Source organism: Acidimicrobiia bacterium, assembly GCA_040881685.1.
Classification (GTDB): domain Bacteria; phylum Actinomycetota; class Acidimicrobiia; order IMCC26256; family PALSA-555; genus SHVJ01.
On record JBBECS010000028.1, the window covers coordinates 27,879 to 83,603 of the forward strand.

61 protein-coding genes are annotated in these 55,725 nt (G+C 67.7%); 32 read left to right on the forward strand and 29 right to left on the reverse strand.

Features of this window, described 5'->3' with window-relative positions; translation table 11 throughout:
* Positions 1–168: 168 nt before the first annotated feature.
* Both WEE69_06710 and WEE69_06715 read left to right on the forward strand, forming a co-directional pair.
* Positions 169–1,077, forward strand: coding sequence for an NAD(P)-dependent oxidoreductase (locus tag WEE69_06710; protein MEX1144978.1), 909 nt, complete (start codon positions 169–171; stop codon positions 1,075–1,077).
* A gap of 1 nt (position 1,078) precedes the next feature.
* A complete protein-coding gene (locus WEE69_06715) occupies positions 1,079–1,327 on the forward strand; it encodes a hypothetical protein (protein MEX1144979.1) in 249 nt (82 codons plus the stop codon).
* A 66-nt stretch (positions 1,328–1,393) separates the two neighbouring features.
* Here the strand turns inward: WEE69_06715 and WEE69_06720 are convergent, their stop codons facing one another.
* Genes WEE69_06720 through WEE69_06740 form a run of 5 tightly spaced genes read right to left on the reverse strand, consistent with a single transcriptional unit; the run spans position 1,394 to position 6,800 of the window.
* The gene (locus WEE69_06720) at positions 1,394–1,960 is read right to left on the reverse strand and encodes a TIGR03086 family metal-binding protein (protein MEX1144980.1); all 567 of its coding nucleotides are present in this window, start codon (positions 1,958–1,960) and stop codon (positions 1,394–1,396) included.
* Positions 1,961–1,976: 16 nt separating this feature from the next.
* Positions 1,977–3,608, reverse strand: a complete 1,632-nt coding sequence (locus WEE69_06725; protein MEX1144981.1) for an AMP-binding protein — start codon at positions 3,606–3,608, stop codon at positions 1,977–1,979.
* A gap of 25 nt (positions 3,609–3,633) precedes the next feature.
* On the reverse strand, positions 3,634–4,839 hold the full coding sequence (locus WEE69_06730) for a CoA transferase (protein MEX1144982.1): 1,206 nt from the start codon (positions 4,837–4,839) through the stop codon (positions 3,634–3,636).
* Positions 4,836–6,014 (reverse strand): CoA transferase, encoded by a 1,179-nt coding sequence (locus WEE69_06735; GenBank protein MEX1144983.1) that lies wholly within the window; start codon positions 6,012–6,014, stop codon positions 4,836–4,838. Before WEE69_06735 ends, WEE69_06730 begins: the two co-directional genes overlap by 4 nt.
* Positions 6,015–6,062: 48 nt before the next feature.
* The gene (locus WEE69_06740; GenBank protein ID MEX1144984.1) at positions 6,063–6,800 is read right to left on the reverse strand and encodes an NIPSNAP family containing protein; all 738 of its coding nucleotides are present in this window, start codon (positions 6,798–6,800) and stop codon (positions 6,063–6,065) included.
* Positions 6,801–6,948: 148 nt separating this feature from the next.
* Here WEE69_06740 and WEE69_06745 point away from each other — a divergent pair, with 148 nt between their 5' ends.
* The gene (locus WEE69_06745) at positions 6,949–8,238 is read left to right on the forward strand and encodes an amidohydrolase family protein (GenBank protein MEX1144985.1); all 1,290 of its coding nucleotides are present in this window, start codon (positions 6,949–6,951) and stop codon (positions 8,236–8,238) included.
* Between the two features lie 50 nt (positions 8,239–8,288).
* Here the strand turns inward: WEE69_06745 and WEE69_06750 are convergent, their stop codons facing one another.
* Genes WEE69_06750 through WEE69_06770 form a run of 5 tightly spaced genes read right to left on the reverse strand, consistent with a single transcriptional unit; the run spans position 8,289 to position 13,409 of the window.
* Positions 8,289–9,620, reverse strand: coding sequence for an ABC transporter substrate-binding protein (locus tag WEE69_06750; GenBank protein MEX1144986.1), 1,332 nt, complete (start codon positions 9,618–9,620; stop codon positions 8,289–8,291).
* Positions 9,613–10,371 carry an alpha/beta fold hydrolase gene (locus tag WEE69_06755; GenBank protein ID MEX1144987.1) on the reverse strand — a complete coding sequence of 253 codons (759 nt, stop codon included), beginning with the start codon at positions 10,369–10,371 and terminating at the stop codon, positions 9,613–9,615. Before WEE69_06755 ends, WEE69_06750 begins: the two co-directional genes overlap by 8 nt.
* 3 nt (positions 10,372–10,374) lie before the next feature.
* A complete protein-coding gene (locus WEE69_06760; GenBank protein ID MEX1144988.1) occupies positions 10,375–11,355 on the reverse strand; it encodes an LLM class flavin-dependent oxidoreductase in 981 nt (326 codons plus the stop codon).
* Positions 11,352–12,146 (reverse strand): SDR family oxidoreductase, encoded by a 795-nt coding sequence (locus WEE69_06765; protein MEX1144989.1) that lies wholly within the window; start codon positions 12,144–12,146, stop codon positions 11,352–11,354. The genes WEE69_06760 and WEE69_06765 overlap by 4 nt, the downstream gene beginning before the upstream one ends.
* A gap of 15 nt (positions 12,147–12,161) precedes the next feature.
* Positions 12,162–13,409 carry an alpha/beta fold hydrolase gene (locus tag WEE69_06770; protein ID MEX1144990.1) on the reverse strand — a complete coding sequence of 416 codons (1,248 nt, stop codon included), beginning with the start codon at positions 13,407–13,409 and terminating at the stop codon, positions 12,162–12,164.
* A 129-nt stretch (positions 13,410–13,538) separates the two neighbouring features.
* On the opposite strand from WEE69_06770, the gene WEE69_06775 reads away from it, so the two are divergent.
* Entirely contained in the window at positions 13,539–14,171 is a 633-nt protein-coding gene (locus WEE69_06775; GenBank protein MEX1144991.1) for a VOC family protein, read from the forward strand.
* Here WEE69_06775 and WEE69_06780 read toward each other — a convergent pair.
* Together WEE69_06780 and WEE69_06785 are read right to left on the reverse strand one after the other, a co-directional pair.
* On the reverse strand, positions 14,145–15,041 hold the full coding sequence (locus WEE69_06780; protein MEX1144992.1) for an alpha/beta fold hydrolase: 897 nt from the start codon (positions 15,039–15,041) through the stop codon (positions 14,145–14,147). The genes WEE69_06775 and WEE69_06780 overlap by 27 nt on opposite strands.
* On the reverse strand, positions 15,041–15,715 hold the full coding sequence (locus WEE69_06785; GenBank protein ID MEX1144993.1) for a hypothetical protein: 675 nt from the start codon (positions 15,713–15,715) through the stop codon (positions 15,041–15,043). Before WEE69_06785 ends, WEE69_06780 begins: the two co-directional genes overlap by 1 nt.
* 340 nt (positions 15,716–16,055) lie before the next feature.
* Between WEE69_06785 and WEE69_06790 the strand changes: the two genes are divergently transcribed.
* The 7 genes from WEE69_06790 to WEE69_06820 all read left to right on the forward strand — a co-directional run bounded on the left by WEE69_06790 (position 16,056) and on the right by WEE69_06820 (position 22,262).
* Positions 16,056–16,403 carry a LysM domain-containing protein gene (locus WEE69_06790; protein ID MEX1144994.1) on the forward strand — a complete coding sequence of 116 codons (348 nt, stop codon included), beginning with the start codon at positions 16,056–16,058 and terminating at the stop codon, positions 16,401–16,403.
* A 143-nt stretch (positions 16,404–16,546) separates the two neighbouring features.
* Positions 16,547–17,998 carry an aldehyde dehydrogenase gene (locus tag WEE69_06795; protein ID MEX1144995.1) on the forward strand — a complete coding sequence of 484 codons (1,452 nt, stop codon included), beginning with the start codon at positions 16,547–16,549 and terminating at the stop codon, positions 17,996–17,998.
* Between the two features lie 15 nt (positions 17,999–18,013).
* Complete coding sequence (locus tag WEE69_06800) at positions 18,014–18,985, forward strand: LLM class flavin-dependent oxidoreductase (protein MEX1144996.1); 972 nt, start codon at positions 18,014–18,016, stop codon at positions 18,983–18,985.
* Between the two features lie 53 nt (positions 18,986–19,038).
* The gene (locus WEE69_06805; protein MEX1144997.1) at positions 19,039–19,215 is read left to right on the forward strand and encodes a hypothetical protein; all 177 of its coding nucleotides are present in this window, start codon (positions 19,039–19,041) and stop codon (positions 19,213–19,215) included.
* Positions 19,205–20,530, forward strand: a complete 1,326-nt coding sequence (gene xseA, locus WEE69_06810; protein MEX1144998.1) for an exodeoxyribonuclease VII large subunit — start codon at positions 19,205–19,207, stop codon at positions 20,528–20,530. Before WEE69_06805 ends, xseA begins: the two co-directional genes overlap by 11 nt.
* Positions 20,527–20,763, forward strand: coding sequence for an exodeoxyribonuclease VII small subunit (gene xseB / locus WEE69_06815; protein ID MEX1144999.1), 237 nt, complete (start codon positions 20,527–20,529; stop codon positions 20,761–20,763). The genes xseA and xseB overlap by 4 nt, the downstream gene beginning before the upstream one ends.
* 98 nt (positions 20,764–20,861) lie before the next feature.
* Positions 20,862–22,262, forward strand: coding sequence for an FGGY family carbohydrate kinase (locus WEE69_06820; GenBank protein ID MEX1145000.1), 1,401 nt, complete (start codon positions 20,862–20,864; stop codon positions 22,260–22,262).
* Here the strand turns inward: WEE69_06820 and WEE69_06825 are convergent.
* The gene (locus tag WEE69_06825; GenBank protein ID MEX1145001.1) at positions 22,259–22,756 is read right to left on the reverse strand and encodes an SRPBCC family protein; all 498 of its coding nucleotides are present in this window, start codon (positions 22,754–22,756) and stop codon (positions 22,259–22,261) included. The two genes, WEE69_06820 and WEE69_06825, sit on opposite strands and share 4 nt — an antisense overlap.
* A gap of 24 nt (positions 22,757–22,780) precedes the next feature.
* Between WEE69_06825 and WEE69_06830 the strand changes: the two genes are divergently transcribed.
* The 5 genes from WEE69_06830 to WEE69_06850 all read left to right on the forward strand — a co-directional run bounded on the left by WEE69_06830 (position 22,781) and on the right by WEE69_06850 (position 27,361).
* Positions 22,781–24,184: a cystathionine beta-synthase gene (locus tag WEE69_06830; protein ID MEX1145002.1), complete on the forward strand. Its 1,404-nt coding sequence runs from the start codon at positions 22,781–22,783 to the stop codon at positions 24,182–24,184.
* Entirely contained in the window at positions 24,181–25,338 is a 1,158-nt protein-coding gene (locus tag WEE69_06835) for a cystathionine gamma-synthase (GenBank protein MEX1145003.1), read from the forward strand. Before WEE69_06830 ends, WEE69_06835 begins: the two co-directional genes overlap by 4 nt.
* Before the next feature lie 42 nt (positions 25,339–25,380).
* Positions 25,381–25,680: a hypothetical protein gene (locus tag WEE69_06840; GenBank protein MEX1145004.1), complete on the forward strand. Its 300-nt coding sequence runs from the start codon at positions 25,381–25,383 to the stop codon at positions 25,678–25,680.
* A gap of 79 nt (positions 25,681–25,759) precedes the next feature.
* A complete protein-coding gene (locus WEE69_06845; protein MEX1145005.1) occupies positions 25,760–25,942 on the forward strand; it encodes a hypothetical protein in 183 nt (60 codons plus the stop codon).
* Between the two features lie 30 nt (positions 25,943–25,972).
* On the forward strand, positions 25,973–27,361 hold the full coding sequence (locus tag WEE69_06850; protein ID MEX1145006.1) for a methyltransferase: 1,389 nt from the start codon (positions 25,973–25,975) through the stop codon (positions 27,359–27,361).
* Between the two features lie 16 nt (positions 27,362–27,377).
* Here the strand turns inward: WEE69_06850 and WEE69_06855 are convergent, their stop codons facing one another.
* From WEE69_06855 to WEE69_06870, 4 genes are read right to left on the reverse strand one after another with little or no spacing between them, the layout of a single operon-like run.
* Positions 27,378–29,486, reverse strand: a complete 2,109-nt coding sequence (locus WEE69_06855; GenBank protein MEX1145007.1) for a sulfatase-like hydrolase/transferase — start codon at positions 29,484–29,486, stop codon at positions 27,378–27,380.
* Positions 29,483–30,247: a succinate dehydrogenase/fumarate reductase iron-sulfur subunit gene (locus WEE69_06860; GenBank protein ID MEX1145008.1), complete on the reverse strand. Its 765-nt coding sequence runs from the start codon at positions 30,245–30,247 to the stop codon at positions 29,483–29,485. Before WEE69_06860 ends, WEE69_06855 begins: the two co-directional genes overlap by 4 nt.
* 7 nt (positions 30,248–30,254) lie before the next feature.
* Entirely contained in the window at positions 30,255–32,171 is a 1,917-nt protein-coding gene (locus WEE69_06865; GenBank protein ID MEX1145009.1) for a fumarate reductase/succinate dehydrogenase flavoprotein subunit, read from the reverse strand.
* Positions 32,168–32,905, reverse strand: a complete 738-nt coding sequence (locus WEE69_06870) for a succinate dehydrogenase cytochrome b subunit (GenBank protein MEX1145010.1) — start codon at positions 32,903–32,905, stop codon at positions 32,168–32,170. The genes WEE69_06865 and WEE69_06870 overlap by 4 nt, the downstream gene beginning before the upstream one ends.
* 141 nt (positions 32,906–33,046) lie before the next feature.
* Between WEE69_06870 and WEE69_06875 the strand changes: the two genes are divergently transcribed.
* Together WEE69_06875 and WEE69_06880 are read left to right on the forward strand one after the other, a co-directional pair.
* The gene (locus tag WEE69_06875; protein ID MEX1145011.1) at positions 33,047–34,447 is read left to right on the forward strand and encodes a magnesium chelatase; all 1,401 of its coding nucleotides are present in this window, start codon (positions 33,047–33,049) and stop codon (positions 34,445–34,447) included.
* Positions 34,448–34,474: 27 nt separating this feature from the next.
* Positions 34,475–34,891: a hypothetical protein gene (locus tag WEE69_06880; protein MEX1145012.1), complete on the forward strand. Its 417-nt coding sequence runs from the start codon at positions 34,475–34,477 to the stop codon at positions 34,889–34,891.
* Positions 34,892–34,940: 49 nt separating this feature from the next.
* Here the strand turns inward: WEE69_06880 and WEE69_06885 are convergent, their stop codons facing one another.
* Both WEE69_06885 and WEE69_06890 read right to left on the reverse strand, forming a co-directional pair.
* Entirely contained in the window at positions 34,941–35,300 is a 360-nt protein-coding gene (locus WEE69_06885) for a hypothetical protein (protein MEX1145013.1), read from the reverse strand.
* Positions 35,301–35,403: 103 nt separating this feature from the next.
* Positions 35,404–35,865, reverse strand: coding sequence for a hypothetical protein (locus WEE69_06890; GenBank protein MEX1145014.1), 462 nt, complete (start codon positions 35,863–35,865; stop codon positions 35,404–35,406).
* Between the two features lie 556 nt (positions 35,866–36,421).
* Here WEE69_06890 and WEE69_06895 point away from each other — a divergent pair.
* Positions 36,422–38,452 carry a VWA domain-containing protein gene (locus WEE69_06895; GenBank protein ID MEX1145015.1) on the forward strand — a complete coding sequence of 677 codons (2,031 nt, stop codon included), beginning with the start codon at positions 36,422–36,424 and terminating at the stop codon, positions 38,450–38,452.
* Here WEE69_06895 and WEE69_06900 read toward each other — a convergent pair.
* Entirely contained in the window at positions 38,434–38,928 is a 495-nt protein-coding gene (locus tag WEE69_06900; GenBank protein ID MEX1145016.1) for an O-acetyl-ADP-ribose deacetylase, read from the reverse strand. The two genes, WEE69_06895 and WEE69_06900, sit on opposite strands and share 19 nt — an antisense overlap.
* Positions 38,929–39,104: 176 nt before the next feature.
* Between WEE69_06900 and WEE69_06905 the strand changes: the two genes are divergently transcribed.
* A complete protein-coding gene (locus WEE69_06905; protein MEX1145017.1) occupies positions 39,105–39,395 on the forward strand; it encodes a WhiB family transcriptional regulator in 291 nt (96 codons plus the stop codon).
* Positions 39,396–39,426: 31 nt separating this feature from the next.
* On the opposite strand, the gene WEE69_06910 is transcribed toward WEE69_06905, so the two are convergent.
* Positions 39,427–40,269, reverse strand: a complete 843-nt coding sequence (locus tag WEE69_06910) for a glutamate formiminotransferase (GenBank protein ID MEX1145018.1) — start codon at positions 40,267–40,269, stop codon at positions 39,427–39,429.
* 132 nt (positions 40,270–40,401) lie between these two features.
* On the opposite strand from WEE69_06910, the gene WEE69_06915 reads away from it, so the two are divergent.
* The 6 genes from WEE69_06915 to WEE69_06940 all read left to right on the forward strand — a co-directional run bounded on the left by WEE69_06915 (position 40,402) and on the right by WEE69_06940 (position 44,373).
* Positions 40,402–41,394 carry a TIGR03619 family F420-dependent LLM class oxidoreductase gene (locus WEE69_06915; protein ID MEX1145019.1) on the forward strand — a complete coding sequence of 331 codons (993 nt, stop codon included), beginning with the start codon at positions 40,402–40,404 and terminating at the stop codon, positions 41,392–41,394.
* Positions 41,395–41,523: 129 nt separating this feature from the next.
* The gene (gene tatA, locus WEE69_06920; protein MEX1145020.1) at positions 41,524–41,691 is read left to right on the forward strand and encodes a twin-arginine translocase TatA/TatE family subunit; all 168 of its coding nucleotides are present in this window, start codon (positions 41,524–41,526) and stop codon (positions 41,689–41,691) included.
* Between the two features lie 71 nt (positions 41,692–41,762).
* Positions 41,763–42,266, forward strand: coding sequence for a sigma-70 family RNA polymerase sigma factor (locus WEE69_06925; protein MEX1145021.1), 504 nt, complete (start codon positions 41,763–41,765; stop codon positions 42,264–42,266).
* On the forward strand, positions 42,263–42,724 hold the full coding sequence (locus WEE69_06930; protein ID MEX1145022.1) for a hypothetical protein: 462 nt from the start codon (positions 42,263–42,265) through the stop codon (positions 42,722–42,724). Before WEE69_06925 ends, WEE69_06930 begins: the two co-directional genes overlap by 4 nt.
* Positions 42,721–43,746: a sigma-E factor regulatory protein RseB domain-containing protein gene (locus WEE69_06935; protein ID MEX1145023.1), complete on the forward strand. Its 1,026-nt coding sequence runs from the start codon at positions 42,721–42,723 to the stop codon at positions 43,744–43,746. Before WEE69_06930 ends, WEE69_06935 begins: the two co-directional genes overlap by 4 nt.
* A gap of 153 nt (positions 43,747–43,899) precedes the next feature.
* Complete coding sequence (locus WEE69_06940) at positions 43,900–44,373, forward strand: hypothetical protein (protein MEX1145024.1); 474 nt, start codon at positions 43,900–43,902, stop codon at positions 44,371–44,373.
* Between the two features lie 84 nt (positions 44,374–44,457).
* On the opposite strand, the gene WEE69_06945 is transcribed toward WEE69_06940, so the two are convergent.
* Complete coding sequence (locus tag WEE69_06945; protein MEX1145025.1) at positions 44,458–44,733, reverse strand: WhiB family transcriptional regulator; 276 nt, start codon at positions 44,731–44,733, stop codon at positions 44,458–44,460.
* Positions 44,734–44,934: 201 nt separating this feature from the next.
* Here WEE69_06945 and WEE69_06950 point away from each other — a divergent pair, with 201 nt between their 5' ends.
* Positions 44,935–46,077: a trypsin-like peptidase domain-containing protein gene (locus tag WEE69_06950; GenBank protein MEX1145026.1), complete on the forward strand. Its 1,143-nt coding sequence runs from the start codon at positions 44,935–44,937 to the stop codon at positions 46,075–46,077.
* Between the two features lies 1 nt (position 46,078).
* On the opposite strand, the gene WEE69_06955 is transcribed toward WEE69_06950, so the two are convergent.
* The 3 genes from WEE69_06955 to WEE69_06965 are packed head-to-tail and all read right to left on the reverse strand — an operon-like array spanning position 46,079 to position 47,778.
* Complete coding sequence (locus WEE69_06955; protein ID MEX1145027.1) at positions 46,079–46,720, reverse strand: arsenate reductase ArsC; 642 nt, start codon at positions 46,718–46,720, stop codon at positions 46,079–46,081.
* Positions 46,717–47,433, reverse strand: a complete 717-nt coding sequence (locus WEE69_06960; GenBank protein MEX1145028.1) for an aquaporin — start codon at positions 47,431–47,433, stop codon at positions 46,717–46,719. Before WEE69_06960 ends, WEE69_06955 begins: the two co-directional genes overlap by 4 nt.
* Positions 47,434–47,445: 12 nt before the next feature.
* Positions 47,446–47,778 (reverse strand): metalloregulator ArsR/SmtB family transcription factor, encoded by a 333-nt coding sequence (locus WEE69_06965; protein ID MEX1145029.1) that lies wholly within the window; start codon positions 47,776–47,778, stop codon positions 47,446–47,448.
* 83 nt (positions 47,779–47,861) lie between these two features.
* Here WEE69_06965 and WEE69_06970 point away from each other — a divergent pair, with 83 nt between their 5' ends.
* Positions 47,862–48,179 carry a hypothetical protein gene (locus WEE69_06970; protein ID MEX1145030.1) on the forward strand — a complete coding sequence of 106 codons (318 nt, stop codon included), beginning with the start codon at positions 47,862–47,864 and terminating at the stop codon, positions 48,177–48,179.
* Positions 48,180–48,279: 100 nt separating this feature from the next.
* Here the strand turns inward: WEE69_06970 and pstA are convergent, their stop codons facing one another.
* The 4 genes from pstA to phoU form a co-directional block, all read right to left on the reverse strand.
* Positions 48,280–49,440 (reverse strand): phosphate ABC transporter permease PstA, encoded by a 1,161-nt coding sequence (pstA, locus tag WEE69_06975; GenBank protein ID MEX1145031.1) that lies wholly within the window; start codon positions 49,438–49,440, stop codon positions 48,280–48,282.
* 13 nt (positions 49,441–49,453) lie between these two features.
* The gene (gene pstC / locus WEE69_06980) at positions 49,454–50,383 is read right to left on the reverse strand and encodes a phosphate ABC transporter permease subunit PstC (protein ID MEX1145032.1); all 930 of its coding nucleotides are present in this window, start codon (positions 50,381–50,383) and stop codon (positions 49,454–49,456) included.
* A gap of 120 nt (positions 50,384–50,503) precedes the next feature.
* Positions 50,504–51,559, reverse strand: a complete 1,056-nt coding sequence (locus tag WEE69_06985; protein MEX1145033.1) for a substrate-binding domain-containing protein — start codon at positions 51,557–51,559, stop codon at positions 50,504–50,506.
* A 209-nt stretch (positions 51,560–51,768) separates the two neighbouring features.
* Entirely contained in the window at positions 51,769–52,491 is a 723-nt protein-coding gene (gene phoU, locus WEE69_06990; GenBank protein MEX1145034.1) for a phosphate signaling complex protein PhoU, read from the reverse strand.
* Between the two features lie 155 nt (positions 52,492–52,646).
* On the opposite strand from phoU, the gene pstB reads away from it, so the two are divergent.
* The 4 genes from pstB to WEE69_07010 are packed head-to-tail and all read left to right on the forward strand — an operon-like array spanning position 52,647 to position 55,702.
* Entirely contained in the window at positions 52,647–53,597 is a 951-nt protein-coding gene (gene pstB, locus WEE69_06995; GenBank protein MEX1145035.1) for a phosphate ABC transporter ATP-binding protein PstB, read from the forward strand.
* A 40-nt stretch (positions 53,598–53,637) separates the two neighbouring features.
* Complete coding sequence (locus WEE69_07000; protein MEX1145036.1) at positions 53,638–54,765, forward strand: ATP-binding protein; 1,128 nt, start codon at positions 53,638–53,640, stop codon at positions 54,763–54,765.
* Positions 54,765–55,496, forward strand: coding sequence for a response regulator transcription factor (locus WEE69_07005; GenBank protein ID MEX1145037.1), 732 nt, complete (start codon positions 54,765–54,767; stop codon positions 55,494–55,496). The genes WEE69_07000 and WEE69_07005 overlap by 1 nt, the downstream gene beginning before the upstream one ends.
* Before the next feature lie 11 nt (positions 55,497–55,507).
* A complete protein-coding gene (locus tag WEE69_07010; protein MEX1145038.1) occupies positions 55,508–55,702 on the forward strand; it encodes a hypothetical protein in 195 nt (64 codons plus the stop codon).
* The last annotated feature ends 23 nt before the right edge of the window (positions 55,703–55,725 follow it).

Sequence of the window (55,725 nt, forward strand, 5' to 3'; positions counted from 1 at the left end):
GCCGCCGCAGGCGGTCAACAGCACCCCGGCCGCGAGTGCGATCATGCATCCGCGAGCAACGAACCCACCCGATCGCCGCATGGACCCCGATTCCGGCAGCGGGCTTGCTGCGGCGAACGGTACTCACAAACCAGGAGACGCGATGGCCGAGCAAGGGGCGAGATCCCCATGATCGAAGGCGCGCGGGTGGTCGTGACCGGGGCGACCGGTCGAGTCGCGTTCCCGATCGCCCGTGCGCTGGCCGCACGCGGCAACGAGGTCATCGGCGTTGCGCGCTTCTCTGACTCGACGGCGCGTGAGCGGCTGTCGGCGGCGGGAGTCACGCCGCTGCGCTTCGAGCTCGGTCGTGACGACGAGCGCGAGCTCCCCGATGCCGACTACGTGTTCCACGCGGGCGCGGCGCTCAACATCCCGCCGGCCGAGTGGGAGTGGCAGTTCGAGGTCAACGTGCAGGCCACCGGGCGCCTGTTGCGTCGCTACGCGGGCGTCGCCGGCTTCGCGCTGTGCTCGACGGGCTCGCAGTACGCCTACCAGGGCCGGCGGCCGCTGCGCGAGAACGATCCGCCCGGCGTGCACCTCGGTCCGTACAGCGTGTCGAAGACGGCCGCGGAACAGCTCGTGCAGCACATGTCGCGAGAGTCCGGCACCGGGTGCACGATCATCCGGATCTTCTCGACCTACGGACCAGAGGGTGGCGCACCGGTGGACCGCTTCGAGCGGCTCCTCGCGGGCAAGAGCATCGTTCTGCACTCCGACGCGCCGAACAACTACAACCCGATCTACGAGGACGACTACGTCGCGCTCGGCATCCGGGCGCTCGAAGTTGGCGGATCACCGCCGGTCGTCGCGAACTTCGCGGGCTCCGAGACGGTGAGCGCCGAGGACTATCTCTCCTACTTGGGCGCGCTCGTGGGCAAGGAACCGCAGATCACCTACCGAGACGATGCCTATTGGCCGCTCGCCGCCGACGTGACACACATGCATCAGGTGCTGGGGGAGTGCACCGTGGCGTGGCGCGAAGGCATGCGACGAACGGTCGAAGCGCTTCATCCCGAGCTCACGTTGCGAGAGGAGTGAGATGACCGAACCGCCGAGTGTCAGCGTCCTCGCCGGGCAGCTGACCTACTTGTTCGAAGACGATCCCGCGCTCCGCACGGCGTCCGACCAAGCCGTGGCCGCGCGCCTCAACCGCAACGACCGATTCGCACGTGCTCGCGAGCGCTACCCACTCGCGACCGATGCCGAGATCGCCGAGAAGGTCGACGAGTTCGACGAGCGCATCACCGCCGCCGCTGTCCACGAAGCCCGCACCCAGGTGCGGCCCTAGCTGGCGAGCGTCCCGCAGGGCGGCGGCAGGTACCCTGCCGCCGAGCGAGCGCGACCAGGGTTCGGGCTAGACCTTGCGGCCGAGGAAGGCTGCGAGCTGGTCGGCGTTGCTGGCGCCGGCGGGGGCCTTCTGCTCGGGGCCGAATGGCATCTTGGTGTCTTCACCGCGGAACTGGTCCGGGATCGAGGCCTTCGCCCCTTCGAGGAGCTGCGCTGCGAACGCGGGGTCGAGGTCCGTGTTCTGCCCGGTCGACTTGGCGAGGTCCCACGCGTGCGTGAACGCGTCGGTCGTGGCGAGACCCATGAACGCGGCGCCAGGGAACTCACCGAATGGCAGCTTCACGGTCTTCTCGAGTGCGCCCGGCTTCCCGAACGCGGCCACCGAGTTCTTCACGCCGCTGTCGTAAAGGCTCAGGTAGTCCTCGGATGAGAAGTCCTGGTCGAGACCGTCTTCCTGGCTCTCGCCCGCGTCCATGGACTTCCCGAACCACTGGCTCCCTGCCACGATGTGGTTGACCACGTCCTTGACCTTCCACGACGCGCACGGCGTGGCGTCATCCATCTGATCGGCCTTCACGTTCTCGAGCACGCCTCGCGTCGTTGCGAACGCCTGCTCCAGCCCTTGAGTGCTCATCGTGCCTCTCCCTTTGTCATCGCCTGTCGTACTTCACGTCGCTGCCCTCGATGTCCCACGTGCTACTCGTGATGCCCTCGTCACGCAAGACCCGCTTGAGTACCCGCCCGACCGGGCTGCGCGGCAGCTCCTCTCGGAACTCCACGTACCGAGGGAGCGCGAAGTACGGCAGCTCGCCGATGCACCAGAGGAAGAGCGCTTCCTCGGTCAGCGAGGATCCTGGTGTTCGCGTCGCGGTGAGCTTCAGGTCGTCTTCGGTCATCTCGCTCGGCACCGCGTGTACAACCACATCCACGATCGCCTCGTGCCGCATCACGATCTTCTCCACCTCGAAGCTCGAGATGTTCTCGCCGCGCCGCCGTAGGTAGTCGGCCTTGCGGTCCACGAAGTAGAGGTAGTCGTCGCCGTCGATCCGGCCGATGTCGCCCGTGTGGTACCAGTAGTTGCGGTTGGTCTTCACGGTTGCCGCGTCGTTTCCCCAGTAGCCCTCGAACATCACATGCGGCCGCTTCGGCCGGCACACGATCTCGCCGTCGGTGTTGCGGGGCAGCTCGTTGTCGTCATCGTCGAAGATGCGGACGTCGAAGTACTCGTCGTTGATCACGCCCGCCGCGTTCGCCCGGTTCTCCACGCCCACGGGCGACCACGACACGAGGCTGGCCTCGGTGAGCCCGTACGCACCGCTGAACACGTCGACATCGAACCGCTTGCGCAGCTGCTGATCGATCTCCATGGGCATCGGCGCGGCACCGATGAGTCGCAGCGTCGTGTTGGCTTCGGGCGCGCCGGATCCCGGCATCTCGGCCCGGTCTTCGTCGTTCGCGAGCAGGTACGCCATCGAGCCGAGCAGCGACACGATCGTTGCGCCGACCCGGTTCATGTCGGACCAGAAGCCCGACACCGAGAACTTGCCCGAGACGGCGGCCCGGCCACCGGTCGAGAGCGCACCCACCATGCACACCGAGATGGCGTTGAAGTGGAACAGCGGTAGCGCAGACCACACGACGTCGTCAGGCGTACGGCGCCAGCACAAGCTGATCTGGTCGGCGAGCCCGGCGGAGTAGTTGTGGCTGAGCATGCAGCCCTTCGACGGGCCCGTCGTGCCGCCGGTGTAGATGAACGTGGCGAGGTCGGCCGGTCCGACGTCCAGATTCGGGGCGATCGCATCGATGCTGAGCAGCTGGGTCCAGTCGTGCATCTTGGGTCCGGTGATGGCCTCGTCGGGTTCACCGACGACGACGACGTGCTCGAGGCAGTCGATCTCGTGCGCGATGGCGGCGACGCGCGATGCGAGATCACCTTGGACCACGACCACGCGGGAGCCGGAGTCGACGAGCTGGTGGCGGAGGTAGTCGCCCTTGTATGCCGAGTTGATGGGCGCACAGATCACGCCATTGAGCACCGATCCCCACCACGAGAGCATCCCCTCGGGCGCGTTCTCCATGAGGGTGGCCACGCGGTCACCGCGTTGCACGCCGAGCTGCGCGAGCGCGCCGGCAAAGCGGCCGGCCTGATCGGCGACGTCGGCGGCGCTGAACTTCGTACCGGTGACGTCGAGGTACTCGCTGTCCGGATCGGAATCGAGGCGCGCCTGGAGCAACCCAGGCAACGAACGCTGTTCGCTCGGGATCCAGACCGCGTCGCTCACGACTGCGAACGGGGGGTTGGGGGCGTCAGACGGTCCACGAGTAGTTCTCGTCGGGCCAGTAGACGGCGCGGTCGTTCTTCAGTGCGTCCATCTCGTCGCTCGAGTAGCCGAGCTCGCCGAGGATCTCCTGGGTGTGCTGGCCGACCATCGGCGGCGCGCCGCGAGCGCGCGTCGGTGTCTCGGAGAAGTCGATGAGCGACCCGTATTGGCGCATGGTGCCGAGGATCGGGTGCTCGTACTCGGCCACGAGCCCGAGCCGCTCGTTGTCGGCGTCGAAGAACGCGAATTCGCCGCCCTTCGTGTCGATCGGCACCTCGCTCGGCACGTCGAGGTCGCCGAGGAGCCGCATCCACGTGAGCGCCGTCCTGTCCTTGAACCGTTCACCGAGCAGCCCCTCGAGCTCGACTCGGTTCGTGTCACGCGCCTTGGCGTCGGCGAAGCGCGGGTCGTCGACGAGCTCGGGCATGCGCAACACGGTGCACAGCGCGCGCCAGTGCTCCTCGGTGACGGCCGCGAGCTGGAGCCACCCGTCACTCGTCTCGTACAGGCGGTAGCAGGCGCCGAGCCCGGTCTGGTCCTTGTCGAGCCTTGGGTACGGGTGCGTCTCCCCGTCGACGAGGAACACGTCCGACGAGAACATCGCCCCACCGTCGAGCAGTGACGTCCACAGCTCCTGGCCCTCGCCGGTTCGGCGCTGGTGGTACAGGGCCATGAGGCAGCCGAGCACCGAGAGCATGGCGTTGGCGGTGTCGCACATGCCGAACCGGTAGTACATCGGTGGATTGCCCTCGTGCACGGGCCCCGACTCGTACTCGAGTCCCGCTGTCGCCTGGTACAGCGGATCGAGTCCGCCGAACCGACCCAACGGTTCTTCGAGCCCGTACGCATAGGTGTTGCAGTACACGATGTCGGGGTTGATCTTCTTGCAGTCGTCGTACGCGATCTTCAGACGTGCCGCAGTGCCGACCGTCATGTTGTGGTGGACGATGTCCGCCCGCTCCACGAGCTTCGTGGCGATCTCGTAGCCCCGCTCGTGCTTGATGTCGAGGGCGATGTCGCGCTTGCCTCGCTGACAGCCGATGAAGGGCTGGTTCACGAAGCGCATGCCGTCGCCGGTGATCGGCTCCACCTTGATCACGTCGGCGCCGAGGTCGCCGATGATCATCGGTCCGAACGGTCCGGCCAGGTACTGGCCGAAGTCGATGAGCGTGACGCCCTCGAGCGCGTTCACGACGAACCCGCCGCGCCCGTGAACGACGCGATCTCGCTCGCCGAGTAGCCGAGCTCGCCGAAGATCTCGTCGTTGTGCTCGCCCGGTCGCGGGCGCGGTCCTTTGACCGCGCCGGGCGTGCCCGCGAGGTGGATCGGCAGTCCCACCTGCGTCGTGTGGCCGAGGTCGGGGTCGTCGATGTCGACGACCATCCCGTTCGCCACGAGCTGTGGATGCGGCGCGCCGGACCCGCCGAGCTGGTCACCCATCGGGACGATCGGCTCGATGGCGTGGTTGTTCTCCTGGAACGACTCGACGAGCTCGTCGCGCTTGGCCGCGAGATAGGCCTTCGTGCGCATCTCCGTGATCGCCTCGCGCTGCTCGGGAGGAAGCGTCCCGAAGCTCGCGATGTCGACGTTCGCGTCCACGCCGAGCAGCTCGTCCTGGCTCTTCACGGGTGCGAGCCCACTCATCATCGACGGGTGCACCCAGCCGTCCGACACCTCGAAGATCATCTGCTGGTGGCTTCCGGCCGGGTACGACTTGCTCATCGTCGTCCAGAAGTCGCCAGGACCCTTCGTTGCCCACGTCCAGATCTGCGTCGTGTAGAGGAACGCGCCCTGCAGGAGTGAGGTGCGCACGTGCTGCCCACGGCCCGTCTGCTCGCGGGCGATCAGTGCGGCGAGGATGCCGGTCGGCACGAGGAACATCGCCGCCATGCTCGGCATCGGCATGTGCAGGAAGATCGGACCGAGACGCCAGCCCGGTTGCTCCCATTGTTGACCGCTGGCCGCCTGCACCAGCGCGTCGTACCCGGGCTTCTGCGCGAGCCGGTGGCCGTCGGGGTAGGCGGGGCACGACCCGTAGATGAGGCGCGGGTTGAGCTCGTGCATGGCGTCGAACCCGATGCCGAGCCGGTCGGTGACCCCGGGCCGGAACGTCTCCATCAGCACATCCGCGTCGGCCGCGAGCTTGCGGAACGTGTCGACGCCGGCGGGGTTCTTCAAGTCGATCGTGACCGAGCGCCGCGACCGGTTCCACACCGCGTAGCCGTCGTAGCCACGGAAGGGGTCGCCGCCCGGCGGCTCCACCTTGATCACGTCGGCGCCCTGCTCGGCGAGCATGAGGATGCCGAGCGATCCCGCGATCCCCCACGAGAGGTCGAGCACGCGAACTCCATCGAGGGCGCCAGGCATGAAGGGGATTCTGGCACCACCTGACAGTGGCGTCAGGGCGTCGGCGACTCAGATCTCGTCGAGGGGACGGCGATCGGACTCTTCGGGTTGGCGGCCGAGGCGCATCGGGGAGAGCGGCGCCTCCACCATGAGCGTGCGGCGCTTGCCGGCATCCATCGTGCGCTGACGCGCGCGCCACGCGGCGAGGCGATCGTCGTGCTCGGCGGCCTCGAACTCGGCCCACGTCTGCCAGTCGGGGATGGCCCAGATGACGATGGCCTCGGCGCCATCGACCATTGCGACCGAGAACGCACCGACGAGCGCGAGCCCGAACGCCTCGACGGCCGGCTGCCCCACTTCGTGCAGCGCACTGAGATAGTCACCCGCGGTCCCGGGCGGAAGCGTCACGAGCTCGTGCGCGAATACCGCGCCTTGCACACCTTCGGCGATGAGCTCGTCGATCGAGCGGGTCCTCTCGTCCGGCACGAGGATCCGGTCGAACCCGCCGCGGCGGAACTCCGCGGCCTGCGCCCACCACGCCGCGAGGGACGGATCCTGGAGCGTGGCGTGGGAGAACTCGTGCTCGAAGTTCGTGGCCAACCCGTCCCAGCCGTCGAGCTCCCACATGTTGACGGTCTGGGGCCACTGGCCCGTCGAGCCGACGGTGCCCCAGACGCCGTAGCACCGCATGTTGCGCTCGCGAATCGCCACCGGCACCCAGTTGGCGGTCATGTGGTGCATGTACTTGGCCCGGTTGTGGCCGCGGATGTCGATGAGCTCGTGGATGTAGACCTTGTCGTCGGCCATGCGACGGGCATGTTCGCACGCGGAGCGACGAGGGGCATTGCCGCTCGTTGCTCAGGAGACGGAGCCTGCGCAGTCGACCAGGAAGGGTGGCACCCGGGCGCACCGGCGGTACGATCTTCAACGAGATCGAGCACGGGAGCGTGAGGTCATGAAGACCGAAGAGATGATCATGATCAGCGTCGACGACCACCTCGTCGAGCCACCCGGCATGTTCGACAGTCGGCTCGAGGCGAAGCACGTCGACCGCGCTCCCAAGGTCGTTCGCACCGACAGCGGCGACGACGTGTGGGTGTTCAACGGCGAGACCATCCCGAACATCGGTCTCAACGCCGTCGCCGGGCGCCCCAAGGAGGAGTACGGGGTGAACCCCACCTCCTTCCAGGAGATGCGTCCCGGTTGCTACGACCACGCCGAACGCGTGAAGGACATGAACGCAGGCGGTGTGCTCGCGTGCATGTGCTTCCCGTCGTTCCCCGCGTTCTCGGGCCGCCTGTTCGCCTCGTGCACCGACAAGGACCTCGCGCTCGCCGTCACCCGCGCGTACAACGACTGGCACATCGACGAGTGGTGCGGCTCTCACCCCGGCCGGTTCATCCCGATGGCGATCCCCGTGTTGTGGGACCCCGCGCTCGCGGCGGAGGAGATCCGCCGGGTCGCGAAGAAGGGCTGTCACTCGCTGACGTTCACGGAGAACCCTGCGGCGCTCGGGTACCCGAGCTTCCACAGTGACCACTGGGACCCGATGTTCAAGGCACTCGTGGAGGAGGGCACGATCCTCAACATCCACCTGGGATCGTCGGGGAAGCTCGCGGTCACCGCGCCCGACGCGCCGATGGACGTGATGATCACGCTCCAGCCCATGAACATCTGCATGGCCGCCGCCGACCTGGTGTGGTCGCGCGTGTTCAAGGAGCACCCCGACCTGAAGGTCGCGCTCTCCGAGGGCGGCACCGGATGGATCCCCTACTTCCTCGACCGGCTCGACCGCACGTACGACATGCACCACCTCTGGACCGGGCAGGAGCTCGGTCCGGGTCGCATGCCGTCGGATGTGTTCCGGGAGCACATCCTCACGTGCTTCATCGCCGACCCTGTCGGGGTCGCGATGCGCGACGAGATCGGCATCGACAACATCTGCTGGGAGCAGGACTACCCGCACTCCGACTCTTCGTGGCCGACGGCACCCGAAGAGCTGCACGCGGTGGCGGAGAAGTACAACGTGTCCGACGCCGATCTCAACAAGATCACGCACGAGAACGCGATTCGCTGGTACCACTTCGACCCGTTCGTGCACCGAGCCAAGGAGCAGTGCACGGTGGGTGCGCTGCGCGCCGAGGCCAAGGGCCACGACGTGTCGATCCGCTCCATGGACCAGGGCCGTCACGCCGACGTCGAGCTCATCTCCCTCGCCGAGCTCGCGGCAAACGCCACTGCCTGATTCGTTCGTTCCCAGCCCCCAACCCCCGGATGGGGGGCCGGGCGGTGTGCCTACGACTCGCGATTGCTCGGCCACTCCGGGCGGTAGTAGCCGTCGAAGCGGAGCTCGCCGCCGCGCAGCTCGCGGATGGTGAGGAAGTCGCCCTTGTAGCCCTTGTGGTCACCGGGGCCGAACTGCACGTAGCAGGACGGTCCGCCATTCGTGGCCGGCATCCAACGGATCCGGTCGAGCCCGTCGCGCACGTCCTTCGGCGTCGGGATGCGCGCGTTGGCGATGCCGTGGATGGCGGCGCGCGCGGTGTCGTAGGCGAGCGCCACCACCACGTTGCGTGTCTCACGTCCGAAGCGGGCCTTGAACCGCTTGACCATCGCTTCGTAGTTCGGGTTCGTACCGTCTTCACCGAGCTGGTCGACGCCGTGCCAGCCCTCGAGACCCTCGGCCCACTTGTTCGAGTTCGAATAGAACATGAAGGCGGTGCCCATCACACGCGGCGGGTCCCAGTCGAGCGCCTGGAACGCCTCGGCGAAGTGGAAGGTCGCGTAGCCGTACCCGCCGTAGTAGATGCCCTCGGTGCCCATCTCGCGCATCTCCGCGAGGTTCTCCTTCATGTTGCGCGGGTTCGGCTCGAGCTTCACCTCGCGAGTGATCGTGAGCCCGAGGCGCAGCGCCTCGTCGCGAAAGAAGTCGGCGTAGTCACGGCCCGACGAGCCGACCTCCCAGAACATCCCGACCTTCTTGAAGCCGCGCTGCCACAACCAGTTGGCGCACATCACGCCTTCGGTCGCGATGTCGCCGTTCGCAACCGTGTAGCAGTAGTCGCTCGCGAATCGGTGCGCACCGGTCCAGCCGATCACGGGCACGCCGATCTCCTCGGCGACGGGCTGGAGCGTGAGGCAGTTGTCGGAGATCATCGGTCCGAGAATCACGACGCAGCCCTGCTCGACGAGCCACTTGTAGCCGTCGATCAGCTTCCGGTAGTTCTCGCGTGGCAAGCCGCGCGCGTCAGCGGTGATCAATGCGACCGGGCTGCGACCCCATACGCCTTCATTGAGCGCGTCCTCGATCGCGAGGATCGACGGGTCGATCCAGTCGGCGAGCAGCTGACCGAGGTCCATGTCCACCAGCACGCCGATCTTCACCGGTTCGAATGGGTCACCCTGGGTCTGCAAGCCGCGCGTCGGCGGATAGATCACGATCTCGGCCACGGCCTTCTCGGTCGGCGTGCCGCCACCCTCGTACCACGTCTTGCCCTCGCCGCCCTCGCCCTCGAGGTACGAGCTCGTGCCGAACTTCACGTTGCAGACGGCACGGTCGGGCTGCGCGATGCCCAGATCGACGGGCGCGTCGAACATGCGCTCCGCGTACTTGTGGCGGTCAGTCATGGCGCGCAGAGTACCCGGCCGCTTCGTTGAGGATCCGTGCGAACTCCTCTGGGTGCGTGACCGCCGGGATGTGGCCCGAGTCGATCTCTACGACCCGCGGCTTCTTCGGGAGCCGAGCGATGTTGTCGTCCTGGAGTGCAGGCGGTGACGGCCGGTCGCGCAGATGCTTCACATAGGTCACGGGCACATCGCCGATCGTCGACCAGTGCACCGGCTGGTAGTAGACGTTCATCGAGTCGCGCACACAGCGCACCGGGTCGCTGATGAACGCGATCTGGTCGTCGTCGAGGTCGTCGCCGCCGTACGCGCCGCGCACCTTGTCCGCGGGCTCTGGGCCCGGCGTTCGCAGCACCCAGCCGTCGCGCCGCGCTGCCTCCATGCCGGCGATGACACGGTCGCGGTGCGAGGCCTTCATCGCGTCCAATGCCGTTCCACCCTCGAGTGGAACGGTCGCGGCGGAGAGCACGATGTGCCCCACCGCAGGCGCGAGCGCGGCGGCGATGCCAGGCGCGAACAGCCCACCGGATGAGTGCGCCACGAGCACGATGTCGTCCAACCCCGCGGCGCGGACGTCAGCGACCGCGGACGCGACGCAGTCGTCGACGGTCAGCTCCATGAGGTCGGCCGGCTTGCCAGCGCGACCGGGCAGGTCGATGGCCAACGCCTGGTGCGCCAGGTGGGGGAGCAGCCGATCCCAATACCGCGAGGACATCGCGCCGCCGTGGATCAGCACGAACGCGACGTCGTCCACGGTTCAGCCAGCGGATGCAGGCAACACGTGCGACGCGACGCGCTCGAGGTACGGCCACGCGATCGCCGGCGGCAGGCCGCCGCACAGTGGATGCAACGGGAGGTAGCCCGCCGTGCGCACGTGCTCGACCGCCTCGTCGATCGAGAAGATCTGATGAGACGCCCGTTCGGCGCGCAGCTCGTCGGCGGTCGTGGCGCGCGACAGGCTGGCCGTGTGTGAATCGCCAGGATTCCATGCGGCGTACATCAAGACGTCGTGCATCAGGTACGGCCCGAGCTCGTCCCACGCGGCATCCACGTCGTCGGCCACGAACACCGTGGCTGGCGCGGCAGGATCGGCAAGTGTGCAGGCTCCGGGCGTGTGGCCCGCGGCCTCGGCCGCAGCCCGGTAGGCGGGCTCGAGCTCGGGGCCGTTGGACTGGGCGAAGAAGCCGAGGCCGTAGCGACCGGCTCGGCTCGCCGCGGCGGCCGTCCCGCCGCCGTACGCGATGCTCGGCCCGCCCGGCGTCAGCGGCGCAGGGGTCACATGGATCTTGCGACCGTCATGTTCGAACGGTTCACCCGACAGCGCTTGCAGCAGCACCTCGATGTGCGTGTCGGCGAGCGCGCCTCGCTTCGCCATGTCGAGACCGAACATGGCGAACTCTTCGGGTCGGTACCCGAGTCCGAGCACGTAGGACACGCGTCCGTTGCTCACGTGGTCGAGTACCGCGATGTCCTCGGCAAGACGCACTGGGTCGCTGAACAGGAAGAGCGAGGCCGCGATGATCATCGGCATGGTCGTCGTTCGCGTAGCCATCGCGGCGGCCATCACGAGCGGCGACGGCAAGTAGCCGTCGGGCGACGCGTGATGCTCGGAGAGCGCGATCGCCATTCCACCATGGCTCTCGGCCCACTCCGCCATATCGACGGCTGCCGCGTAGAGCTCGGCGGGCTTCGGGCCACCCGAAGGTGCCCGCAGATCGAAGCGCATCATGTAGCTCATGTGAAGTCGGAACCTCCATCCACGTTGACGTTGGCTCCCGTCATGTACGAGTTGCGTCGTGACGCGAGAAACGCGATCACCGCGCCGATCTCCGCCGGATCACCGGCACGGGGAAGATGCGCCGGATGACCGAAGTGTTCCTCGATGCCCGCCATGATCGCGTAGAGGTTCTTGCCGTCGATCCCGACGCTCTTGGCCCAGCCCTGGACCGACTCGGTCGCGATCGTCCCGGGTGACACGGTGTTCACGAGGATCTCGTCGGCCGCGAGCGACATCGACAGGTTCTTCGTGACGCTCGTAACGGCGGCCTTGGCCGCGGTGTACGCCACGAGGCCCGCGCTCTGACGCTTGGTGGAATGCGCGGAGAGGTTGACGATGCGTGCCCACTCCGCGGCACGCAACAGCGGGAGCGCGGCGCGCACGCAGCGGATCATGCCCATGGTGCCGAGGTCGATGGTCGCCATCCACTGGTCGTCGGTGAGGTCCTCGAAGCCAGCCACCGCCCCGGGGCCGGTGGCGTTCACCAAGATGTTCAGCTCGCCCCACCGCTCACCGACGATTCGGAAGGCGTCCTCGACCTCGTCGGGGCGGGTGATGTCGGCCTTCAACGCGAACGCGTCGGGGCTCCCGCGCTCGACCAGCTCGGCGATCGTCGCGTCGAGATCGGCCTGCGTGCGTGCCATCACCGCGACGCGCGCGCCGTCGTCGGCAAAGCACCTCGCCGCCGCGCGACCCATGCCCTGGGTCCCGCCCTGGACGACCGCCGTCGCGTTGGTGAGACCCAGGTCCATCAGGTCAGCGGAGCGTCAGACGCCACAGACGCGCGCCTCGATGTCCGGTTGACCCGTCGGCTCGTACGGGCCGCTCTCACCCGCGAAGCGAGCGTCGATCCAACCGATCATGTCGGCGAACGACGGCCCGATCACCTCCGCGTGCATGTTGCCGGGGTACACCCATCGCTCGAGCGCCTGGCCGATGTCGCACAGGTGATCCGTGAGGAGCGCGCTCGACGCGACCGGGATCTGCTCGTCATTCCCGCCGTGGATGATCAGCAACGGCACGTCACCGGGACTCTCGAAGCTCTGCGGATCGTCAGCTTGGAGCAGAGCCCGCCACTCGGGCACCGTGTACGGGTCAACGTCGCCGACTTCCTCGTAGGGGATGTCGCCCGCGAGCTTCTGGAGGTAGCCCGAGCAGCCGTTCTCGAGCTCGGCGAGCAGCTCGATGCCGCGCTCTGTGAGCACCGCGTCGAGTGGTGCCGCCTCGTCGCCATACGCGGCGTTGAGGCCACCACCGGCCATGAGCAGGTAGTGACGGAAGTCGCTCGTTTTGAGGAAGTTGTACAGCAGCGCGAATTGCGACGGTGGGGCGCCCGCGACCACGCCGTGCAGCTCGACATCAGCCGCGTAACCGGTCGCCTCAATCAACGCATGCATCGCAGTGTGCCCGCCTTGGGAGTGGCCCCACACCACGTAGTCGCTTCCCGCGTTCGCCGGCTTGAATCCGACCGCCGCGCGCACGATATCGACCGTGTTGCGGGCCGCGTTCTCACCCGCGATGTACGGGTGCAGCCCGGGCGTACCCAGCCCCTCGTAGTCCGTGGCAACCACCAGGTATCCAGCGTCGAGGAGCGCGTTGGTCTCGGGGCGGCTCTCCGTCGTCAATGACGGCGCGCACTCGTCGGCCATGCCGGTGGTGCCGTGCGCGATCGACAGCACGGGGAACCCACCGCTCGGCGCCTCGCCCTTGGGGACGACGATCAAGCCGGTGACCGGGATCACCTCGTCCCGGAGGTTCGTCGAGGTGTACATCACCCGGTACATCGTGCCGCCGAGGCCCTTGATCTCGAGCTTTTGCGATTTGATGATCTCGCCCGGCGCGTCAGGAAGGTTGCCGGGCACCGCGTAGAACTTCGGCAAGCCGTTCGGCGCCGGCGTCTTGGCGCTGTCGGCCCGCCGCGCCGCGCCTGCGCCCGTCGCGGTCCGGGCTGCGATGGCAACGGACAGCACCATCGCGAGTACGAACCCGCTTGTTGCTCCACCCCGTGCCGTCACGGGTGCAGCCTCGCGCAAGTGTCGGTACTGGCGTCGGCCGCGCAGGCGGCGGCTTTGCCGACCGCCGGAGCAGGAGCCGTCGCTTGCGGCGGCGACCAGGGGAGGCGCCCCGCTGGGTACCCTCGAGACATGACAACCGAGACGTGGTCCGTGCCCGCGGCGCACGAGCCGGGGCACCCGACGGAGAGCGACGAGATGACGAGCGGCACCCGATCCACCGACCTGCCCGAGGCCCCCGACTGGCGGGGCATCAACCACCTGGCGCTGGTCACCCCCGACATGGATGCCACGGTGCGGTTCTACGCCGGTGTGCTCGGGATGCGGCTGGCGGCCACGCTCATGGCCGGGCCCATGCGCCACTACTTCTTCGAGATGCACGACGGGAACACCGTCGCCTTCTTCGAGATCAAGGGCATGGAGACGTTCGCCAAGCCCGCCGGTGGTCCGCCCGACCGGGCGATCCAGCTCGACCACCTCTCGTTCAACGTTCCCGACGAGCACGCGCTCGAGCTGCTGCGCAAGCGGTTGCTCGCGGCGGGCTCCGAGGTCACCTCGGTCGTCGACCACGGGATCATGCGATCCATCTACTTCCACGACCCCAACGGCATCGCGCTCGAAGCGTCGTGGTGGGTCACGGACCCCACCGGGCGCCCGTCCGACTACACCGACGAAGGTGTGTTCGCCGATCCCGATCCCGTTCCCGCGGTGGAGGAGCTCCGCCGCGGCGGGATCGAGTCACTCCCCCGGACTCACCTCGCCTGAGCACTCGCTCGCGCTCGATCCGCTGCCGAGCGCAACTTCGAGCTCGGCGTTGCAGTATTCGGACACCGCGTCCCTGATGCGCTGCGCCGCGGGTTTGTCGCTCCGGAGGTAGCGGTCCCAGAACGCAGTCGTGATCTGGCGCACGACCTCGTCGGCAGGATCTGGCGTGTCTTCGAACGGGTCGGAGTGTGTGCCGCCGCGCAGCATCACCATCCACTTGGGGGTCGAGAGCAAGGGATACGTGTTCACCGTCACCCGAGAGATGGGATCCGCATCGCCTGCGATCATCATCGCCGGGAGGTGCGGGAACTTCTCCTTGCTGCCAGTGAGAGTGATGCGAAGCGTGCTCATGAGCACCACCGCGTCGATGCGCTTGTCGCGACAGCACGCGTTGAACACGAGTCCGTAGACCGTGCCGCCGCCGAGCGAGAGGCCAGCCGCGCCGATGTGCTGCTTGTCGACGCGTTCGAAGATCGGGCTGGTCTCGTCGCCGTTGAGCTTCAGCACCTCGTCGATCACGAAGCTCATGTCTTCGACCTGATCGCGGAGTTCGCCCGGGTTGCCCTCGCTCCCAGCGGGGAACGCGGGCGCCGCAACCACGTAGCCCGCGCCTGCCCATGCCTCCATCAACTGGACGAAGTTGCTCGGATGGCCGCTGTTGCCGTGCGCGAGCACGACGAGCGGCGCGGGTTCTTCGAGCGCGGTGGGGTAGGTGATCGTCGTCACGAGCTCGCGACTTCGGCTGTCGTCGACAAAGGGAATCTCGATCGTCTCGACCAGCCCGTCGACGATCAGCGTGCCGGCCAGCGCGGGCCCAGCCACACCAGCCAGCGCCGCGATCACGATCGCGACGACGACCCAACGTCTCATCATCGGAAGCCGAATGAGACCTTGGAGCCCGTCGCCCACTCGAAGAGCTCCATGCCACCGAAGATGCCGGCCACGATCGCCGCGCACTGGAGCGCGATCGCCACGTTGCGCAGTGTGCTCTGGCGCGCCTCGGGATCAGGCGGCGGCGCACCGCCCGTGCTCATCCGCAGGCGGTCCCGCAGGTTGGCCTGATTGATCGACGGCAGCTTGGACTCGCGCTTCTGGAGAACCCACATGATCCACAGGACGAGTGGGACACCGCCCATCAAGAAGAAGATCACCGCGCAGAAGAGCCACCCGAACGAAGGTCCGTCGCCAAACCCCGCGGGCGGGTCGATGCCGTAGTCGGCGAAGTTGTACCCGAGCGAGATGAACAATGCCGGCCACCCCAGCAGCGTGAGGTTGGGTCCGATCGCGTTCACCGCGTACACGCCCAGGAAGAGGATCCCGCCGAAGATCGATCCGATCATCAGGCCCGCTACACCGGTGGGGCACTGACGACGGATCTCGAACGGCGTGTTGCCACTCGCGCACGATCCACCGATCTCCATCACCGAACGCATGCAGAGGAAGAGGACGACGAGTCCAGCTGTCACGCCAGCCAAGCCCACGAACATCAGGGCCAATCGACGCACGATCGTCGAGGACGGCGTGAACGAGTCGACCTGGGTCACCTGCTCGGGTCGACTCCGCTGCGCCGTCCCGGGCGTCCGCCCACGGCTTCGCTGCGTCTCATGCAATCCGAACGGTAGTGCCAGCCTAGGAGGGCCACTTGTGAGGAAGCCCCGCGCACCCCACAATCAAGTTGTGCCGAACGGGCCGAGTGGTGGCGGCGGTTGGTCGGACGACCCCGATTGGGTCCGCCCGGTGCCGCGAGGTAGGCCGGTCGGTCGCCCACCGCGACGCCCACCCCCCGACTACGACGAAGGCTGGGTGGCTCCGGCCGGTCCGCGTCGGCGCACGGCGATCCACGACCCCTGGAGCCCCCGACGGCGGATCGGGCTGCCGTCCGGCATGCCGCCCCCGCCCGTGGTGCTCGGCGGGGTGATGGCGTTGCTGTTCGCCTTCTTGCTGGGGCGCTGCACCGCCGGCGGCGGCAACGAGGTGTCAACCGGCACAGGGACGTCGAGCGCCGCCGCGACGACGACGACGCTCTTCGAGACCACCCACGTCGTCGAGGAGAACGAGACCCTCGCCGCGATCGCGGATCAGTACGGCATCACGATCAACGAGCTCGCCGTCGCCAACGGCATCGGCGACGCCAATCGCATCTTCGTGGGCCAGGTGTTGAAGATCCCGCCCAAGACGCCCGTCACCACCACCAGCACGACGCTGAAGAAGAACAAGAAGAAGAACAACTAGCCGACTCCATCTGTCGCGGTCGCGAGCGACGGCTCCGTGGCTTTCGGCGGTCGGCAAAGCCGCCGCCTTCGCCGGCTCGTGTGGGCCGGGATTGTCGCGACCGATAACCTCCGTAGCCGGAGCGAGTCCCCTAGGAGGCGATCGTGGACGTGCGCGAGCAGCTCTTCATCGGCGGTGAGTGGGTAGCGCCCGACGGCAAGGGTGCGATCGAGGTGATCTCCCCGCACACCGAGGAGGTCATCGGCTCGGTCCCCGACGCGTCGCCGGCCGACATGGACCGGGCGGTCGCAGCAGCACGCGCCGCGTTCGACGACGGCCCGTGGCCGCGCATGACCGCCGCCGACCGCGCCGAAGGCATCAAGCGCCTCTCCGGCGCACTTCAATCGCGTGGCGCGGAGATCGCCGACATCATCTCGTCGGAGAACGGATCACCGAAGTCGTGGTCGCTCATGGGCCAGGTCTTCTCGGCGACGATGGTGCTCGACACCTACGCCGGCCTCGCGAGCGGCTACCCGTGGGAAGACCGTCGCACCGGCGCGCTCGGCTCGCCCGTGCTCGTGCGGCGCGCGCCGGTGGGGGTTGCGGCGGGGATCATCCCGTGGAACGTGCCGCTGTTCATCATGGCGCTCAAGCTCGGTCCGGCGATGGCCGCCGGGTGTCCGATCGTGCTGAAGCCCGCGCCAGAGACGCCGCTCGACGCGTACCTGCTTGCCGACGCGATCATCGAAGCCGACCTTCCGCCCGGTGTGATCAACATCGTCGCCGCCGGACGCGAGACGGGCGAGCACCTCGTGCGTCATCCCGGGATCGACAAGGTCAGCTTCACGGGATCGACCGCGGTGGGTCAGCACATCGGTGAGGTGTGTGGCGGGATGCTCAAGCGCCTCACGCTCGAGCTCGGTGGCAAGTCGGCGGCGATCGTGCTCGACGATGCCAACCTCGACGAGGCCACGCTTGGCAACCTCGTGCAGTCGGGTGTGATGAACAACGGTCAGGTGTGCGGTGCGCAAAGCCGCGTCCTCGTCAGCCGCAAGCGCTACGACGAAGTGGTCGACGCGCTCGGGGCGGCCGTCGGCGCACTCACGGTTGGCGACCCGCTCGACGAGGCGACCCAGATCGGCCCGCTGGTCGCGAAGCGCCAGCAGGAGCGGGTGTTCGGGTTCCTCGAAGCCGGCAAGGCGGCCGGCGCCACCGCCGTCGTCGGCGGCAACGGGAAGCCGGCCCATCTCGACAAGGGTTGGTACGTGGAGCCCACGGTGTTCCGCGACGTCACGAACGACATGAAGATCGCCCGCGAGGAGATCTTCGGACCCGTGCTGTCGGTGATCCCATACGACGACGAGGCGCAGGCGATCAAGATCGCCAACGACTCCGACTACGGGCTCTGCGGCTCGGTGTGGACCACCGATGGTGAGCACGGCGCAGCGGTCGCGGCGCAGATGCGCACCGGTGTCGTGGCGATCAACTCGGCGATGATCCTCGACTTCAACGCGCCGTTCGGCGGGTTCAAGCAGTCGGGGATCGGTCGCGAGCTCGGACCCGAGGGGATCGACCCGTACACCGAGTACCAGTCGATCATCCTTCCAGCCGGGTAGCACTCCATGGCGTTCATGAGCACGGTGCGGTTCAACTGTGTGCAACCAGGTCTCGAGCCGGGGGAGATGAGCAAGCGGTACCAGTCGTTCGTCGAGATGGCGCGCTTTGCCGAGGAGAACGGCGTGGCGATGGTCACGCTCGAGGAGCATCACGGCGCGGAAAACGGGTGGTCGCCGTCACCGATGATGATGGCCGGACTCGTGTTCGGGACGACGAAGACGCTGGCGATCACGATCTCGGCGCTGCTGCTGCCGCTGCACGATCCACTCCGCGTGGCCGAGGACCTGGCGGTTCTCGATTTGGCGAGCGGCGGGCGGCTTACCACCGTTCTCGGGTTGGGCTATCGACCCGAGGAGTACGCCGCGCACGGCAAGGACTGGAAGCAGCGCGGCAAGCTCATGGACGAGTGCGTGGACACGCTGCTGAAGGCGTGGACGGGTGAGTCGTTCGAGTTCCGCGGCACCACGGTGCGGGTCACACCGCGTCCCTTCACCCAGCCGCACCCGATGGTGCTCATCGGTGGCACGAGCAAGCCCGCCGCGCGCCGCGCCGCGCGGTTCGGGTTGCCGATGTTCGCCGCGGCTGCTGTCGATGGGCTCGAGCCGTACTACTACGAGCAGTGCAAGGAGCAAGGCACGCAGGGGTTCTTCATGGATCCTGGTAGCGACTTCGCGAGCGTGCACGTCGCCGACGACCCGGACAGAGTGTGGCGCGAGCTCGGGCAGCACTTCTTCCACGAAGCGACCACGTATCACTCGTGGCAGACACCCGACATCAAGTCGTCCGTGCACTCCTACGCTTCGACGGTCGACGAGCTGCGAGCCGAAGGCATCTACCAAGTGCTGACGCCCGACGAAGCGCTCGAGCGCGCGACCAAGTACGGGTCGATCAATGTCCATCCGCTGGTCGGCGGCATGCCGATCGAAGAAGGATGGGAGAGCTTGCGCTTGTACTGCGAAAAGGTGTTACGGAAGCTTCCGACCTGACACCGCTTGGCAGGGGCCGTGTCATGATGGCCACCACTTCCAGAGAGGGCGGCATGAAGCCTCGATTGATCACCGCGGACAAGAAGGTGACGAAGGTCCTCAAGGCGGTTGAGAAGGGTTACGGCAAGATCTTCGACGACCCGGTCGGGACGTACTTCAGCCCCGGCAGTCCCCTCGAAAAGGCCGGTCAGCTCGCGCAGAGTTACGGCTTTCAAGTGTGTGGAGCTTGAACTGTCGCTGAGCGACTCCGAGCCGACGTTCAGCGTCGACGAGTTGAATCAGGTCATCTCACAATCGCTCGTCGCCACGTTTCCGCGTGCGGTCTGGGTGCGCGGTGAGATCCAGCAGCTGAAGCGCTCGAAGAACGGCCACGCGTACTTCGAGCTGGTGGAGAAGAACGAGAAGCGTGACGGCGTGCGCGCCGTGCTTCGCGTCGCGTTGTTCCGCGATGCGCGAGCGGAGGTCAACCGCTCGCTGCGGGCAACGCCCGGAGTGAAGATCTCCGATGGCGTCGAGGTCCGCATCTGCGGCCGCGTCGACTTCTACTCGGTGAACGGGCGGCTCCAGCTCGTGATGAACGCCATCGACCCCGTGTTCACGGTGGGCAAGATGGCCGCCGACCGTGAGCGCGTCGTGCGCGTGCTCACGGCCGAGGGAATCCTGCGGCAGAACGGCGAGCTGGACATGCCACTCGTCCCACTACGCATCGGGCTCGTCACGAGCGGAGGAAGCGCCGCCTACCGCGACTTCGTGCACGAGCTCGAGACGAGTGGCCACGCCTTCCAATTGGCGCACGTCGACGTTCGCGTCCAGGGCGCCGGATCGCCTCGACGCATCGCGTATGCGCTGCGGCGGTTGGCGGGCATGGAAGTCGACGCCGTGGTCATCGTTCGCGGAGGAGGCGCGCGCAGCGATCTCGCGGCTTTCGACACGGAGATCGTGGCCCGAGCTGTCGCAGTCATGCCCATGCCCGTGCTCACCGGCATCGGTCACGAGATCGACCGAACCGTGGCCGACGAGGTTGCCCATACGTGTTGCAAAACGCCCACGGCGGCTGCCGCACTCCTCGTTGAGCACGTTGACGAATACGAAGCGCGCTTGGCGTGGGTCGGGCACCGCGTGTCGGCCCGGGCCCGCGGCGCGTGCTCCATGGCCCGCCGGGAGCTCGAGGATCTCGCGCGCCGGATGCATCGCGGTGTGCCGGTTGCGCTGGTCCGCGAACGGCACACGCTCGACGGCCATCGTCGGCGCGTGCTCGATGCCGGCCGCCGCGGTGCTCGTCATGCGATTCAGCGCATCGACGCCGCGCAGGACCGACTGCGCGCGCTCGATCCCCGCCGTGTGCTCGAGCGCGGCTACACGATCACCCGCGACGAGCATGGGAAGGTGCTGCGCTCGGTCGCAGCCGTCGGTTCGGGAGACCAGCTCGTCACCGAGATGGCCGATGGGTCGGTCCGCAGCCGGGTCGAGGAGACGCAGCGAAGCGCTGGCCGGACGGCCGGGAGCGCGCAGCGAAGGCGACCCAGGCGGGAGGACGACGAGTGACCGAGCCGGGATATGCCGAGGCGATGGCCGAGCTCGAGGCGATCCTGGAGGAGCTCGAGGGCGACGAGCTCGACGTGGACGTGCTGGCCGACCGGGTCGGGCGCGCGAGTGAGCTCATCAAGTCGTGCCGTGCTCGCATCGCACGGGCCCAGTCCGAGGTCGAGGGCATCGTCACCGACCTCGAGGACTTCGATCCCGACGACGACGAGGAACAAGACGACGAAGCCGACTGAGTTGTCACTGGCCCGCTCGAGCGCGCCGGGCCACGGGCGGCAGTAGCGTTTCGTCCCAAGAGAGCCGCCGGGCGGCCGGTGGATGAAGGTGGCGGCTCATGCCGTTCGTGCTAGGTGTTGACTCGGCGGCGCGGTCCACCGCGGTTGAGCTGCGCGACGCAGAGAGCGGCGAGCTCTTCGGGTCGGGGCGCTCGGTTCACCCCCCGACCGATCAGGCCGAACACGCGCAGGATCCCCACGTCTGGTGGAACGCGCTCGTTGACGCGCGTCGCGATGCTGGCGGCGCGCTGGGCATGAACGCGGTCGCGGTGGCTGCGCAGATGCACGGTCTCGTGGCTCTTGACCGCGAGGGCCAGGTGATCGGGCCGGCGAGCGTGGGCGCCGATCCAGACGTAGCGCGCGACGCGGCGTCGCTCGTCGAAACGTTCGGTGGCGTCGAGCCATGGGTCAATGCGTGTGGTTCGGTACCCGACACGTCGTTCGCGATCGCCAAGCTGGCGTGGCTGCGCCGCACCCAGCCCGAGGAGTTCGCACGCGTCGCGAAGGTCATGTTGGCGCACGACTGGCTCACACTTCGGCTGAGTCGTAAGCTCGTCACCGATCGCGGTGGCGCGTCGTCAACTGGTTACTTCTCTCCACGCGACGGCGAGTGGCGCTCTGACCTCTTGGCGCTCGTCGACCCCGACAAGAGCTGGGAGCCGTGCCTCCCGCGCGTCGCCGTCGCCGGGGAGCCCGCCGGTGACCGCGAGGGAGTGGTGATCGCAGGAGGAACGGGCTCGGCGATGGCCGCCGCGCTCGGGCTCGCTCTGCAACCTCGCGACGTCGTCGTGTCGCTCGACCACGCCTGCGTGTTCACCGTGCGGGAGCGGCCGACCGAGGACCCGACCGGGCAGGTGTCGGGCTTGGCCGACGCGACCGGTCGGTTCCTGCCGCTGGTCGCGTCGCTCGCGTCGCTCGGAGTGCTCGAGTCGTTCGCGAATGTCCTCGGCGTCGACCACAGCCGTTTCGACCGACTCGCACTCGAGGCACCGCCGGGGTCCGGCGGTGTGCGGTTCCTTCCCGCCGAAGCCGCCCGTCTGGATCAGCCAGCACGTGAGGGGATCCTGACCGGCTTGGACGTCGATTCGAGTCCCTCGCTCGTGGCCCGCGCCGCGGTGGAGGGGGTCGGGCACCGCTTGCTCGACGACATCGAGGCGCTCCGGCAGGCCGATGTTCCCGTCGGTGGTCGCCTACTGCTGCTTGGGAGCGCGCGCAGCCACTCCTTGTCCCAAGTGCTCGCCGACCTCTCGGGCCGGCCGGTGGCTGTTCCGAAGGGAGATCGCGTCATCGCAGGCGCGTGTGTGCTCGCGGCCGCTGCGTTGCACAGCGCGCCGCCCGAGGAGCTCTCGACGGCGTGGGGTCTCGACCGCGCGCGCGAGCTCGAGCCAAACCGTCATGTGGACAGCGACGAGCTCCGCTCGAGCTACAAGCGCGCGCTCGCGGCGCGCGCTGCTCGCTAGCTGGCGCGTTCGCGCCGCTTCCGGTGCCAGCGAACGCCGCCCTCCAGGGCCGCAAGGATCGTGTCGTTGTCTCGTGAGAGGCGGCGGTGCACCCAGCGCTCGAGTCCGAAGCGCCGCATCCAAGGGTTGAACGTCTCGTACGTCTCGCGGAAATGAATGCGCGTGCGACCGTCGCCCAGATCCTCGAGGCGCGTGTGTCCTGTGGCGCGTGACCACAACGGCTTCCCGACGGCGTCGTAGCGCCATGAATCGAACGGCTTCACCTCGGTGAGCCACTCCCAAGACTGTCCGACACCGCCCGACCCCAACACGCGGGGGACCGGGAAGTGGCAATGCCGCACCAGCCCTTCGCCGACCTCGTCACCGGGATGGAGGATGTCGATGCGGGTATTCACGTCCCGCGGCTGCGGTCGGTCGTCACCGCGGTACCAGAAGACCTCCCACACCTCTTCGCGAGGCGCGTTCACGTCGACCGAGAAGTTGTGCTCCTGCATCGGGCCCGAATGTACCGTGACGTCGTGCCCCAGGACCCTGAGCCACAGATCGCGGACTCGCTGCTCGACCTCGTGGGCAACACCCCGCTCGTGCGCCTCGGGCGGGTCGGGCGCGATCTCGCGTGCGACCTCGTGGCCAAGGTCGAGATGCTGAACCCTGGTGGGAGCGTGAAGGACCGGCCGGCGATCGCGATGATCGACGCAGCCGAACGCGACGGGCTCCTCCAGCCTGGGGGAACGATCGTCGAGCCGACGTCGGGCAACACGGGGGTCGGGTTGGCGATCGTCGCTGCGCATCGTGAGTATCGCTGCGTGTTCGTGATGTCCGACAAAATGAGCGACGAGAAGGTCGCGCTCCTGCGCGCGTACGGCGCAGAAGTCGTGGTGTGCCCGACCGCGGTGCCACCCGAGCATCCCGACTCGTATTACTCCGTTGCCGATCGACTCACGAACGAGATCCCCGGCGCGTTCCGTCCGAACCAGTACTACAACCAGGCCAATCCGGACGAGCACGAGCGCAGCACCGGCCCCGAGATCTGGGCGCAGACGGCGGGGAGGATCACGCACTTCGTCGCGGGCGTCGGCACCGGCGGCACGATCACCGGAGTGGCGCGGTACCTGAAGGTGCAGAACCCGGCGGTGCAGATCATCGGCGCCGACCCCGAGGGCTCCGTGTTCTCCGGCGGAACCGGTCGGCCGTACCTGGTGGAAGGAGTTGGCGAGGACTTCTGGCCTCCCACCTACGACCCTGAGCTGGTCGACCGCACGGTGATGGTGAGCGACGCCGACTCGTTCGCGGCGGCGCGCCGCGTCACCCACGAAGAAGGGTTGCTCATCGGTGGCTCGGGCGGCACGGCGGTCCACGCCGCGCTTGTCGTGGGTGTCGACCTTGGACCCGAGCACCTCGTGGTCGTGCTGCTTCCCGACTCCGGTCGTAACTACATCTCGAAGATCTTCAACGACGAGTGGATGATGCGTTTCGGGTTCCTGCGGACCGATGGACCGGTCGCGGGCGATGTGCTCGCGGCGAAGCACGGCGCCGCCGACGGGTCGATGCCCGACCTCGTGCTCATCACGCCCGACGAGCCGGCGCGCCACGGCTTCGCGCTCATGCGCGACCTCGGCGTCTCGCAGGTGATCGTCAGCGTGGCGACCGAGCTCCCGCTCGCGGCGAAGGAGGTGAGCGGGACGCTTACCGAGCTCCAGCTCATGGACAAGGCGTTCCACGATCCCGCAGTGCTGGACCGGCCGGTGCGCGACGTGATGGAGCCGACACTGCCGATGGTCGGGATCGGTGAGGCGGTCACGGTGGTCGTCGAGTACCTCGACCGCACCGCGGGTGTCCTCGTGCTCGATGGCGGGCACCCGATCGGTGTGCTCACAACGCAAGACGTGCTGAGCTTCCTCGCCGAGAGGTCACCGGGATGAGCACCACTGACGACGCCGGGTTCGAGACGCGAGCGATCCACGCCGGGCAGCCGGCCGACCCGCGCACGGGCGCGGTCGTGCCGCCGATCAGCCTGGCCACCACGTTCGAGCAGTCGGCCGTCGGCGAGCACGCCGGATTCGAGTACGGGCGGACGGGGAACCCCACGCGTCGCGCGCTCGAGGAGTGCATTGCGTCTTTAGAGGGCGCTGCGCACGGTCTTGCGTTCGCGAGCGGGATGGCCGCGGAGGACGCCGTGCTGCGCGCGCTCGTCGGGCCGGGCGACCACGTGGTGCTGCCGACTGACGCGTACGGTGGTACCTATCGCCTCGTGTCCCAAGTGCTCGGCCCCACCGGTGTGGAATGGAGTGCCGTCGATCTCACCGCGACCGACTCGCTCGCCGCGTCGTTGCCCGAGAGCACCCGCGTCGTCTGGGTGGAGACGCCGACCAACCCGATGCTCACGTGCGTCGACATCGCCGCTGTGGCGGCAGCCGCGCACGAGCGGGGCGCAATGGTGGTCGTCGACAACACCTTTGCGACGCCATATCTCCAGCAGCCGCTCGCGTTGGGTGCCGACGTTGTCGTGCACTCCAGCACGAAGTACCTGGGTGGACACTCCGACGTGGTCGGAGGGGTCGTCGCGCTCGACGACGACGATCTTGCCGCCCGCCTCGCATTCATCCAGAACGCAGCTGGCGGCGTTCCGTCACCCTTCGACTGTTACCTCGTGCTACGCGGGATCAAGACGCTCGCGGTGCGCATGGACCGCCATTGCGAGAACGCGCAGGCGGTCGTCGGACTCTTGGGTGAGCACGCCGGCGTGGCGAACGTGCTGTACCCGGGGCTCCCGACGCACCCCGGGAACGACGTGGCCCGGCGTCAGATGCGCGACTTCGGTGGGATGGTCAGCTTCATCGCCGCGGCAGGAGAGCAGGCGGCGCTCGCGTTGGTTGCCAAGACGCGCGTCTTCACGCTGGCCGAGTCGCTCGGTGCCGTGGAGTCGCTGATCGAGCACCCGGCGCGCATGACCCACGCATCGGTCGCGGACTCACCGCTCGCGGTCGACCCGGCGCTCGTACGACTCAGTGTCGGGATCGAGACCGCCGCCGACCTCGTCGCCGATCTTCGTCAGGCACTCGACGCGGTGGCGTGACGCCCGTACCCTCCCGAGCGTCCACCCACGACAGGAGCACCGATGGGCAAGTTCGTGCAGATCATCCAGTTCAACACGGCCAGGATCGATGAGATTCGCAAGCTCGAAGAGGAGTACCGGGCCGCCACCGAAAGCAAGCGCACGTCCACACGAGCAACGGTCGCCGTCGACCGCGACGACCCGACCCGGCACTTCGTCATCGTGGAGTTCCCATCGAAGGAAGCGGCCGAGAAGAACAATGCGCTGCCGGAGACCGCGGACTTCGCGCAGAAGCGGATGCCGCTCGTCGACGGCCCGCCCACGTTCTACAACCTCGATGTCGTCGAGGTCGAGGAGCTGTAGCGCGTCGCGCCTCTCGACTGTCAACACGCGAACGTGACGCGAACTTGACCGTCTCCGCGGTCATGCCTAGCTTGCATGCGTGTTCGCGTACCTCGACGCCGGGAGTGGAAGCGTCCTCATCGCGGCGCTCGCCGGCGGACTCGCCGGCATCGCGATCCTCGTGAAGATGTTCTGGCACCGCATCCTCGGTGTGCTCTCGCCCCGTCATCGGGCCGCGGCCGCCGCCGCGAAGGCCGAGCTCGTCGACGACGCGGAGCACTAGCAACCGACCCACGCGCCCGGGGAGCGGAGGATGGAACCCGCAGCGGGATCGTGGCGCGACCCGTCCAGTCGAGTCTTCGAGGCCGACGGACATATCGTTCGCGCGCTCGATGCCGACGCCGCGGCCGACTACGCGGTATTGGCCGCGTCGCCGCTGTTTCGCGACGCTCTTCGTGAAAGACGCATCGTCGGAACCCGAGCGCTCGAACCACTCCCTGCAACGCTGGTGGAGCAAGGCTGGGTGGCCGCGCTCGAACACGATCGCGTGCCCGTTGTCACCTACCCCTTCGAGTGGACCTTCTCGATGCTCCGCGACGCGGCGTTGCTCCAGCTCGACCTCACCGAGCAGGCCCTCGCAGACGACCTGATCACGAAGGACGCCACGCCGTACAACCTCCAGTTCGTCGGCTCAAGACCCATGTTCATCGACATCGGCTCGTTCGAGCGGCTGAGCCCCGGCGAACCGTGGTTCGGGTACCGCCAGTTCTGCGAGCAGTTCCTCAACCCGCTGCTGGTCCAGTCCCAGGGGATCCCCTTTCAGCCCTGGCTCCGCGGCGAGGTGCGAGGCATCACGCCTGCGGAGTGTCGCTCGGCCCTGCCGTTCCGGACTCGTGCCCGGCCGTCAGTCTTCGTCCATGTCGGACTGCACGCGTGGGCGGAACGTCGCTACGCGGCCTCGTCGCGCGATATGCGAGGTGAGCTGCGTGCAGCGGGCTTCAATCCGAAGATCGTCCGGGCACAAGTGCGACGACTTCGAAAGCTCGTGCGTCGTCTGCGCTGGCAGCCGGCAGAGTCGACCTGGTCGGAGTACACGAAGCGAGGCCACTACAGCGATCGCGACCTCGAGACGAAAGAGGCGTTGGTTCGCCGCGTCGCTGCCTTGCGCCACCGAAGCCAGGTTCTCGACATCGGCGCGAACGACGGTCGATTCACCGACGCGGCGCTCGCAACCGCCGACTACGCCGTGGCGCTCGACGCCGATCCGCTCGTTGTGGATCACCTGTACCGCAGGCTGCGCGAACGCGGTGAAGAGCGAATCGTCCCGGTCTACATGGACGTCGCGAATCTGTCGTCGCCGGTCGGTTGGCGCGCGAAGGAGCGTCCGGCGTTCGTCGAGCGTGTCCGTCCGGATCTCGTGCTCATGCTGGCCTTGGTGCACCACCTGGCAATCACCGACATGGTTCCGTTCGAAGAGATCGTGGGTCTGCTCGCCGACCTCGACGCCGAAGTCGTCGTGGAGGTTCCGGCCCCCGAAGACCCGATGGTCCGCCGCCTCACCCGCACGAAGAAGGGTGGTGCCGTGGATCGGTACTCCATCGAAGCGTTCGAATCTGCGGCAGCAACATTGTTCGACGTGATCGAGCGGCAGGTGCTCCCCTCCGACACGAGGAACCTGTACCACTTGAGGCCGCGACGCTGACGTCGTGCCGCGTGGTTCAGCGTTGTGCGGCGAGCGGATGGAGCGTGGTGCCGGCGCTGTCGATGCGATAGACGTCGAGGCTGTTCTGTTGGGCGCGCATGAACGACGGATCGAGCATGGAGACGATACGGATGTCCTCCGTGTTCTCGAGCTGGTAGACGGGGCCGACGCCGGCGATCGTGCCATTGAGGGCGACTGCAACCCATTGGCCGGGCTCGACGCCGGTGACGGTCGCTTCGAAGAGCGCGGGGAGCACCCTGTCGAGGTTGATGTGGTCGTAGGCAGACCCCTTGTTTGCGTGAACGCTGCCGACGGGTGACCCGAGCGTCAGCGACGCCACTGGCTCGCCGACCAGCTCTCCGTACGGGCCGATCCGGAACGGGTCCTGAGGTCCCCCATCCGAGACCAAGAAACCGTCGAGCTCTGCTGCGATCCGCAGGGCGCGTACCGGTTCCGCAACGGTCGTTCCATCGACCAATAGCTTCCGGCGATGGCGTGGCGCGGGACCGATCAATGACCGCCCGTCGAAGTGCCAATCCGCGGGGAGGTCGATGCCGAGCGCGTCGACGACCGTGGGGACCACGTCGATGGTGCGCGCGTCGCGCCGGTCGACCTCGCCGGCCACCTGACCCGGGTATTTCACGATCAACGGGACTGGCAGCACTCCGTCACGGCCCCGAGCTTCGCTCGTGTCGCGGCGAGTCTTTTCGGGCACGAACGCAACCCCGTGGTCGGCGGTGACAACCACGAGCGCGTCGTCGAGCATGCCGGTGCGCTTGAGGCGGTCGAGGAGCTGGTCGACGAGATGGTCCACGTGCATCGTCTGGAGCACGAGCCGCTGCGCGTCGACATTGACGAGGTCGACGTCGCTGGGGCGCGTGAACGACGACCGCGGAACGTAGTGGGCGTTGTACGGGCGTCCGTCGGGGAACAGCGTGTACGGGACGTGGGGCAAGAGGCTGTGGTGGAACCAGAGTCCGGGAGAGCGGCCGGTGCGGAGAGAGGCGAGGAATGTCTCGAAGCGCGCTGCTTGGTCCAGGCTGTCGACCCCCGGGAGCGCATCGTGGTCGAAGTCCGCGAGGGTCGGTTCGGACCCGTCCTTCGTCCGGCGGGTGGCCGTGACGTGACCGAAGCCGGCCCAGCGGTCTTCGATGGTCGGGACGCCCCACTCGGTGGCAGTGGCATCGGGGAGCAGGGCGCGGAAGTAGACGGTTTCGAGGTCGGCAAAGAGCGTGGAGCTGCTGTTGGCGGACAAGCCATGCGCGTTCGAGTTGCGGCAGAGGGCGCGGGGGCACAGGCGCGTGACGGTTTCGCTGACGCGGAGGCGGTGCGATCGCGCGAAGAGGGTGAACAACGAACGCGGGTAGTTCGACGCAACCGGCACCGCCTCTTCGGGAGGCAGCAGCCCGGTCTGGATCGCCGGCACCGCTCGAATCGTCTGCGAGGACACGGTGGTGGTGTTCGGGTACCAGGTGGAGGTGTCGGCGAGGCGCGTGAAACCGGGATAGCGGGTGGCGTCGATAGCACCGCGGTCGTCGAGGAGAACACCCAGGGGAAACTCGTCGAAGACGATCACGATGACGGGCGTGCGCGTGCCCTGCAGGTCCACCGCGGCAGCAGCCGGGTCGGTGGAGAGGATGAGGGTCTGCACTGGGGTGAGGAACAAGAAGATGGCGAGGAAGAGCGCAGGAGCGGGGGCGAGGTAGGTGATGAACGTGCGGAGGTTGCGGAGGCGGTCGTGGCCGATGGCGGCGCCGATCGCGATGACGACGGTGAGGGCGATCCACGCCGTGGTCGACAGGCCGATCGCGCGCTCGAGCGGAGGCAGAAGGGTGGCGGCGACGAGGAGGCCGACCATGACGGCGCGCGCCACCAGGGCCGCCGCTGCGGAGGCGAGCCGGATGACGGTGAGCACCGCGAGCAGCACCAGCGGCGGTATCAACAACACCGCGAAGGCGACCGCGACGAGGGCGCGGCCGTCGAGGTCGTGAGCGACGAAGAACGTGGGGTTCTTGCCGAGCAGGTCGAACAGCGGCTGAGCGATGGCGAACCCACACAACGCGAAGAGATGCGCCGCGTCGATCAGCAGGCTCGGTCGTCGTGTGACGGCTGGTACCGCGATCAAGACTTCTGGCCGGTGAGGCGGCGCTGCTTGAACTGCGCCCGGATGTAGTCGCGGTTCATGAGCGCGATGAAGTCGGTGCTGATCTCTTTCGGGCACGCCCTTTCGCACTCGCCGTGGTTCGTGCACGAACCGAACCAGCGCTCCATCTCGTCGACCATCGCGACGACGCGCGACCACCGCTCCGGCTGGCCCTGTGGCAACAGGTTGAGGTGCTGGATCTTGGCCGCGGTGAAGAGCTGCGCCGCGCTGTTCGGGCACGCGGCGACGCACGCGCCGCACCCGATGCACGCGGCGGCGTCCATCGCGGCGTCGGCGACCTCCTTGGGCACCGCGATCTGGTTCGCCTCGGGTGCTGTTCCCGTGGGCGTGGTGATGTAGCCGCCGGCTTCGATGATGCGGTCGAACGCCGAGCGGTCGACGCAGAGGTCCTTGATCACGGGGAAGGCGGCGGCGCGCCACGGCTCCACGGTGATCGTGGCACCGTTCTCGAACTTGCGCATGTGGAGCTGGCACGTCGCTGTGCCCTTCTCCGGGCCGTGCGCGCGCCCGTTGATCATCATGGCGCAGGACCCACAGATGCCCTCGCGGCAGTCGTGGTCGAACGCGACCGGCTCATCGCCCTTCGAGATCAGACGCTCGTTGAGCACATCGAAGAGCTCGAGGAATGACATGTCGGGGCTGACATCGTCGACCTCGTAGATCTGGAACGCGCCACCGTCCTTCGGTCCGCCTTGGCGCCAGACGTTGAGTGTGATCTTCACGAACCCCTCACTTGTACGACCGCTGCGTCGGGTGTGCGTACTCGAACTCGAGCGGCTCCTTGTGAACCTCGGGCGCGGTGTCGGCGCCCTTGAACTCCCAAGCGGCGACAGAGGAGAAGTTGTCGTCGTCGCGCATCGCCTCGCCGTCCTCGGTCTGGTGCTCGACCCGGAAGTGCCCGCCGCAGCTCTCCTCGCGTTGGAGGGCGTCGAGGCACACGAGCTCGCCGAACTCGAGGAAGTCGGCCACCCGCCCGGCCTTCTCCAGAGACTGGTTGAAGGACTCGTTCTCACCGAGGACACGCACGTTGCGCCAGAACTCCTCGCGCAACGCCGGGATCTCCGCCAGCGCCTTCTCGAGGCTCTCGCGACTGCGCTCCATCCCGCAGTGCTCCCACATGATCTTGCCGAGCTCGCGGTGGAACCAGTCGACGGAGCGCGTGCCCTTTACGGAGAGCATGCGCCGTACCTGGTCGGAGGCGTCCGCCTCCGTCTGGGTGAAGGCGGGGTCGTCGGTGGCGGCGGGGTCGGTGCCCAGCAAGGGCGCGAGGTAGTCGCCGATGGTCGCGGGCAGCACGAAGTAGCCGTCAGCGAGGCCCTGCATGAGCGCGCTGGCACCGAGGCGGTTGGCGCCGTGATCGGAGAAGTTCGCCTCACCGAGCACATAGAGGCCCGGCACGTTCGACATCAGGTTGTAGTCGACCCACGATCCGCCCATCGTGTAGTGGACGGCAGGGTAGATGCGCATCGGGAGCGTGTACGGGTCTTCTCCGGTGATGCGCTCGTACATCTGCATGAGGTTGTCGTAGCGCTCACTGATCACGTCGCGACCGAGACGAGAGATCGCACTCGCGAGGTCGAGGTACACGCCGTTCTTGAGCGGCCCGACACCGCGCCCGGCATCGACCTCGCGCTTGGACGCGCGCGACGCAACGTCGCGCGGCACCAGGTTGCCGAACGCCGGGTAGCGACGCTCGAGGTAGTAGTCGCGCTCGTCCTCGGGGATCCGGTCAGCCGAGCGCTGGTCGCCCATGTCAGTGGGGACCCAGATCCGCCCGTCGTTGCGCAGCGACTCGCTCATGAGCGTGAGCTTCGATTGGAAGTCGTCGCTCGCCGGGATGCACGTGGGGTGGATCTGCGTGAAGCACGGGTTCGCGAGGTACGCGCCGCGCTTGTACGCCCTCCAGATGGCCGTGACATTCGAGTTCTTGGCGTTCGTGGAGAGGAAGAAGACGTTGCTGTAGCCGCCGGTCGCGAGCACGACCGCGTGCCCGGAGAACGAGCGCATCGCGCCGCTGACGAGATTTCGAGTGACCACGCCGACGGCGCGTCCATCCTTGATCACCACGTCGAGCACTTCCGTGCGCTCGTGGAGCTGCACGTTGCCCAGATGGATCTGGCGCGCGAGGGCTTGGTAGGCACCGAGCAAGAGCTGTTGGCCGGTCTGCCCGCGGGCATAGAACGTGCGTGAGACCTGGGCGCCGCCGAACGACCGGTTGTCGAGCAGTCCGCCGTACTCCCGCGCGAACGGGACACCCTGCGCGACGCACTGATCGATGATGTTCACGCTCAGCTGCGCGAGCCGGTACACGTTGGCTTCACGCGAGCGGTAGTCACCGCCCTTGACGGTGTCGTAGAAGAGGCGGTACACGCTGTCGCCGTCGTTGCGGTAGTTCTTCGCGGCGTTGATCCCGCCCTGGGCCGCGATGCTGTGGGCGCGCCGGGGTGAGTCGTGGAACGTGATCATCGTGACCTCGTACCCGAGCTCTCCGAGCGACGCGGCCGCCGACGCGCCAGCCAGGCCGCTGCCGACCACGATCACCCGGAACTTGCGGCGGTTCGCCGGGTTCACGAGCTTCACGTCGAACTTGTGGTGGTCCCACTTGTCTTCGATGGGGCCGGAAGGAGTCCTCGCGTCGAGCGTCAAGGGTGGACCCCCGCGGTGATGAGGATCGGCAGGGCGACGTTGCCGGTGGTGATGAGACCGGCGAACCCCACCGCGAAGTAGCGGCGCCAGGTGTTGTACCGGGGGTTGTTGAACCCGAGGCTCTGGAACATCGACCATGCGCCGTGGAAGATGTGGAGACCGAGCGCGAGGTTGGCGACGACGTACGCCACGGCCACCGGCACTCGCTCGAAGCTCGCAATCATGTTGCGGTAGGGGTTGCCGCCTTCGTACCCGGGGTTCACCGTGCCGAACGTGAGATCGAGCAAGTGGAAGATCACGAAGAGCAAGACGATCACGCCCGTCCACCGCATCGTGCGTGACGCGAAGTTCGCCGCGGCGTAATCACGCGGCGACTGGTACTGCGTGGGTCGAGCTCGCCGGTTGATCAGCGTGAGCTGGTACGCCGCGACGATGTGGATGACGAAGGCGGCGAGCAACCCGACGCGCAGTCCGTACAGCACGACCTCACGTGGCAGGGCGGGCTCACCCAGGCGGCGGAGCCAGTCGGCGTACTCGTTGATGTCTTCCTTGCCGAGGAAGATCTTGAGGTTGCCGACCATGTGGGCGAGCACGTAGCCGAGCAACATGATCCCGCTGACGGCCATCAGCCACTTCTTGGCGACGGCGGAGCGGTAGAAGGTGACGACGAACGGCGCTCGACGGCTCGGCGTGCGCGCGGGCGCGTCGGTCATTTCCCCCGCGACCTTCGTCATCGTTCCTCCCGGCCAGGTATGGCCAGCGCTTTGACGCTAGCGCCGGGCAACGCCGTGACTCCGATTCTCGAACGTCCGCTCGGGGCGTCGCGAGGCCGCTGGTACGCTCCCGCGCCGTCCCCCCGGAAGGAGCTCGCACTCATGACCCGACCCGGCACTCTCGGCGAGCTACGAGCGAGCGGCTGGGTCTCGCGGCCGGTGAAGCAAGAGGTGCGCGAGAACGCGGTCCGGCGGATCTCGGAGAGTCAGCCCGTCGTCGACGGTCTGATCGGGTACGACGACACCGTGCTGCCCCAGCTCGAGAACGCGTTGCTCGCGAGCCACGACGTGATCTTCCTCGGGGAGCGCGGTCAGGCCAAGACCCGCATGATCCGCTCGCTCGTCGGTCTTCTCGACGAGTGGATGCCCATCATCGCCGGCAGCGAGATCAACGACGACCCGTACGAGCCGATCTCGCACCACGCGCGACTGCTGGTTGCCGAGCGGGGCGACGAGACGCCCATCGAGTGGGTACACCGTGATCGGCGCTTCGGCGAGAAGCTGGCCACACCCGACACGTCGATCGCCGATCTCATCGGCGAGGTCGACCCGATCAAGGTGGCCGAGGGTCGCTACCTCTCCGACGAGCTCACGATCCACTACGGGCTCGTCCCTCGCACCAACCGTGGCATCTTCTCGATCAACGAGCTGCCCGACCTCGCCGAGCGCATCCAGGTGGGTCTGCTCAACGTGCTCGAGGAGCGAGACGTGCAGATCCGCGGCTACAAGATCCGGCTGCCCCTCGACCTCATGCTGGTCGCGTCGGCCAACCCCGAGGACTACACGAACCGCGGTCGCATCATCACCCCGTTGAAGGACCGGTTCGGGGCGCAGATCCGCACGCACTACCCACTCGACGTGGACGTGGAGATGGACGTCGTCGAGCAAGAGGCGACGGTGAACGTGCCGGATGGGATGCGGGTGTCGGTGCCGCTCTTCATGGCCGAGATCGTGTCGGAGATGAGTCAGCAGGCTCGACGGTCACCGCACATCAACCAGCGCTCCGGTGTCTCGGTCCGGATGTCGGTGGCCAACTACGAGACCGTCGTCGCGAACGCGACTCGCAGGGCGCTGCGCAACGGCGAAGACGAGGTGGTGCCGCGCGTGAGCGACCTCGAGGCGCTGGCGTCGAGCACGGCCGGCAAGGTGGAGTTCGAGACGGTCGACGACGGTCGCGAGGAGCAGGTGCTCGACCGCATCGTGAAGGCTGCGGTGCTCGAGACGTTCCGCGCCACCTGCAAGCCGGAGAAGCTCACGGAGCTCGTCACCGCGTTCGACGAGGGACTAATCGTGCACGCGGGTGACGACATGCCCGCAGCCGAGTACGCCAAGCTCCTGTCGAGCCTTCCCGGGCTGCGCGAGACCCTGGCGGATCTCGAGGTGGAGGAGACGCCGGCTGGGGTCGCGTCAGCGGTCGAGTTCGTGCTCGAAGGCCTCCATCTCTCCAAGCGGCTCAACAAGGACGCCACGGGAGGCAAGTCGGCGTATCGAGGCCGCGGCTAGCGTTTCCTCGACGAAGGGAGCCAACAGATGCGACGCTTCGTTCGAGCACTCGTCACCAGTGCGCTGATCGCCGGCCTCATCGCAGGCACCGCCGCGAGCGCTCCCGCGCGCGTTGCCGAGAAGAGCGCCAAGAAGTTCTGCGAACGCTTATTGGCGATCAGCTCGACGGTCCCGGACGTGAGCGGAGAGTCCGGGTTCGCGGACGCTTCGGCCGCGTTCGTGAAGCAGTACAAGAAGCTCGCCAAGGCGGCGCCCACGGGAGAGCTTCGCAAAGCCGCCAAGACGATCGCCAAGTACTACGGCAGAATCGCTGACGGCGTGGACCCGAATTCGGCAGCCGCGAGCTACAACGACAACGAAATCGAGGCGATCGCCACGATCACCGAGTACAGCCTCGCGAACTGCCCCGCCGCCGGCGTGGGCCCCGACGCGTCGCAGCCCTGAGTGAGCCGTCGTTGACGGCTCACCGCCGGCCGCGACCCGTCCATCTGATCTAGAGCCCGCCCTCGCGGTCGTACACGCCGCACGCCTGGTTGGCGAGCCGGTTCACATCGTCGACCGCCTCGCGCACGTCGGGATCGTCCTTGATCGACGGGTCGTCTTCCACGCGCTCCAGTGCGTCGAGGAACACCTGCGCGGCGTCGTCGACCGCCTTCGGCGCCGTACGAGCGAGCTCCGCCACGCGCTCGATCTGACGATCGATGTCGATCTCCCCGCGCTTCTGCTGCCGCTCCAGCTCGGAGTCGTACCGATCAGCCGCTAGACAAAACGCCTTCGAAGCCTTCGGTGTCTGCGAGCCGCTGCAGCCCACCATCAACACCAAGACCGCAAAGAAGAGAAGCACTCGCCGCACCCCCCGATTCTCGCCCCCCGCCCACCCCCTTCCCGAACCGGCCCCCCACCCGTTCCCCCAACCGGAGCAAGTGACGCTCAAGGTCAAATACGGAGCCTTTCCGTCACTTGCTCCGTTGGGCGAGTGCGTTCCGCACCCGTTCGACCACCGCGCGTCGCGATGACTTGGCCGTGAAGTGGAGCACGCGCCAGTCCTCATCTTCGAGATCCATGTCGCGGTCACGATCTGCGTCGAACGACGTGCGCATGCGATGCGCGTCCCAACCGTCGTACTCAATTGCGATCTTCAACTCGGGATACGCGAGATCAGGCTTGTACGTGCGATTCCCCACGCGGACTCGGTGCTGTTGCCGGGGTGGAGGTAGGCCCGCCTCCACGATCCACTGCACGATCTTGAGCTCTTGATCGCTCCCTCCCGCATCAAAGCCTGGGGTTCGAGCCTCGAGGATCGCCCGCATCACCGTGCTGCGACGACGCCCCTTCGTTTTGAGATCGAGAAAGACGCGATGCAGTTGTTGGAGCGTCGTAAGTCGACGACGAAGTGCGTCGTCGAGTGCGCGCTCCACGACCCATGGTGGGCAGCAAGCAGTCAGATCGCACAGCGTGCGAGCAGGCGTGGTCACCGGAATGCAACCCGACCGCATCGTGTGGAGGCGACCACGGACGACGGTGTCGTGAACAACGACCCCTGGAAGTCGTGCACGGCGGGCGCGACGCACGGTGATCTCGAAGGCATCTGGAGCTTCGAAGCCCATGAGGCGCCAGAGCCACGCGGCCGATCGAAACGAAGCCACCGCTCCCCGGCCGCCGGCCAAGCAAGCGGCCAGCAAGAGTTGGTCCCACGTCTCCGGCGCACCCGCAACTCGGAGGACTCCTTCGCGAACGCGGTCAAGCTCACCTCGCCGGACCCGGTGCTTGATCTGACTCTCGGTCAACACGCGCAGCGCCTGTTCGTACGTGATCAGCGCGAGTTGGCGCCTTGCGATCCGACGAAGTCGACTGTCCATGCCGCTCTTCGACGACCCGTAGCCCAGCAAGTGACGCGAACGTTCCGTATTTGACCCTCAGCGTCACTTGCTCGATACGGGGGGTCGGCCTTCGGACCCGGGGTACCTTGGGCGGATGCCGTTGCTCGGTCGCCGTCGTCGTCGGGAACGTGACAAGCGAGGGTTTCGGTACTCCGCGTGGGACGGGTCGCAGCGCGGGTTCGATCTCGACGCCGACGCCCTGCTCGACGAGATGACCGACGACCTGCTGTACCACGGCGACCTGCACGCGTCGCTGCGGCGCCTCATGCAGCAAGGCATGAAGGACCGCAACGGCGAAGAGCTCATGGGCCTGCGCGACATGCTCCAGAAGCTGCGCGAACGGCGCAAGGAGATGCTCGAGCACTACGACCTCGGTGGGGTGTACGAGGAGATCGCCGAGCAGCTGCGCGAGATCGTCGACCAGGAGCGCGAGGGCATCGAACGCCGTATCGACGAGGCGCTCCAGTCAGGCGACCGGCGCCGCCAGGAGATCGTCGACGACCTCGCCAAGGAACGATGCGAGCAGCTCGACCAGCTCCCTCCCGATCTTGCGGGCAAGGTGCAACAGCTCCAGCAGTACGACTGGATGGACGACGCGGCGCGCCAGAAGTTCGAAGAGCTGATGGAGCAGCTGAAGAACCAGCTGATGCAGAGCTACTTCAATCAGATGTCCGAGGGCATGCAGAACATGACGCCCGAGCGCATGCAGCGCATGAAGGACATGATGGCCGAGCTCAATCAGATGCTCGAGCAGCGCGAGCGCGGCGAGGAGCCCGACTTCAAGGGCTTCATGGAGCGCTACGGCGACTTCTTCCCCGACAACCCGCAGACGCTCGACGAGCTGCTCGAGCAGATGGCCCAGTCGATGGCGCAGATGCAGCAGCTGCTCAACTCGATGACGCCCGAGCAGCGCGCCCAGCTCCAGGGCCTCGCCGAGAGCCTGATGGAGGACATGGACCTGCGTTGGCAGGTCGACCAGCTCGCCCGCAACCTCCAGCAGGCCTTCCCGAACCTGCCCTGGGAGCGCTCGATGAACTTCCAGGGCGACAACCCACTCTCGATGGGCCAGATGCCCGGCCTGCTCGATGCGCTCGGCGACATGGATGACCTCGAGCACCTGCTCCGCCAGGCCACCCAGCCCGGTGAGCTGGCCGAGGTCGACGTGGAGCGCGCCCGCGAGCTGCTCGGTGACGACGCCGCCCGCTCACTCGAGCGGCTGGCCGAGCTGGCCAGGATGCTCGAGGAGGCCGGCCTGATCGAGCAGCGCGAGGGTCGGCTCGAGCTCACTCCCCGCGGCATCCGCGCCATCGGGCAGAAAGCGCTCGGTGATCTGTTCCGCAAGCTCATGAAAGACCGCACCGGCCGGCACGACCAGGACCGCACCGGCATCGGCCAGGACAAGGCCTATGAGCACAAGCCATACGAGTGGGGCGACCCGTTCCATCTCAACGTGGAAGAGACGGTCAAGAACGCCATCTGGCGCAGCGGCGCGGGGACCCCGGTTCGACTCACGCCCGACGACTTCGAGGTCGAGCGCACCGAGACCGTCACGCGCAGCGCAACCGTGTTGCTGCTCGACGTGTCCCTTTCGATGCCGATGCGCGACAACTTCCTGTCGGCGAAGAAGGTCGCGATGGCGCTGCACGCGCTCATCACGAGCCAGTTCCCGCGCGACTACTTCGGTCTCGTGAGCTTCGGACGCGTCGCGCGCGAAGTGCCGCCCGAGCGGTTGCCGGAGATGAGCTGGGACTTCGAGTGGGGCACGAACATGCAGCACGCGATGCTGCTCGCACGGCGCATGCTCTCCCGCCAGAGCGGCACGAAGCAGATCATCATGGTCACCGACGGCGAGCCGACGGCCCACATCGAAGGCGGCGAGCCGTACTTCCAGTACCCGCCCTCACCGCTGACCATCGAGGAGACCCTGAAGGAAGTGATGCGGTGCACGCGTGACGGCATTCGCATCAACACGTTCATGCTCGACGAGAGCTACTACCTGCGTGACTTCGTGGAGCGCATGATGAAGCTCAACCGCGGCCGTGCCTTCTTCACGACCCCCGACACCCTCGGCGACTACGTGCTCGTCGACTTCCTCGATCAGCGCCGTCAGAGAAGGGCTTCGTAAGCCGCAAGCGTCTGGTCGTCGAAGCAGACGAACCTGACCGAGTCGATCTCGGGCGGTGCCGCCCGACAGCTCGCCACCGCGACTTCCGCGGCGGGCTCCAGCGGATAGCCGTAGATGCCGGTGCTGATGGCTGGGAAGGCGACGGATCGGGCTCCGACCTCGGCGGCCACCTCCAGGGAGCGCCGGTAGGCCGACGCCAGGAGCCCGGGCTCGCCCTGGTTGCCTCCGTGCCAGACCGGCCCGACCGCGTGGATGATCCAGCGGGCCCTGAGGGCGAAGCCGGGGGTGACCTTGGCGTCGCCGGTGACGGCGCCGCCGAGCCCGGCGCAGGCGGCGTCGAGCTCGGGCCCCGCGGCGGCGAAGATCGCCCCGCAGACGCCGGCCCCGCGGGTCAATCCGGGGTTGGCGGCGTTGACGACGGCGTCGGTGGCCTCTGCCGTGATGTCACCGAGGACGGCCTCGACTCGGGGTGTCATGGCGAGAATCTACGGAAAAGCACGCCCGCCACGAAGAAATCTGACCCTAAAATCGTCCGAAATCGGACATTTCCCCACCGGCCGCGCAAGTTCCCCTTGCGCCCGGTTGCTCTGGCGGGTCAGAGTAACACCGTTGTAATTCCAACCGCGTCATTCAGAGGGGATTTTCGGTGAACGTGACCGACTTCATCCAGTTCGTCCAGGCCGAGGCCGACGACAGTGGGCAGCGGTGGCAGGAACGTGCCAACTGCCTGGGGGTCGATCCCGACCTGTTCTTCCCAGAGCGGGGTGCGTCGACCCGTGAGGCCAAGGCCGTGTGCCGGGGCTGCGAGGTCCGGGGCGAGTGCCTCGAGTACGCCCTCGCCCACGGTGAGAAGTTCGGCATCTGGGGCGGGCTCTCGGAGCGTGAGCGCCGACGGGTCCGCCGCCAGCGGGCTCTCGAACGTCGCAACCTCGCTTCTGCCTAGGTCGAGCGGGCCCTGCTCGAGGGGCCGTCGCTTACGGGACCGTCTTTGCGGTCAGCCTGGATTCGATCGTGACGGCTTCGGTGATCTCGGCCCAGTCTCGGAACTCTTCGGTGCAGCGCTCGAGCTCGGCGTGGGGGATCAGGCCGACGATCTCTACCTTGGTGATCTCCCAGTCGTCTTTGGCCGCCCGGCGGCGAACCTCTGAGACGGCGGCTTCGATGCCGGTCACGGGCAGATCTACCAGGTTCATCGACACCTGAGCCGTCTCCACGGACTCCAGGAGCAGGCCCAGCGCCCGCACCCCCGGCATGCCCCCGTCGAGCTCGCGCACCTCACGGGCGAGGCGGCGGGCCACGAGGACGTCGTTGGTGTCGAGCCAGCAGTTCACCGCCACGAGCGGCGGGCGGGCGCCCACGGCCACCGCACCGAGCGTGGGATGCGGCCGAGGCGGGCCGGCGTCGGGCTCACGCTTGACGAAAGCATCGGCCCGGAGCTCCGGCAGCGATCGGCGCTTCGGATCGGCGTCGTCGTAGAAGAACACGGGTACCGCCAGATCTTCCACCGCCCACACGGCAAACGCCGCGGCCGCGTCAGCAGCAACGTCGTGATCTTCGTCGAGCGCCACGAAGGGCACGACGTCGATCACGCCGAGGCGCGGATGCGCGCCCTCGTGGCCCGTCAGCTCGGCGCGCGCCGCGGCGACCTGGGCCAGCGCGCACACCGCGGTCTCGGCATCTCGTGTTCCGGGGCCAGCCAGTGTGAACACCGATCGGTGATGATCGGTGTCGGCATGGACGTCGAGCAGCGACGGGCCGCACGCGATCGCGAGCGCGTCGAGCACGTCGGCGCGGCGACCTTCTGAGATGTTCGGCACGCACTCCAGCACCTTGACTCCTGGTCGCACTCGCTCGGCGGAGGGATACCCTCCGCCGCCCTTCGGCACACTTTCTGCCCCGGCGAGCTCGCTCGCTTCGCTCGCTCGCCGCTGCCTCCCTAGTGTGCCCTCGTGCGAATCGGGCTCGCGCTGCCTCAGTACGACTACTCCGTCCCGGGTGAGACGCCGCTCACGTTCCTCACGCTCGTCGAGCACGCCCGCCACGCCGAGGCTGTCGGTTTCGACTCGCTGTGGCTGTCTGATCACCTCTTCCTCGACTTGGCCAAGTACGGCGGCTCCGCCGACCGTCAGGGCGCCTACGAACCGATCACAACCCTTGGCGCGCTCGCGGGTGTGGTGCCGCGCGTCCGGCTCGGAACGCTCGTCCTCTGTGAAGCGCTGCGCCCCCCGCCGGTGCTGGCAAAGGCGCTCGCCACCCTCGACCGCATCACGGAAGGACGCCTGGACATCGGCGTGGGGGCCGGTTGGTACGAGCCGGAGTACGAGGCGATCGGGATGCCGATGCCGCCGCCGGGGGTTCGCGTCCGGCGACTGCGCGAAGCCACCGAGCTCATCTGCGCGCTGCTCACCGGTGGTGCCGTCACCCACCACGGAGAGTTCTTCCACGCCGAGGGCGCCGCGCTCGACCCCACACCGCTCCAGGCGCCCCGACCACCAGTGTTCATCGGCGGGAAGGGCGACAAGGTGCTCGCCACCGTGGCTGCGGTCGCCGACGGATGGAACACGTGTTGGGTGTGGACACCCGACGCGTACCGCGAGCGTCTCGCCGTCCTCACGCGCGCATGCGACGACGAAGGACGCGATCCGGAGACCGTTGTCCGCTCGCTCGGGCTCTATGCCCTCGTTGGCGAGGACGAGGCCGACCTCGCCGCGCGCTTCGAGCACCTCCGCGCCGTGACACCCGGCGTGCTCGACGCCGTCACGCTCGACGAGTGGCGTATCGGGCGGCTGGTGGGCACCGTCGAGCAGGTGCGAGAGCAAGCCGACGGCTGGGCCGCGCTCGGCGTCGAGACCTTGATCGTCGGCCCCGGTGCAGTGCCGTTCCAGGTGCTCGGGCTCCACGATGTCACCGCGCTCGCCGAGGCGCTGGCGGCGATCGAGTGAAGCGAGCGAGCTCGCTGGGAGTGTCGAGCGGCCGGTAGGGCGGCGGCGGGCATCCCGCCGCCGAGCGAGTGCGACCAGGATTGACAGGTAGGGTGGGCCGCAGTCACCGCAGGAGGTCAGATGTTGGGAGTGTCCGTGGGCCCCACCGAGTTGCTGATCGTCCTCGGCATCGTCCTGCTGCTCTTCGGCAGCACCCAGCTCCCCAAGCTGGCCCGCTCCATGGGCCAGGCGTCGAAGGAGTTCAAGAAGGGTGTGACCGAAGGGGCACCCGACGAGGACGGCGACTCCGTCACGTAGCCGCCCCGGCCCGCAAGGGCCCCAGCGGCACCGTGCCGGGAACCTGACGACCACCGCCCGTCGTTCTCCTGATGGCCGACGGCATCCCGACGTGGGAAGAGGTGGCCCGTGAACACGGTGCCTTTCTCTACCGCGTGGCGTACCGCCTGGTCGGCAATCACTACGACGCGCAGGATCTCGTGCAGGAGGCACTGCTACGAGTCCGAAAGGGCCTCGAGCGTTACGAGCCGGGGTCCCTGGAAGGCTGGCTGGCCCGGATCGTGACCAACGTGTTTCTCGACGACGTACGCCGCAAGCAGCGGCGGCCCACCGACGCGCTGCCCGACGACCCTGACCGCGTGCTGCCCGAGAGCCCCTCGGCCGAGGACGCGAGCGCCGAGCTGTCCGAGGAGATCCAGGCGGCGCTGGCGTCGCTCCCACCGGAGTTCCGGGTGCCCGTCGTGCTCTGCGACGTCGCCGACCAGTCCTACGAGCAGATCGCCGACGCGCTCGAGGTGCCGCTCGGCACGGTGCGCTCACGCATCCACCGGGGCCGCCGCCTGCTGCGCGCCGCATTGCGGGACACGGCCCGATGAGCGCCCCGCGCGATCAAGGGATGGACGAGAGCCTGCTGTCGGCGTACCTCGACGATGAGCTCGACGCCCGAGCCCGGGCCGACGTCGAAGCCCGCCTCGCTGAATCACCCGAGTGGCGCGCGGTGCTCGACGAAGTGCGCCAGACGCGTGATGCGGTGCGCAGACTTCCCGCGGTTGCGGCTCCGCCTGGCTTCTGGGACCGCGTGCTCGCTCCCGAGGGCAATGTCGTCTCGCTGGCCGACATGCGCCACCGTCGCGTGCGGACCAGCCGTTGGTCCGCGCTCGCGGGAGCGGCGGCCGCGGCGGCGATCCTCGCGGTGGCGCTCGTACCGCGGCCCGAGCCGGTGCAGCCCGCGCTCGGGACGCTCACCCAGGTGCACTCCGAGCGCGCGTCGCTCGGCAACGACGTCGTGAGCAACCTCGCGGGAGCAGTCGTGCCGGAGGGCACGGAGCCGTGATCCGTCGCGTGGCGGACCTGCGGGTAGCGCTCGTAGCCGCCGCGCTGGCCTCGATGACACTGTCGGGCGGGCCCGCCGACGCGGGAACGCCGGATCGCGCCGAGGAGCTGCTCGCACGGGCGCGCACGGTGGCAAGCCACGAGTCGTTCGCCGGGATCGTCGAAGTGCGCTGGCACGACGACACCGGGGCCGAGCGGGTCGAGCGCGTCGTTGCTCGAGGCGTGGAGGGCGCGTTCGTGATCGGGCTCGCTGCGCGCAAGACGGTGGGCGAGGGGGGCGAGCGCTACACGAGCGCGGCGGGCGAGCCCTCCACCCGCTGGGAGCCGGTGGGCGGCCGGCCAGCACCCGCGCCGGGCGCAACGTGGGACCTCGAGATCGCCGGCCGGCGCCGGGTTGCCGAACGCCCGGCCACAGTGGTGGTCGCTCGGGACGCCGAAGACCGGGTGCGGGCGAAGTTCTCGATCGACCGCGAGACCGGCCAGCTGCTCCGCCGCGCTGTGTTCGACGAGCGTGGCCGGGCCGAGCACATCGTGCGGTTCGTGACGATCATCACGGGTGAGTCGCAGTCTCCTCCGTCGGCGGTGCCGTCGGTTCCTGGCGCAACCGACGTCAAGGCCCCACGAGTGCTCCACGCGGTGCCGGCCGGTTTCGTCTCCCGTGCCGAGGTCGGGCCGGGCTACGAGCTGCTCGGCCGCTACCGACAACCTGACGATGCGGTGCACCTCTACTTCAGCGACGGCATCTTCACGCTCTCGGTCTTCGAGTCGCAGGGCCGTGTGGATTGGGACGGCCTCCCTGCGGGATCGGCCACGCGCGTCGAAGGACTGCGCGCGCGCTCGTACTCGACCGCGGCCGGCACGATCGTGGTGTGGGGGCAGAGCGGGCTCGTGCTCACCGCCGTCGGCGACGGCCCGCCCGACGCAGTGATCGCGGTCGTGGCCGACTTCAGCGGTGACGCCGATGACGCGTCGTGGCTCGATGACGTGACCGGCTTCGTCCTCGGTCCATTCGACTGGGAGTGACGCGGCGATGCCGCCTCGCGCACCGTGACGCGCGTCACCGCGCGCGACGTGACCCGCGTCACATCGCGAGAGAACGACGATCGTCAGCAACCGTTCGCGCAGATGTCGACATCTCGTGACGTGTTCGTAACGTCCGGCTCGTACCGTGCGCGCATGCTCACCGACACGATCGCCCCGTTCATGGATGTGCCGACATACGTGTCGGCGCTCCTCGACTTGCCGGCGCACGAGGGGCCCGCGGTGTTCGAGCAGTGGTGGTCGCTCGCTCGGCGTCGTTCGCACGGTGCTCTCTTTCAGGTGATCGAGTTCGAGGTGGCATCACTCGAGCTCGATCCCGTGACCTGGCGCCGAGGCCCCGGCGCTGCCGCCGCGCCGTTCCGTCAGGTACGCGGTCGCGTGAAGGCCACGGGCCGACGGGCGTGGCCGGTCGAACTCGAGCTTCTCCCCTGGTCGAGCACCACGTGCGAGCTCGGCCTTCGGTTCAGCGGCCGCAGGCTCCCTTCAGGTCGCCGTTTGGATCGCTATCACGAGCACGCAGCGGCGGCCGTGAGTGCGGTCAGATCGGCGCTTCTCGAGGTGCCCCGCCGCACGACGGTCATCGAGGTGCGCCACCCCGACGCCGCCTGATCTCGGGAGAGTACGGAGCAGCCGAGCGTCCCGGAGGGCGGCGTCGGGTATCCAGGCGCCGAGCGAGCGCGACCAGAAGCTGGATCAGCGTCCGGCGGTGATGCGGCGCTGGCGCAGGATGCGGCGCCGTTCGCGCTCGGAGCAGCCACCCCAGACCCCGTGATCGATGCGGTACTCGAGCGCGTACTCGAGGCACTCGGTCTTGACCGGGCAGTCGCTGCAGACGCGGCGGGCCCGGTCGACACCGACGCCGTCCGACGGGAAGAACTCGCCGGGCAGGGCCTCGCGGCACCGGGCCCGCAGCATCCAGGCCGGGGTCCGGTGGTCGGGGGACAGGAGGGGGAGTGAGCTGTCGTCCATGGGGTTCAGGGGTGAAACGTAGGCCATCGGCGCCGGGTTCCCGCGAGACCCCGAAAAATCGCTGCCCGCGTGCGGTTGTGGCCCGATCACGGGCAATGCTTCTCAGGATGGTCTCAGTCGGGCGTGGAACCTTGTCCGGTACCCACGGCGTTGACAGATGACGACCACCACTACTACCTCCTCTTCCCCCCGAGGTGACCTGTGACCGACGAGACCAAGCCGCGCGCGACGCGCCGTTCGAGCACTCCGAGCGCCCCAAGTGCTCCGAGCACGTTGCGCCAGACCCTCACCGCGGCCATCGCCGGAGGCCTGGTCGGCGCGTTGGCCGCCGGGGGCGTGTTCCTCGCCGTCGACGACGACAACACGACCATCGTGCGCTCGAGCGGCGCGGACGCGGTCGTCTCTCGACCGTCATCGAACATCGACGGCGGCACCGACATCGCCTCGCTGCTGGCCACCGCCGAACCGGCGGTCGTCGCGATCACCGTCGGCCAAGGGCCGGGCACGGGCGCGGGCGGTGCGGGCACCGGCTTCGTGATCACACCCGACGGCTTCATCGTGACGAACAATCACGTCGTCGAAGGCCAGAACCGCATCGAGGTGGCGTTCACCGACGGCTCCACCCTCAGCGCCGAGATCGTTGGCCGCGACCCGTCGGTCGATCTCGCCGTGCTCAAGGTGAACGGTGAAGACCTCCCCGCCATCGAGCTCGGGGACTCCGACGCCGCGCAGGTGGGTGACGAAGTGGTCGCCATCGGCAACGCGCTCGCCCTCGAGGGCGGGCTCAGCGTCACCCGCGGCATCATCTCCGGCACGAACCGCACGGTGGACACCGACGCCGGCACCACGCTCGTCGGCATGCTCCAAACCGATGCGGCCATCAACTTCGGCAACTCCGGCGGGCCGCTCATCGACGCGCAAGGTCGCGTGATCGGCGTGAACACCGCCATGGCCATCGACGCCAGCGCCCAGAACATCGGCTTCGCGATCCCGATCTCTCGCGCCGAGCCGGTCATCGCTGATCTGCGCGCCGGGCGCAAACCCGCCTTCCTCGGCGTGTCGACGCAGAACGTCAACGCGGCGCTCGCGCGCGAGCTCGACCTCTCGGTTGAAGAGGGTGCGTACGTGGCGCAGGTGACGCCGGACACGCCGGCTGATGCCGCTGGCATCCGCGAGGGCGACGTGATCGTTCGCATCGGCGACGACACGATCGACTCGTCGGCCGACGTGCTGACTGCGGTGCGCAGCCATCGGCCGGGTGACAACGTGGAGGTCGTCATCGACCGTGACGGCGAGCGCGTGACCGTGCAGGCGACCCTCACGGAACGCCCCGACGTGGAATGAGTCAGGCGGGCACCTCGCCGAGCAGCTCGGTGAGCAGCTCTCGCACCCGACGGTCGATCTCGTCGCGGATCGGCCGGACCGCGTCGAGTTCCTTGCCCGCGGGATCATCGAGATCCCAGTCGAGGTAGCGCTTCCCTGGGTAGATGGGGCACGCGTCACCACAGCCCATGGTGATCACCACGTCCGCAGCGCGGACGACCTCATCGGTGAGCGGCTTGGGGAACTCTTTGGTCACGTCGAGCCCGACCTCTCCGAGCGCGTCGACGACCGCGGGGTTGAGCTCATCGGCCGGCGTACTGCCGGCCGAGCGCACGTGGACACGACCCCCGGCGTGGTTGTCGAGCAACGCCGCGGCCATCTGACTCCGACCTGCGTTGTGCGTGCACACGAACAGCACCTCCGGGACATCCTTCTCCACAGATCCCTCCGCCTGGCCAAGTGCCCGCAGCCGCTCGCGCGTGAACTTCTCGACCATGATCGGCACGAAGTTCTTCACACGAGCGCCCTCGAACGCTTCCTTGCTCTCCTCGAGGAATCGTTGGACCGTCTCCAACGCGAACGTGCCCGAGAACTCGTCCATCACCCGCACGCTCACGACCTTGAGGTGGTACTCGAGCTCGGTGTCGGTCCCGGGTTGGCTCATGCTGCTTCCTCCTGGGGATGGGGAACGACGACATCGGGTGCCGCAGCTTCGACGCTCGGGTAGAGCACCCGGATCACAACGATGGCAATGGTGCCGCCCGCGAGCTGGGCGGCAAGGAATGCCGGGACGGAACCCGGAGCGATGCCCGTGAAGGTGTCGGTGAGCATGCGAGCAGTGGTGACGGCGGGGTTGGCGAAGCTCGTCGAGGACGCGAAGAAGTAGGCACCGCCGATGTAGACCGCCACCGCGAAGGGAGCAATCGTCGCCCGTCCGCTCCTGGCGATCCCGAACACGAGGAGCAGGAGCCCGACCGTGGCGATCACCTCGCCCAGCGCGAGCCCGCCACCGTCGCGTGCGCGGTTCGAGATCTCGACGGCCGCGAGCCCGAACGACGCGTTGGCGAGCACGACGCCGAGTACGGCGCCGGTGAGCTGCGCGCCGATGTACGCCATTGCAGTTCTGGTGTCGATCCCGCCGAGGAACCGGTCGACGAGCGTCACGACGGGATTCAGATGTGCGCCCGAGACGGAACCAACTGCGACGATGGCCGCGGCGAGGCCGGCCGCGGTTGCGAAGGCGTTCAACAATAGCTGCATGCCCGCGTCGCCTGGGCTCAGCCGAACCGCCGCGATGCCGGACCCGACGATGGCAATGAGCAGCAGCGTGGTCCCGAGCAGCTCGGCGAGCGCGCGCCGAGCAAGTGTTCCGTCCATCGGGAGTGAAGATCAGCCGCAGGGGCGGCGACGCCGTGCCGAGCGTCGACGCGCGAGCGCAGACAGGTGCTCGGCGAGGGGACGCAGCGCGTCGGGCCGCAGCCGGTAGTACGTCCAGTAGCGGTGCCGCTCGGTGTCGACGACACCGGCCTCGCGCAGCACCCGGAGGTGGTGACTCACGAGGGTCTGCGCGACGCCGAGCTCTTCGGTGAGGTGGCACACGCACAGGTCCTCGTCGCCGAGCAGGTCGACGATGCGGGCACGGAGTGGCTCGCCGAGCACCCGCAGCGTCGCATCCGGCTGGGCGCGGCGTCGTGGCGTCGTGGCCACGGCGGTCGCTGGCATCAAGCCTCCTCATCTGGATCGAACGAGATTTATATAAATCTAGCCTGATCAAGATGGGAGGGCAAGCGCGGTAAGGTCGTGCCATGTCGATGACCACCGAAGAGCTCGAGCAGCTCCCGCCGCAGGGCCACGTGAAGATCGTCTACCAGGGCCCGGTCGCGCCCCATTGGGAGGTGCACGGCGTCTTCGGTGACGGTCGGGTCATCGACGAGTTCCGCCAGCGGGCCGCCGCCCGCCTGCAGCTGCTCCCCCCGCACGACCCGCAGTTCCGACGCAACCGTGAGCGCGTCAACCGCGATGCGGAGCGCGAGCGCCTGATCCTCGAGTGGGATCTCGGCTATCCGGAGGACGAAGCCGCCAGCACGAGCACGGGCTCGGCCCCCGCCACTCCCGCGACCTAGAGGCGAACGGCCGCGGCGCAGGTACCCTGCGCCGCAGTGAGCTGTTCCGCCGAGGTGGAGTGGAGCGGCCCGGCGCGGAGCGCCGAGAGCGGAAGGTTGGCTACCAGCGCTGTTCGTAGCGGTTGCGCAGCAGCACCGCCGTCAGGTTGGCGAGCAGCGTGATCGCGAGCAGCACAATGATCGCGGCCGAGGCGAGGCTGATCGAGAAGTCGCTCTGCGCTTCGCGTGCCCATCCATAGACCACCTGGGGCAGCGCCGTGTAGCTCGACGAGAACTTGTCGAACAGCCCGGCGTCTCCTGTGGTGAAGAAGCCCGAGACCGCGCCGACGAGGATGAGGGGCGCGGTCTCGCCGATCGCCCGCGAGAGCGCCAGGATCGTCCCGGTGAGGATGCCGGCGAATGCGTTGGGCAGCACGAGCGTCTTCGTGACCTCCCATTGCGTCGCGCCGACGCCATAGCCGCCTTCACGAAGTGATTGGGGAACGGCACGGATCGCCTCGGCCGAGGTGATGATGACGATCGGGAGCACGAGGACGGCCAGCGTGAGCCCGCCTGCGATGAGCGTGCGGCCCCCGGTCACTCCCCCGAAGAGCTTGACGAAGATCGCGAGACCGAGCAGGCCGTACACGACCGACGGCACACCGGCCAGGTTGCGGATGTTGAGCCGCACGATGCGGACGAGCCGATTGTCTGGCGCGTATTCCTCGAGGAACACGGCCGTCGCGATCCCGAGTGGAAACGCGATCAACGCGGTGGCCACCGCCAGGACGACCGTTCCGAAGATCGCCTGAGCGACGCCGGCTCGATCTGGGAATCCCGACAGGTTCGCGCTGAGAAAGGTGCTCGTGCCGATGAAGGCCGCGACCGCGAACACGATCGCGACCCCGGCGACCACGCCGATCAACGGTCGCCAGCGCCGGGCCCGGATGGCGAAGGCGATCCCGAGGGGAACCCCGATGAACACGAGGGCCGAGGCGATCCATCCCGCCGCGCTCTGAGGATGCACCAAGAATTGCCATGTCTCGCTGGTGGCCCGGTCGAACTCGCGAGGGAAGTCAGAGAGCACGAAGCCGCGTTCACGGAACGTTCCCAGACCGTCGTCGAGCACGGTTGCGAGCAGTGCCGCGATGAATCCCAGGCAGGTGAGGAGGCACAGCAGCAGCACCACCTGGAACGCGAAGCCCGGCACGTCGATGCGCTTACCGCGCAGCGACGCTCCGATCGTGATGTTGCGCGGGACGGCGACGTCGACGGTGGCCATCAGATCCGTCCCATCAGTACGCCTCTCGGACCCGGCGGACGAACACGTCTCCGATCATGTTCAGCAAGAGCGTCACGACGAACAACAAGAGGCCCAAGAAGAAGAGGCTGTTGAAGGCTTGGCCCGAGCCAGTCACCTGGTCGGTGCCGCTGGCGAGGGACGCCATGGCCGACGTGATCGTCATCCCGACGTCGGCGAGATTGGCCGTGTAGTGCGCTTCGCCGAACGCGCCCGCGGCCAGGGCGATCACCATGGTCTCGCCGATGGCCCGTGCCGTAGCGAGGATCAGCGCGGCGACGATGCCGGAGATCGCCGCGGGCATCACCACTCGGGTCACGGTGGACAGGCGGCGCGCACCCATGCCGTAGCTCGCTTCGCGGAGCGAGTTTGGGACGGCCCGCATCGCGTCCTCGCTGACCGAGGCGACGAGCGGAGTGACCAAGACGCCGACGCCCACCCCCGCGGCCGCGAGGCTGAACGCGTCCGCGCGGGTGAGCAGGTTCTGCACGATGTTGGGCCCGATCCAGGCGATGGCGAAGAAGCCGAGCACGATGCTCGGGATCCCGGCCAGCACCTCGAGGATGGGCTTCAGCAGACGGCGGACTCGGGGCTTGGCGTACTCCGCGAGGTAGATCGCCGCCCCGAGGCCGAGTGGCGTCGCGATGATCATCGCCACCACCGTGACGAGGAGCGAACCCATGAACAGCGTGCCGAGGTCGAACTTGCCGATCCGCGGCGCCCACTTGTCGAAGGTCCAGAGGGTGTCGAGGTCGATGTTCGTGAGGAACGTCAACGAGTTGGCGGTGAGTGACGCGACGATCGCAATGCTGATCGCCAGCGTCGAGAGGCCGGCAGACCAGAAGATCCGACGGACCCGCCGCTCGCGGCGCAGCCTTCGGCCGTCGCCCTCCAGGCCCAGCAAGCTTGCGTCCAGCGTGGTCACGTCGGCATCCTCGCTTGTCGCCTCGCCTTGTTCAACGATCCCCCCAAGTCACATGGAACGAGAGAGGCGGCCGGGCCGGGGGGAATCCGGCCGGCCGCCCTCTCTGGTGTTCCAGGTGCGCTATCCGGAAGCAGATGCCCAGGCGTCGATCGATGCCTGGATGTCATCGGCTGAAAGCGGGGCGTAGCCGGCATCCTTGACGGTCTTCGTGAGGTTCGTCTTCGTGAGGTAGAAGTCCACGAAGTCCTTGACGTCGGCGTTCTCCGCCGCCTTGGCGTTGTTCACGTAGATGTAGAGCGTCCGTGAGAGCGGGAGATACGTCCCGTTCTGCACGGTCTTGATCGACGGCTTCACGCAGTTACCCGAGTCCGGGTCCTCGATGGCCACGGCCTTGAGCTTGTCCGTGTTCGCGAGGAAGTACGCGACGCCGAGGAAGCCGACGCCGCTCTCGGAGGCGGCCACGCGCTTCACGATGTCGTTGTCGTTCGGGAACTGGCCGTCGGAGATCAGGGGCTCCGCTGCCAGCGTCTCGCCGTCCTCTTCGATGACGTCGGTGACGCTCCCGTCCGCAACGCGCTCGTCCAGGAAGTCCTGGTAGCCGAGCTCGATGAAGGCGTCATACGTGCCCGACTCAGGCCCGGGGGTGAACTTCTTGAACGTCCCCGAAGACTTGAACGTCTGCGTCGAGCCGAGCTCCCCGGCCAGCGCCGAAGCGTCAGCAAGGTCGCCGGTGGACTCCGGCCCGAAGAGGGCGTAGAGGTCGGCTTGGCTCAGGCACTTGAGCCCGAGGTTGCTCTTCTTGTTGACGATGACGGTCAGGCCGTCGACACCGACCGGCAGCTCCGTGTATTCGATGCTGTTCGCATCACAGGCCGGGCCCTCTTCGCCCTCGTCCTTGATCGGACGGGACGCGTCACTGATGTCGGTCTCGCCCTCGCAGAACTGGACGAAGCCGTCACCGGTGCCGAGCTCGCCGACCGTGATGGCCACGTCGGGGTTCTCTTCGCCGTACAGCTCGGCGACAAGCGAGGTGATCGGACCGACGGTCGACGAGCCCTCCACGATGATCTCGCCCGTGCCCTGGGCCGCGGCGATGCCGCCTCCCACGCCGAACGTCATCACGAGCGCGCCGATCGCCGCCACGAGCCCGCGCGGACGTCGGAAGTTGCGGGTCAATGGATTCCTCCTCGAACGGATGGTCATTCCGAGGGCGGACGGTAGGAAAGCCGGGTGGCCGGGGACGTTCGCAGGGGTGAACGCAGGGTGAACAGCGTTGCAACATCTCCCCTGGTCGCGCTCGCTCGGCGGAGGGAACCACCAAATGGGTCGACTCCGCAGGCTCCGTCTCCGCGTCCGCCGCCCTTCGGGACGCTCGCCGCTCCGGTTCAGACCGGCGTGCCGCTGTCCTGCCTCTCGGCGCGGCTCGGGAGTTCACCGGTCACCATGAAGCGAACCCACGCGCCGATCAGCACGGCGTGGTCGGCGATGCGTTCGTAGTACCGGCCGAGGAGCGCGAGCTGCACGGCCTGCTGGAGGCCGGGCTCGTCGTTGGAGCAGGTGGCGAAGATCGCGCGGAAGAGCTCCTTCTGGAGGTCGTCCATCACGTCGTCCATGTCCGGGAGGGCGGCGGCCGCCGCGGCGTCGCCGTCGGCAAACGCATCCACGGCCAGGTTGAGCTGCACACTCGCCTGTGCGCCCTTGCGCTCGAGCAGCCCGCGGATCTTCGGAGCCAGCTGGCCCGGGTAGAGCCGACGGGTCGCCTTGGCGATGCTCACGGTCAGGTCGGCAGTCAGCTGCACTTCTTGGAGGATGCGCAGCACCGCGAGCAGCGTCCGCAAGTCGCCGGCCATCGGTTGCTGCGTGGCGAACATCTCGTACACGCGCAGCTCGATCGACTCCTTGCGCTCGTCGATCTGGCTGTCCTCGGCGATCACTCGTTTCGCACCGGTCAGGTCGCCGTCGAGGAGCGCTTGGGTGCTGGTGCCGATCGCCTCGGTGGTGAGCGCGGTGAGCTTGACGACATCGTCGCGGATCTCTTCGAGGCTCTCCGAGAAGGACCGACGCACCTCTTGGGGCCCCTCGGGGGTGGGGGTGGTCGATTCGGGCATGCGGCACCTCCAAGGGTGGGGTCACAGCATTGTGGCGCCCGAGCGGTGGCTCGCGCACACGCCTCGAAGAGCCACACCCACTGTTCACCCGGCGTTCAAGGATCGTCCACCGCGTGTGCACGCCGAGAGCACGCAGGATCCGTAGCCTCGCACTCGTGACTGCCCGTCCCATGGCCGCACCGCGCGATGCTGGAACCATCACCGTCGAAGGACCTGAGCGAATGACCTCGAGCGCCGCGGGCGATACCGACTCGATCACCCACACGGTCCTGCGTCCTCCCGAGGTCCACGAACACCACGAGGCGCCGGCGGATCATCCCGCGCCTGCGACCGAGATCGTCTTCCAGCTGCGAGACGTCGGCATCTCGTATTCGGGGCGCAACGCGATCGACGGGGTGACGTTCGACATTGGCGCCCGCCAGATCACCGCGCTGATCGGTCCCTCGGGGTGTGGCAAGAGCACGTTCCTGCGCTCGCTCAATCGCATGAACGACCTGATCGAAGGCGCGCAGGTGCACGGCTCGGTCACATACCACGGGGTCGATCTCTACGGGCCGAAGGTCGACCCGGTCGAGGTGCGGCGGCGCGTCGGGATGGTGTTCCAGAAGCCGAACCCCTTTCCGAAGTCGATCTACGACAACGTGGCGTTTGGGCCGCGGCTGCAGGGCAAGCGCCGTGAGCTCGACGGCATCGTGGAGCACGCCATCACGCGTGCCGCGCTGTGGGACGAGGTGAAGGACAAGCTCGACGAGAGCGCGTTCTCGCTCTCTGGTGGGCAGCAACAGCGCCTCTGCATCGCTCGGTGCCTGGCGGTGGAGCCCGACGTGATCCTGATGGACGAGCCGTGCTCGGCCCTCGACCCGATCGCCACCGCGAAGATCGAGGATCTGATGGAGGAGCTCAAGCGCGAGTACACGATCGTCATCGTCACGCACAACATGCAGCAGGCAGCGCGCGCATCCGACATGACCGCGTTCATCACAACTGACGTGGGCGATGACGGGAGCCGGGTCGGGCGTCTCGTGGAGTTCGACCAGACCGCCACGATCTTCACCCAACCTTCTGATCCTCGCACCGAGGGTTACATCACTGGACGCTTCGGCTGATCCGCGCGCCGGGTCGAGCCGTGACCCACACTGAGCAACGATGATTCGACGCCGTTCCCGACACTCCGATGGGGGAGAGCTCGCGGCCGGTGGTCCCGATGCCGAGCGGCGAAACGCGGATGTGGTGTTGGAGCGCGACCGGCTGGCGCTTGCGCTCGAACGCGTCCGTGACGGCGTCATCGTCGTCAACCCCGACGGAGATGTCGTCTATCGAAACGCGGCGGCTGAGCGATTCGAGGACGCGCGGCGGTCTGACGCGGTCGCCGAGGATCTCATCAGTCGACTGCTCCAACGCGCACTCCAAGGCGAGAACGCCGAGCTCGAGCTGCCACTCTTCGGTCCGCCTCGTGAGGTGCTGCTCATCCAGGCGATCCCGCTCGTTCGGGAGGGAGCATCGCTAGGCGCCGCAGCGTTCGTGCATGACATCACCGAGCTGCGACGGGTCGAAAGCGTGCGCCGAGATTTTGTGGCCAATGTGAGCCATGAGCTCAAGACGCCGATCGGCGCACTCGGGTTGCTGGCCGAGACCATCCCACAGAGCGACGACCCTGCCGTGGTGCGCGGACTCGCCGAGCAGATCCTGCGTGAGGCCGAACGGTTGGCGCGCATCGTCGATGATCTGCTCGACCTGAGCTTCGTCGAAGCGCAGGAAGTGCCCACCCGCGAGCAAGTGCCCGTTCGACTCCTCATCGAGGAAGCGCTCGAGCGCGTGCGCCCACTGGCGTTGGCGCGGGGCATCCCGGTCCTCGAGGCGCCAGTGCCGGACGATCTCGTAGTTGCGTGCGACCCTGGTCAGGTGGTCAGCGCGGTCACGAACCTGCTCGACAACGCAATCAAGTACTCCGACGAGCACCATCAAGTCGATATCTCCGCTCGGCGCGAGAACGGAAACGCCGTCATTGAGGTGCAAGATCGCGGGATCGGCATCCCAACCAAAGACCTCGAGCGCATCTTTGAGCGCTTCTACCGCGTTGACCCGGCGCGGAGTCGCTCTACGGGAGGCACCGGGTTGGGTCTCTCGATCGTTCGCCACATCGCGCAAGTCCACTCGGGGGATGTCACCGTCACGTCCCTCGAGGGAGAAGGCTCGACGTTCCAGTTCATGTTGCCGATCGTCGACGCGAGCGCCGCCGCGACGACGAACAACGGCATAGCCGAGGCCTCCTGATGGCGAGCGACCCGCCCACGATCCTCGTCGTCGACGACGAGCAGTCGTATCGCGATGCTCTGTCGGTCGCGCTCCAGCGCGAGGGCTTCATCGTGGAGACGGCAGCCGATGGCCCGGAGGCGATCGCCAAGTTCGACGCGAGCCGTCCGGCGCTGGTGCTCCTCGACGTGATGTTGCCGCAGATGTCGGGCATCGATGTGTGCCGCGAGCTGCGGTCGCGCTCGGAGGTCCCGATCGTGATGGTCACGGCGCGGAACTCCGAGATCGACGCCGTGGTCGGACTGGAGATCGGAGCGGATGACTACATCACGAAGCCGTTCCGGCTCCGTGAGCTCGTCGCCCGCGTGCGAGCGGCGCTACGGCGCGCCCCGTCCAAGGAACGGGCCGAGACCGCGAGCGTCGACATCATCGAGATCGGCGACGTGCGCCTCGATGCTGCTCGCCATGAGGTGTTCGTGCGCGGCGACCTCGTCTCGACACCATTGAAGGAGTTCGAGCTCCTCGAGATCCTTTTGCTCAACGCCGGACGTGTGCTCACGCGCGACGTGCTCATTGACCGTGTGTGGGGTCCCAACTACTACGGCGATACCAAGACCCTCGACGTGCACATCAAGCGCCTGCGGTCGAAGATCGAGCCCCATCCGTCGCACCCGTCGCTCATCGTGACCGTTCGCGGCGTCGGCTATCGGTTCGAGGTGCCCGAGCGCTCGCCGAGAGCCGCCCCGGCCTAGGTGACGGCTTCGTGAACTCGCGACGAAGCCTCGGCGAGGTGGGTTCCCCCCAGGCGCAACACCTGTCACCGTCGAATTGTGGGATCACACCCGATCGTCACGCTCGGGTCGAGCTCGAGCGAGTGCCCCACACGCATGTCGTGCACTCCCTCGACGAGGTGCCGCGCTTGCTCGAAGTCGTCTCCACTCGCGTGCATGCGGCCTGACCAAAGGGCGGTTTTGGCGTCGC

Excerpts from the sequence above, each read along its gene's own strand:
- WEE69_06960 (MEX1145028.1), bottom strand. The coding sequence starts at position 47,433 with ATGGACGGAACACTTGCTCGGCGCGCGCTCGCCGAGCTGCTCGGGACC.
- WEE69_06900 (MEX1145016.1), bottom strand. The coding sequence starts at position 38,928 with ATGACACCCCGAGTCGAGGCCGTCCTCGGTGACATCACGGCAGAGGCC.
- WEE69_06805 (MEX1144997.1), top strand. The coding sequence starts at position 19,039 with ATGAAGCCTCGATTGATCACCGCGGACAAGAAGGTGACGAAGGTCCTC.
- WEE69_06825 (MEX1145001.1), bottom strand. The coding sequence starts at position 22,756 with ATGCAGGAGCACAACTTCTCGGTCGACGTGAACGCGCCTCGCGAAGAG.
- WEE69_06945 (MEX1145025.1), bottom strand. The coding sequence starts at position 44,733 with ATGGACGACAGCTCACTCCCCCTCCTGTCCCCCGACCACCGGACCCCG.
- WEE69_06930 (MEX1145022.1), top strand. The coding sequence starts at position 42,263 with ATGAGCGCCCCGCGCGATCAAGGGATGGACGAGAGCCTGCTGTCGGCG.
- pstA (MEX1145031.1), bottom strand. The coding sequence starts at position 49,440 with ATGGCCACCGTCGACGTCGCCGTCCCGCGCAACATCACGATCGGAGCG.
- WEE69_06965 (MEX1145029.1), bottom strand. The coding sequence starts at position 47,778 with ATGCCAGCGACCGCCGTGGCCACGACGCCACGACGCCGCGCCCAGCCG.
- WEE69_06800 (MEX1144996.1), top strand. The coding sequence starts at position 18,014 with ATGAGCACGGTGCGGTTCAACTGTGTGCAACCAGGTCTCGAGCCGGGG.
- WEE69_06775 (MEX1144991.1), top strand. The coding sequence starts at position 13,539 with ATGACAACCGAGACGTGGTCCGTGCCCGCGGCGCACGAGCCGGGGCAC.
- WEE69_06780 (MEX1144992.1), bottom strand. The coding sequence starts at position 15,041 with ATGAGACGTTGGGTCGTCGTCGCGATCGTGATCGCGGCGCTGGCTGGT.
- WEE69_06820 (MEX1145000.1), top strand. The coding sequence starts at position 20,862 with ATGCCGTTCGTGCTAGGTGTTGACTCGGCGGCGCGGTCCACCGCGGTT.
- WEE69_06750 (MEX1144986.1), bottom strand. The coding sequence starts at position 9,620 with ATGACTGACCGCCACAAGTACGCGGAGCGCATGTTCGACGCGCCCGTC.
- WEE69_06720 (MEX1144980.1), bottom strand. The coding sequence starts at position 1,960 with ATGAGCACTCAAGGGCTGGAGCAGGCGTTCGCAACGACGCGAGGCGTG.
- WEE69_06925 (MEX1145021.1), top strand. The coding sequence starts at position 41,763 with ATGGCCGACGGCATCCCGACGTGGGAAGAGGTGGCCCGTGAACACGGT.
- WEE69_06765 (MEX1144989.1), bottom strand. The coding sequence starts at position 12,146 with ATGGACCTGGGTCTCACCAACGCGACGGCGGTCGTCCAGGGCGGGACC.
- WEE69_06715 (MEX1144979.1), top strand. The coding sequence starts at position 1,079 with ATGACCGAACCGCCGAGTGTCAGCGTCCTCGCCGGGCAGCTGACCTAC.
- phoU (MEX1145034.1), bottom strand. The coding sequence starts at position 52,491 with ATGCCCGAATCGACCACCCCCACCCCCGAGGGGCCCCAAGAGGTGCGT.
- WEE69_07000 (MEX1145036.1), top strand. The coding sequence starts at position 53,638 with ATGATTCGACGCCGTTCCCGACACTCCGATGGGGGAGAGCTCGCGGCC.
- WEE69_06790 (MEX1144994.1), top strand. The coding sequence starts at position 16,056 with ATGCCGCCCCCGCCCGTGGTGCTCGGCGGGGTGATGGCGTTGCTGTTC.
- WEE69_06840 (MEX1145004.1), top strand. The coding sequence starts at position 25,381 with ATGGGCAAGTTCGTGCAGATCATCCAGTTCAACACGGCCAGGATCGAT.
- WEE69_06875 (MEX1145011.1), top strand. The coding sequence starts at position 33,047 with ATGACCCGACCCGGCACTCTCGGCGAGCTACGAGCGAGCGGCTGGGTC.
- WEE69_07005 (MEX1145037.1), top strand. The coding sequence starts at position 54,765 with ATGGCGAGCGACCCGCCCACGATCCTCGTCGTCGACGACGAGCAGTCG.
- WEE69_06880 (MEX1145012.1), top strand. The coding sequence starts at position 34,475 with ATGCGACGCTTCGTTCGAGCACTCGTCACCAGTGCGCTGATCGCCGGC.
- WEE69_06870 (MEX1145010.1), bottom strand. The coding sequence starts at position 32,905 with ATGACGAAGGTCGCGGGGGAAATGACCGACGCGCCCGCGCGCACGCCG.
- WEE69_06760 (MEX1144988.1), bottom strand. The coding sequence starts at position 11,355 with ATGAGCTACATGATGCGCTTCGATCTGCGGGCACCTTCGGGTGGCCCG.
- WEE69_06745 (MEX1144985.1), top strand. The coding sequence starts at position 6,949 with ATGAAGACCGAAGAGATGATCATGATCAGCGTCGACGACCACCTCGTC.
- WEE69_06735 (MEX1144983.1), bottom strand. The coding sequence starts at position 6,014 with ATGCCTGGCGCCCTCGATGGAGTTCGCGTGCTCGACCTCTCGTGGGGG.
- WEE69_06940 (MEX1145024.1), top strand. The coding sequence starts at position 43,900 with ATGCTCACCGACACGATCGCCCCGTTCATGGATGTGCCGACATACGTG.
- WEE69_06955 (MEX1145027.1), bottom strand. The coding sequence starts at position 46,720 with ATGAGCCAACCCGGGACCGACACCGAGCTCGAGTACCACCTCAAGGTC.
- WEE69_06835 (MEX1145003.1), top strand. The coding sequence starts at position 24,181 with ATGAGCACCACTGACGACGCCGGGTTCGAGACGCGAGCGATCCACGCC.
- WEE69_06740 (MEX1144984.1), bottom strand. The coding sequence starts at position 6,800 with ATGGCCGACGACAAGGTCTACATCCACGAGCTCATCGACATCCGCGGC.
- WEE69_06710 (MEX1144978.1), top strand. The coding sequence starts at position 169 with ATGATCGAAGGCGCGCGGGTGGTCGTGACCGGGGCGACCGGTCGAGTC.
- WEE69_06970 (MEX1145030.1), top strand. The coding sequence starts at position 47,862 with ATGTCGATGACCACCGAAGAGCTCGAGCAGCTCCCGCCGCAGGGCCAC.
- WEE69_06850 (MEX1145006.1), top strand. The coding sequence starts at position 25,973 with ATGGAACCCGCAGCGGGATCGTGGCGCGACCCGTCCAGTCGAGTCTTC.
- WEE69_06895 (MEX1145015.1), top strand. The coding sequence starts at position 36,422 with ATGCCGTTGCTCGGTCGCCGTCGTCGTCGGGAACGTGACAAGCGAGGG.